General features: G+C 65.4%; 49 protein-coding genes and 1 riboswitch. Of the genes, 30 read left to right on the forward strand and 19 right to left on the reverse strand.

Annotated elements, in window-relative coordinates:
- Positions 1-258, forward strand: a 258-nt coding sequence (locus tag GGQ99_RS26015; protein WP_210307907.1) for a hypothetical protein, incomplete at its 5' end; no start/stop codon positions are given.
- A 38-nt stretch (positions 259-296) separates the two neighbouring features.
- On the opposite strand, the gene GGQ99_RS15215 is transcribed toward GGQ99_RS26015, so the two are convergent.
- A complete protein-coding gene (locus tag GGQ99_RS15215; protein ID WP_183263191.1) occupies positions 297-4,169 on the reverse strand; it encodes a hydantoinase B/oxoprolinase family protein in 3,873 nt (1,290 codons plus the stop codon).
- A gap of 121 nt (positions 4,170-4,290) precedes the next feature.
- A complete protein-coding gene (locus GGQ99_RS15220; RefSeq protein WP_108605903.1) occupies positions 4,291-4,872 on the reverse strand; it encodes a helix-turn-helix domain-containing protein in 582 nt (193 codons plus the stop codon).
- 152 nt (positions 4,873-5,024) lie between these two features.
- Here GGQ99_RS15220 and GGQ99_RS15225 point away from each other — a divergent pair, with 152 nt between their 5' ends.
- Both GGQ99_RS15225 and tdh read left to right on the forward strand, forming a co-directional pair.
- The gene (locus tag GGQ99_RS15225) at positions 5,025-6,227 is read left to right on the forward strand and encodes a glycine C-acetyltransferase (RefSeq protein WP_183263192.1); all 1,203 of its coding nucleotides are present in this window, start codon (positions 5,025-5,027) and stop codon (positions 6,225-6,227) included.
- 17 nt (positions 6,228-6,244) lie between these two features.
- A complete protein-coding gene (gene tdh, locus GGQ99_RS15230; protein WP_108605905.1) occupies positions 6,245-7,267 on the forward strand; it encodes an L-threonine 3-dehydrogenase in 1,023 nt (340 codons plus the stop codon).
- 161 nt (positions 7,268-7,428) lie between these two features.
- Here tdh and GGQ99_RS15235 read toward each other — a convergent pair whose 3' ends face one another.
- Genes GGQ99_RS15235 through GGQ99_RS15260 form a run of 6 tightly spaced genes read right to left on the reverse strand, consistent with a single transcriptional unit; the run spans position 7,429 to position 13,861 of the window.
- Entirely contained in the window at positions 7,429-8,517 is a 1,089-nt protein-coding gene (locus GGQ99_RS15235) for a sugar phosphate isomerase/epimerase family protein (RefSeq protein WP_183263193.1), read from the reverse strand.
- Positions 8,518-8,537: 20 nt separating this feature from the next.
- Positions 8,538-9,356 (reverse strand): ATP-binding cassette domain-containing protein, encoded by an 819-nt coding sequence (locus GGQ99_RS15240; protein ID WP_108605907.1) that lies wholly within the window; start codon positions 9,354-9,356, stop codon positions 8,538-8,540.
- A 2-nt stretch (positions 9,357-9,358) separates the two neighbouring features.
- A complete protein-coding gene (locus GGQ99_RS15245) occupies positions 9,359-10,375 on the reverse strand; it encodes an ABC transporter ATP-binding protein (RefSeq protein ID WP_246389608.1) in 1,017 nt (338 codons plus the stop codon).
- Position 10,376: 1 nt separating this feature from the next.
- Positions 10,377-11,231: an ABC transporter permease gene (locus tag GGQ99_RS15250; protein ID WP_108605908.1), complete on the reverse strand. Its 855-nt coding sequence runs from the start codon at positions 11,229-11,231 to the stop codon at positions 10,377-10,379.
- Entirely contained in the window at positions 11,228-12,271 is a 1,044-nt protein-coding gene (locus tag GGQ99_RS15255) for an ABC transporter permease (protein ID WP_183263194.1), read from the reverse strand. The genes GGQ99_RS15250 and GGQ99_RS15255 overlap by 4 nt, the downstream gene beginning before the upstream one ends.
- A 12-nt stretch (positions 12,272-12,283) precedes the next feature.
- Entirely contained in the window at positions 12,284-13,861 is a 1,578-nt protein-coding gene (locus tag GGQ99_RS15260; RefSeq protein WP_183263195.1) for an ABC transporter substrate-binding protein, read from the reverse strand.
- A gap of 487 nt (positions 13,862-14,348) precedes the next feature.
- On the opposite strand from GGQ99_RS15260, the gene GGQ99_RS15265 reads away from it, so the two are divergent.
- The gene (locus GGQ99_RS15265) at positions 14,349-15,107 is read left to right on the forward strand and encodes an aspartate/glutamate racemase family protein (RefSeq protein ID WP_183263196.1); all 759 of its coding nucleotides are present in this window, start codon (positions 14,349-14,351) and stop codon (positions 15,105-15,107) included.
- A 346-nt stretch (positions 15,108-15,453) separates the two neighbouring features.
- Positions 15,454-16,164: a GntR family transcriptional regulator gene (locus tag GGQ99_RS15270; RefSeq protein ID WP_055982286.1), complete on the forward strand. Its 711-nt coding sequence runs from the start codon at positions 15,454-15,456 to the stop codon at positions 16,162-16,164.
- 201 nt (positions 16,165-16,365) lie between these two features.
- Here GGQ99_RS15270 and puuE read toward each other — a convergent pair whose 3' ends face one another.
- Entirely contained in the window at positions 16,366-17,772 is a 1,407-nt protein-coding gene (gene puuE, locus GGQ99_RS15275) for an allantoinase PuuE (RefSeq protein WP_183263197.1), read from the reverse strand.
- 129 nt (positions 17,773-17,901) lie between these two features.
- Positions 17,902-18,834, reverse strand: a complete 933-nt coding sequence (locus GGQ99_RS15280; RefSeq protein ID WP_183263198.1) for a sugar phosphate isomerase/epimerase family protein — start codon at positions 18,832-18,834, stop codon at positions 17,902-17,904.
- 186 nt (positions 18,835-19,020) lie between these two features.
- Between GGQ99_RS15280 and GGQ99_RS15285 the strand changes: the two genes are divergently transcribed.
- Complete coding sequence (locus GGQ99_RS15285) at positions 19,021-21,198, forward strand: malate synthase G (protein WP_183263199.1); 2,178 nt, start codon at positions 19,021-19,023, stop codon at positions 21,196-21,198.
- Between the two features lie 135 nt (positions 21,199-21,333).
- On the forward strand, positions 21,334-22,887 hold the full coding sequence (locus tag GGQ99_RS15290; RefSeq protein ID WP_183263200.1) for an alpha/beta fold hydrolase: 1,554 nt from the start codon (positions 21,334-21,336) through the stop codon (positions 22,885-22,887).
- Between the two features lie 37 nt (positions 22,888-22,924).
- Here GGQ99_RS15290 and GGQ99_RS15295 read toward each other — a convergent pair whose 3' ends face one another.
- The gene (locus GGQ99_RS15295; RefSeq protein WP_183263201.1) at positions 22,925-23,245 is read right to left on the reverse strand and encodes a 2Fe-2S iron-sulfur cluster-binding protein; all 321 of its coding nucleotides are present in this window, start codon (positions 23,243-23,245) and stop codon (positions 22,925-22,927) included.
- Positions 23,246-23,260: 15 nt separating this feature from the next.
- Positions 23,261-24,514 carry a cytochrome P450 gene (locus tag GGQ99_RS15300; protein ID WP_183263202.1) on the reverse strand — a complete coding sequence of 418 codons (1,254 nt, stop codon included), beginning with the start codon at positions 24,512-24,514 and terminating at the stop codon, positions 23,261-23,263.
- A 172-nt stretch (positions 24,515-24,686) separates the two neighbouring features.
- Between GGQ99_RS15300 and GGQ99_RS15305 the strand changes: the two genes are divergently transcribed.
- The 23 genes from GGQ99_RS15305 (at position 24,687) to GGQ99_RS15415 (ending at position 50,672) form a co-directional block, all read left to right on the forward strand.
- Positions 24,687-25,532: a helix-turn-helix transcriptional regulator gene (locus tag GGQ99_RS15305; protein WP_183263203.1), complete on the forward strand. Its 846-nt coding sequence runs from the start codon at positions 24,687-24,689 to the stop codon at positions 25,530-25,532.
- Between the two features lie 99 nt (positions 25,533-25,631).
- The gene (locus GGQ99_RS15310) at positions 25,632-26,435 is read left to right on the forward strand and encodes a dimethylarginine dimethylaminohydrolase family protein (protein ID WP_183263204.1); all 804 of its coding nucleotides are present in this window, start codon (positions 25,632-25,634) and stop codon (positions 26,433-26,435) included.
- 154 nt (positions 26,436-26,589) lie between these two features.
- A riboswitch (cobalamin riboswitch) is annotated at positions 26,590-26,791 on the forward strand.
- Between the two features lie 180 nt (positions 26,792-26,971).
- A complete protein-coding gene (locus GGQ99_RS15315; RefSeq protein ID WP_425486824.1) occupies positions 26,972-28,834 on the forward strand; it encodes a TonB-dependent receptor domain-containing protein in 1,863 nt (620 codons plus the stop codon).
- A gap of 11 nt (positions 28,835-28,845) precedes the next feature.
- A complete protein-coding gene (locus GGQ99_RS15320) occupies positions 28,846-29,697 on the forward strand; it encodes an ABC transporter substrate-binding protein (RefSeq protein WP_183263206.1) in 852 nt (283 codons plus the stop codon).
- On the forward strand, positions 29,694-30,695 hold the full coding sequence (locus tag GGQ99_RS15325) for a FecCD family ABC transporter permease (protein WP_183263207.1): 1,002 nt from the start codon (positions 29,694-29,696) through the stop codon (positions 30,693-30,695). The genes GGQ99_RS15320 and GGQ99_RS15325 overlap by 4 nt, the downstream gene beginning before the upstream one ends.
- Positions 30,695-31,483 carry an ABC transporter ATP-binding protein gene (locus tag GGQ99_RS15330; protein ID WP_183263208.1) on the forward strand — a complete coding sequence of 263 codons (789 nt, stop codon included), beginning with the start codon at positions 30,695-30,697 and terminating at the stop codon, positions 31,481-31,483. The genes GGQ99_RS15325 and GGQ99_RS15330 overlap by 1 nt, the downstream gene beginning before the upstream one ends.
- Positions 31,480-32,511 carry a DUF6925 family protein gene (locus GGQ99_RS15335; protein ID WP_183263209.1) on the forward strand — a complete coding sequence of 344 codons (1,032 nt, stop codon included), beginning with the start codon at positions 31,480-31,482 and terminating at the stop codon, positions 32,509-32,511. The genes GGQ99_RS15330 and GGQ99_RS15335 overlap by 4 nt, the downstream gene beginning before the upstream one ends.
- A gap of 220 nt (positions 32,512-32,731) precedes the next feature.
- Positions 32,732-33,916: a tonB-system energizer ExbB gene (gene exbB / locus GGQ99_RS15340; RefSeq protein WP_425486825.1), complete on the forward strand. Its 1,185-nt coding sequence runs from the start codon at positions 32,732-32,734 to the stop codon at positions 33,914-33,916.
- Positions 33,917-33,927: 11 nt separating this feature from the next.
- Positions 33,928-34,389, forward strand: coding sequence for a TonB system transport protein ExbD (gene exbD, locus GGQ99_RS15345; RefSeq protein ID WP_183263210.1), 462 nt, complete (start codon positions 33,928-33,930; stop codon positions 34,387-34,389).
- Positions 34,386-35,294 carry a TonB family protein gene (locus GGQ99_RS15350; RefSeq protein WP_183263211.1) on the forward strand — a complete coding sequence of 303 codons (909 nt, stop codon included), beginning with the start codon at positions 34,386-34,388 and terminating at the stop codon, positions 35,292-35,294. Before exbD ends, GGQ99_RS15350 begins: the two co-directional genes overlap by 4 nt.
- Before the next feature lie 388 nt (positions 35,295-35,682).
- On the forward strand, positions 35,683-36,186 hold the full coding sequence (locus GGQ99_RS15355) for an RNA polymerase sigma factor (protein WP_183263212.1): 504 nt from the start codon (positions 35,683-35,685) through the stop codon (positions 36,184-36,186).
- Positions 36,187-36,301: 115 nt separating this feature from the next.
- Positions 36,302-37,264 (forward strand): FecR family protein, encoded by a 963-nt coding sequence (locus GGQ99_RS15360; protein WP_183263213.1) that lies wholly within the window; start codon positions 36,302-36,304, stop codon positions 37,262-37,264.
- Between the two features lie 128 nt (positions 37,265-37,392).
- A complete protein-coding gene (locus GGQ99_RS15365) occupies positions 37,393-39,696 on the forward strand; it encodes a TonB-dependent receptor (RefSeq protein ID WP_183263214.1) in 2,304 nt (767 codons plus the stop codon).
- Between the two features lie 69 nt (positions 39,697-39,765).
- Positions 39,766-40,050 (forward strand): DUF2218 domain-containing protein, encoded by a 285-nt coding sequence (locus GGQ99_RS15370; protein ID WP_108605930.1) that lies wholly within the window; start codon positions 39,766-39,768, stop codon positions 40,048-40,050.
- Between the two features lie 89 nt (positions 40,051-40,139).
- Entirely contained in the window at positions 40,140-41,921 is a 1,782-nt protein-coding gene (locus GGQ99_RS15375; protein WP_183263215.1) for an IucA/IucC family protein, read from the forward strand.
- A complete protein-coding gene (locus tag GGQ99_RS15380; protein ID WP_183263216.1) occupies positions 41,905-43,617 on the forward strand; it encodes an IucA/IucC family protein in 1,713 nt (570 codons plus the stop codon). The genes GGQ99_RS15375 and GGQ99_RS15380 overlap by 17 nt, the downstream gene beginning before the upstream one ends.
- A gap of 11 nt (positions 43,618-43,628) precedes the next feature.
- Positions 43,629-44,900, forward strand: coding sequence for an AMP-binding protein (locus GGQ99_RS15385; RefSeq protein ID WP_183263217.1), 1,272 nt, complete (start codon positions 43,629-43,631; stop codon positions 44,898-44,900).
- A complete protein-coding gene (locus tag GGQ99_RS15390) occupies positions 44,897-46,198 on the forward strand; it encodes a DUF6005 family protein (protein ID WP_183263218.1) in 1,302 nt (433 codons plus the stop codon). Before GGQ99_RS15385 ends, GGQ99_RS15390 begins: the two co-directional genes overlap by 4 nt.
- Positions 46,195-47,040: a sugar phosphate isomerase/epimerase family protein gene (locus tag GGQ99_RS15395; protein ID WP_183263219.1), complete on the forward strand. Its 846-nt coding sequence runs from the start codon at positions 46,195-46,197 to the stop codon at positions 47,038-47,040. Before GGQ99_RS15390 ends, GGQ99_RS15395 begins: the two co-directional genes overlap by 4 nt.
- 72 nt (positions 47,041-47,112) lie before the next feature.
- Positions 47,113-48,018: a siderophore ABC transporter substrate-binding protein gene (locus tag GGQ99_RS15400; protein WP_183263220.1), complete on the forward strand. Its 906-nt coding sequence runs from the start codon at positions 47,113-47,115 to the stop codon at positions 48,016-48,018.
- Positions 48,018-48,983: an ABC transporter permease gene (locus tag GGQ99_RS15405; RefSeq protein ID WP_183263221.1), complete on the forward strand. Its 966-nt coding sequence runs from the start codon at positions 48,018-48,020 to the stop codon at positions 48,981-48,983. The genes GGQ99_RS15400 and GGQ99_RS15405 overlap by 1 nt, the downstream gene beginning before the upstream one ends.
- A complete protein-coding gene (locus GGQ99_RS15410; protein WP_183263222.1) occupies positions 48,976-49,917 on the forward strand; it encodes an iron chelate uptake ABC transporter family permease subunit in 942 nt (313 codons plus the stop codon). The genes GGQ99_RS15405 and GGQ99_RS15410 overlap by 8 nt, the downstream gene beginning before the upstream one ends.
- The gene (locus GGQ99_RS15415; RefSeq protein ID WP_183263223.1) at positions 49,914-50,672 is read left to right on the forward strand and encodes an iron ABC transporter ATP-binding protein; all 759 of its coding nucleotides are present in this window, start codon (positions 49,914-49,916) and stop codon (positions 50,670-50,672) included. Before GGQ99_RS15410 ends, GGQ99_RS15415 begins: the two co-directional genes overlap by 4 nt.
- A gap of 67 nt (positions 50,673-50,739) precedes the next feature.
- Here the strand turns inward: GGQ99_RS15415 and GGQ99_RS15420 are convergent, their stop codons facing one another.
- The 7 genes from GGQ99_RS15420 to GGQ99_RS15450 are packed head-to-tail and all read right to left on the reverse strand — an operon-like array spanning position 50,740 to position 57,656.
- On the reverse strand, positions 50,740-52,221 hold the full coding sequence (locus GGQ99_RS15420; protein WP_183263224.1) for a benzaldehyde dehydrogenase: 1,482 nt from the start codon (positions 52,219-52,221) through the stop codon (positions 50,740-50,742).
- 4 nt (positions 52,222-52,225) lie between these two features.
- A complete protein-coding gene (pcaD, locus tag GGQ99_RS15425; RefSeq protein ID WP_183263225.1) occupies positions 52,226-53,062 on the reverse strand; it encodes a 3-oxoadipate enol-lactonase in 837 nt (278 codons plus the stop codon).
- 10 nt (positions 53,063-53,072) lie between these two features.
- Positions 53,073-53,771 carry an ABC transporter ATP-binding protein gene (locus GGQ99_RS15430; protein WP_183263226.1) on the reverse strand — a complete coding sequence of 233 codons (699 nt, stop codon included), beginning with the start codon at positions 53,769-53,771 and terminating at the stop codon, positions 53,073-53,075.
- Complete coding sequence (locus GGQ99_RS15435) at positions 53,768-54,526, reverse strand: ABC transporter ATP-binding protein (protein WP_183263227.1); 759 nt, start codon at positions 54,524-54,526, stop codon at positions 53,768-53,770. The genes GGQ99_RS15430 and GGQ99_RS15435 overlap by 4 nt, the downstream gene beginning before the upstream one ends.
- A complete protein-coding gene (locus tag GGQ99_RS15440; protein ID WP_183263228.1) occupies positions 54,516-55,517 on the reverse strand; it encodes a branched-chain amino acid ABC transporter permease in 1,002 nt (333 codons plus the stop codon). The genes GGQ99_RS15435 and GGQ99_RS15440 overlap by 11 nt, the downstream gene beginning before the upstream one ends.
- A gap of 1 nt (position 55,518) precedes the next feature.
- Positions 55,519-56,391 carry a branched-chain amino acid ABC transporter permease gene (locus tag GGQ99_RS15445; protein WP_183263229.1) on the reverse strand — a complete coding sequence of 291 codons (873 nt, stop codon included), beginning with the start codon at positions 56,389-56,391 and terminating at the stop codon, positions 55,519-55,521.
- Between the two features lie 50 nt (positions 56,392-56,441).
- Positions 56,442-57,656, reverse strand: a complete 1,215-nt coding sequence (locus GGQ99_RS15450) for an ABC transporter substrate-binding protein (RefSeq protein ID WP_183263230.1) — start codon at positions 57,654-57,656, stop codon at positions 56,442-56,444.
- Positions 57,657-57,671 lie beyond the last annotated feature (15 nt).

Below are 57,671 nucleotides of genomic sequence, written 5' to 3' on the forward strand. Positions count from 1 at the left end.
TTCAAACTGTCAACGACCTTTTTCCAACTTTTGCGAATTTTTTGCGACAAACTCCCAAACACCAACAAGACCCTGCGTAACCTCACCAAGAATTCTCCTCGCACCGGCCTCAAGGCGTCAGGTCAACCGCAATCTGGACGCGAAAACAAACACTTGACCCATCGCAAGGCGGGAAACGGCTGTGCGAATCCCGATTCCCGAGCTCGAAAAAAGCTTAGCCGGGCGCGAAAATTCCCGTCCCGGCGGCCAGAAAGATGATTCAGCGGCGATTCACGCGGCCGAATCCCTGAGCTCGGTCAGATCGAGCCGAATCCGCCCGGCGTCGGCGTGGTGACGATCACCGCCTCGCCGGCCTGGAGCACGGTCTGGTCGCAGGCTTTCAAGACGTCGACCGAACCGTCGGTGCGACGCACCTTGGTCGAGCCCTTCTGGCCCTCGCCGCCACCGTCCAGTCCAAGAGGCGGGCGCGAACGATGCGACGACAGGATCGAGCACTCCATCTTCTCGAGAAAGCGGATGGTGCGGCGCGTGCCGTCGCCGGCGTTCCACCTGCCCTTGCCGCCCGAACCTTCGCGGATGTGGAAATCCTCGAGCAGGACCGGGAAGCGCAGTTCGAGGATCTCCGGATCGGTGAGGCGCGAATTGGTCATGTGGGTATGCACGCCGGACGTGCCGGCAAAACCGCTGTTGTCATTCATGCGGCCGGCGGGCGAACCGGAGCAGATCGTCTCATAATATTGGTAGGTGGCGTTGCCGAAGGTCAGGTTGTTCATCGTGCCTTGGGCGTTGGCAAGCGCCCCCATAGCGCCGAAGATGGCGTTGGTGACGTGTTGCGAGGTTTCGACATTGCCGGCGACGACAGCTGCCGGATAGGACGGCTTCAGCATCGAGCCGTCAGGTATGACGATGTCGATCGGCCTGAGGCAGCCGGCATTCATCGGGATATTGTCCTCGACCATGACCCGGAAGGCATAAAGCACGGCCGCGCGGGCGACGGGCTCGGGCGCGTTGAAGTTGTTCTTCATCACCGGCGAGGTGCCTGTGAAGTCGACCGTTGCCTTGCGCTTGGCGCGGTCGACCGAGATCTTCACCTTGATCACCTGGCCGGTGTCGGTGGGGTATTCATATTGGGAGCTGTCCGGCAAACGTTCGAGCACGCGCCGCACGCTTTCGGCGGCGTTGTCCTGGACGTGACCCATATAGGCCTCGACCACATCGAGCCCGAAATGGGCGACCATCTTCTTCAATTCCGCCACGCCCTTCTCGTTGGCGGCGATCTGGGCCTTGAGGTCGGCGATGTTCTGGTGCGGGTTGCGGGCCGGGTAGGGATGGTCGGTCAGGAGTTGGTGCAGTTCCTTTTCGCGAAATCTTCCACGCTCGACGAGGCGGAAATTGTCGAACAGCACGCCTTCCTCGTCGACCGTCGTCGCCAGAGGCGTCATCGAGCCAGGCGCGGTGCCGCCGATATCGGCATGGTGGCCGCGCGCGGCGACCCAAAACAGGATGCGGGGCTTACCCTCCCCCCTCGAGAGGGAGGTGGCGGCGGAGCCGCCGGAGGGGGTCAGTTCGGCAGAGCTCGAGACACCATCTGCGCCTCCGCTCTCGGAGACGACCCCACCCGGCCGCTGCGCGGCCACCCTCCCCTCAAGGGGGAGGGAAAGGTCCTCGAACACCGGCGTGACGACAGTGATGTCGGGCAGATGCGTGCCGCCATTATAAGGAGCGTTCAGCGCAAAGACGTCGCCGGGATGGATGTCGCCTTCGTTGAGGCGGATGATGGTCTCGACCGAGCGGTCCATCGAGCCGAGATGCACCGGCATGTGCGGGGCATTGGCAACCAGCGCACCGGTGCGGTCGAAGACGGCGCAGGAGAAATCGAGCCGCTCCTTGATGTTGACCGAATAGGCGGTGTTCTGCAGCGTCACCCCCATCTGCTCGGCGATCGACATGAACAGGTTGTTGAAGACCTCGAGCATGACCGGATCGGCAGCGGTGCCGATGGCGGCGCGGCGCAGCTTCTTCTTCGTGCGCCGCATCAGCACGTGGTTGCGCGCGGTGATCTCGGCCAGCCAGCCCGGCTCGACGACGATGGTCTGGTGGCTCTCTATAATAAGAGCGGGTCCTGACACCTTATATCCAGGGCTCATGTCGGCGCGGCGGAAGACGCCGGCATCGTGCCAGCCGCCCTCGGTAAAGATCCTTCTCACCTCTGAAGCGGCGGCCTGCTTGTCGTCAAGCTCCGCCTCGCGTTCGGAGAGCCCGCGGGCGCTGCCGTCGCGGCCTTCCAGCGCCACGGCTTCGACGACGATGGGCTTGTCTTTATATATAAAGCCGAACTGTGCCTTGTGGGCGGCCTCGAAGGCGGCCTTTGCGTCCGCGATCGAACCATGTTCGAAGCCCACCGGCAGGGCGGTGTCGGTGCCGTCGTAGCGGACATGCAGGACAGGCCGTACGGCGACATCCTGTTCGGCGATGGCCTGGCCGGCGAGTTCGGCCAGCACCTCGGCGCGGAGGTCGTTTATCAGGGCCTCGATGTCAGCCCGCGATTCCTCGCCCAGCGGCATGAGCAGCGCCTGCTGGCGCGAGGCGAAGACCGAGGACAGGCCGATGCCATAGGCAGACAGCAGGCCGGAAAAGGGGTGGATCAGCACCGCCTCGATGCCCAGCGCATCGGCGACCAGGCAGGCATGCTGGCCGCCGGCGCCGCCGAAGCAGTTGAGCAGATATTCCGTCACATCGTAGCCGCGCTGGACCGAGATCTTCTTGATGGCGTTGGCCATGTTCTCGACGGCGATGGTGACGAAGCCCTCGGCCACGGCTTCCGGGCTGCGGCCATCGCCGATCTCCCGTGCAAGGGCTTCGAATTTTTCGTGCACCACGCCGGCATCGAGCGGCTTGTCCTGGCCGGTGCCGAAGATCGCCGGGAAGAAAGCGGGCTGCAGCTTGCCGAGCATGACATTGGCGTCGGTGACGGCGAGCGGGCCGCCGCGGCGGTAGCAGGCGGGACCGGGATTGGCGCCGGCGGAATCGGGCCCGCAACGGAAGCGGCCGGCCTCGAAATGCAGCACCGAGCCGCCACCGGCGGCAACCGTGTGGATGCGCATCATCGGCGCACGGACGCGGACGCCGGCGACCTCGGTGTCGAAGCTGCGTTCGTACTCGCCATCATAATGGGCGACATCAGTCGAGGTGCCGCCCATGTCGAAGCCGATGACCTTGTCGAAGCCGGCGAGTTTTGCCGTCTCGACCATGCCGACGACGCCGCCGGCGGGACCGGACAAAAGCGCGTCCTTGCCCTGGAACAGGTCGGCGGCGGTGAGTCCGCCGGAAGACATCATGAACATGAGGCGGGGGTTTTCACCCTCCCCCTTGTGGGGAGGGTCGGCACGCAGTGCCGGGGTGGGGGTGGATCTGGCTTCACCCCCACCCCGTACGGCTTCGCCGTCCGACCCTCCCCACAAGGGGGAGGGTAAAGCGCCCAGTTCCCCCGCCACCTGGCTGACATAACGCGACAGGATCGGCGACAGGTACGCGTCGACCACCGTCGTATCGCCGCGGCCGACGAGCTTGACCAGCGGCGAGACCTCGTGGCTGACGGAGACCTGGGTGAAACCGCATTTGCGGCAGACGGCAGCAACGGCGCGCTCGTGCTCTGGATACTTCCACGCATGCATGAAGACGATCGCAACTGCGTCGATGCCATCGGCCTTGGCCTGCATCAGGATCGGCTTGATCTCGGCGATATCCAGAAGCCGCTCGACGCAGCCATCCACCCGCACCCGCTCGTCGACCTCGACGACGCGCTCATAGAGCTGCTCGGGCAGGATGATCTCCTTGGCGAAGATGTCGGGCCTGGCCTGGTAGGCGATGCGCAGCGCGTCGCGGAAGCCCTTTGTAATAAGAAGTAGGACTCGGTCGCCCTTGCGTTCGAGCAGCGCATTGGTGGCGACCGTCGTGCCCATGCGGATGTCGCCTATGGCACCCACCGGGATTGCGGCGCCCGGTGCCAGTCCAAGCAGGTCGCGGACACCCTGGATCGCGGCATCGCGATAGGCCTCGGGATTTTCCGACAGCAGCTTGCGCGGATGGAGATTGCCCTGGGGGTCGCGGCCGATGACGTCGGTGAAGGTGCCGCCACGGTCGACCCAGAAATCCCACTTGCCCGACATGACGCTCTCCCCATTCGCTGTCGCGGTATCGCCCGAACACGATACCGCTTGCGGGGAGGAAGCGGCAGGGCTGCCGTGCCGTCAAGAGTAGAAAGCCTGTCCCACGCTGTGGCGTTGCGGGTCAGGCCTCCTGGTCGTAGAGCACGACCATCAGCGCTCTGGCCGTCTCGGTGCCGCCATTGGTGATCTCGTGGCCGATGTCGGCGCGATAGCGGGCGGTCTCGCCGGTCAGGAGTTCCTGCCGGCCAAGTTCGGTCTCGACCAGCAAGCCATCGGTGTAGGCCGTGAGATGCTCGAAGGTGCCCGGCGCGTGCGGGGCGCTCTGCAGCTTGGAGCCGGGCGCGATCTCGACCTCGTACCATTCGACGCGACCGGCGAGCGCGGGCGAACTCAGGATGCGCAGCCGCCAGGCGCCGTCTGGGCTCTTGATCTCCGGCGTCAGCGCCAGCGTCACCAGTTCGATGGCCTCGGCCTTGCGCTGGTGCGTGATGCCGCCCGCGATGAGCTGGGAAAAATCGATGCCGAGCGCCTGGGTCAGCGACCACAGAACCGCGAAGGTCGGATTGGCCTCGCCGCGCTCGATCTGCGACAGCATCGAGCGCGACACGCCTGAAAGCGCCGCCAGCCGGTCAAGCGTCAGATGGCGCTCCTTGCGTTCCTTCTGGAGCACCGGACCGATCTTCGGCGCGTTGTTCACTTCCATATGCGGCCTCCCCCAAAGCTGGCACACTGATAGCACCGTGCCTTGCGTCCTGCGAGGCATTTGCGTCTGGTATGCTGGCCCAATTGGATTCCGCTAGACTTAACACGATATCCATTATATCGGAATTTCTATCTTAACGGATGGCGAGACCGATGAGCCAAGATTTCCTTTCCCACATATCGAGCGTTCTCAAGGGCATCGAGGCCGACGGCCTCTACAAGCGCGAGCGCGAAATCACCGGCCCGCAGTCGGGGCGCATCAAGGTGAAGGGCGCGTCGGGCGAGCGCCAGATGGTCAATCTGTGCGCCAACAACTATCTCGGCCTTGCCGACAATGCCGATATCCGCAAGGCGGCTGCCGCGGCCCTCGACGAGTTCGGCTTCGGCATGGCCTCGGTCCGCTTCATCTGCGGCACCCAGACCCTGCACCGCGAACTGGAGCATGCCATCGCCGACTATCTCGGCAAGGACGACGCGATCCTGTTTGCCGCCTGCTTCGACGCCAATGGCGCACTGTTCGAACCGCTGCTCGGCGCCGAGGACGCCATCATCTCCGACAGCCTCAACCACGCTTCGATCATCGACGGCGTGCGGCTCTCCAAGGCCAAGCGCTTCCGCTACGCCCAGGGCGACATGGACGACCTGGAAACCCAGCTCAAGCAGGCCGCTGCCGACGGCGCGCGCTTCAAGCTGGTCGTCACCGACGGCGTGTTCTCGATGGACGGGCACATCGCCAAGCTGAAGCAGATCTGCGACCTTGCCGAGCGCTACGGCGCCATCGTCGCGGTCGACGATTGCCATGCCACCGGCCATATCGGCGACGAGGGCCGCGGTACGCCTGATCTGACCGGGGTCGGCAGCCGCGTCGACATCGTCACCGGCACGCTGGGCAAGACGCTGGGCGGCGCGATGGGCGGCTTCATTGCAGCGTCGCAGCCTATCATCGACCTGTTGCGTCAGCGCGCGCGCCCTTATCTCTTCTCCAACAGCCTCGCGCCAGCAGTGGCCGCAGGCTCGTTGAAGGCAATTGAGATCGCCCGTGCCGCAGACGACCTCCGCACAAAACTCGGCCGCCACACGACGCGCTTCCGGGAAGGCCTGACCCAGGCCGGTTTCACGCTGCTTCCGGGCGAGACGCCGATCATTCCGGTCATGCTGGGCGATGCGGTGCTGGCGCAGCGAATGGCCAAGGCGCTCGACGAGCGCGGCGTCTATGTCGCCGGCTTCTTCTATCCCGTGGTGCCGCAGGGCAAGGCACGCATCCGCACCCAGATGTCGGCCGCCCTCGACGACCAGGACATCACCTTCGCCATCGACGCATTTGCCGACGCCGGCAAGTCGCTCGGCATCATCTGATTTTCAGGAGTTTTCCCATGCGCGCACTGGTCAAGGCCAAGGCTGAACCCGGCATCTGGATGGAAGACCGGCCCGTGCCGGAAGTCGGCCCCGACGACGTGCTGATCAAGGTCAACAAGACCGGCATCTGCGGCACCGACATCCACATCTACAAGTGGGACGAATGGGCGGCCAGGACCGTGCCGGTGCCGATGGTCACCGGCCATGAATATGCCGGAGAGATCGTCGAACTCGGTTCGCATGTGCGCGGCTTCAAGGTCGGACAGCGCGTTTCGGGCGAAGGCCATGTCATCGGCATGCGCAGCCGCGCCAGCCGTGCCGGCCGCTATCATCTCGATCCGGAGACGCAAGGGATCGGCGTCAACCTGCCGGGCGCCTTCGCCGAATATGTCCGCATCCCCGCCTTCAACGTGGTGCCGCTGCCCGATTCGATCGACGACGAGCTGGGCGCCATCCTCGACCCGCTCGGCAATGCGGTGCACACGGCACTTTCCTTCGACGTCGCCGGAGAGGACGTGCTGATCACCGGTGCTGGGCCCATCGGCATCATGGGTGCAGCAGTCGCCCGCCACTGCGGCGCGCGCCATGTCGTCATCACCGACGTCAACCCGAAGCGCCTCGAACTCGCCACCCAGGTGGCCGACGTCACCCCCGTCAACGTCGCCCAGGAAGAACTGCGCGACGCCATGGGCCGCCTCGGCATGCGCGAAGGCTTCGACGTCGGCTTCGAGATGAGCGGCTCGCCTGCCGCCTTCGACCAGTTGATCGAGCACACGCTGATGGGCGGCCGCATCGCCCTGCTCGGCGTGCCGGCCAAGCCCTTCCCCATCGACCTCGCCAAGATCGTGTTCAAGATGATCACGCTCAAGGGCATCTACGGCCGCGAGATGTTCGAGACCTGGCACAAGATGCTGGCGATGCTGGAGAGCGGCCTCGACATCCGCAAGGTCATCACCAGCCGGATGAAGGCCGACGACTACCAGGCCGCGTTCCACAACGCCGCCAACGGCGAGGCCGGCAAGATCGTGCTCGAGTGGTAAGCTTTTGCCGCCACGTTTGAACAAGAGGCCGCGCGACTGCGCGGCCTTTTTCATGAGATCTCCGGCCTTCAAAAGGTGAGGGGGATCTGATGCGTGGCAGAAACAAAAAACCCGCGGAAGCTGCCTTCCGCGGGTTTGCCGTTCGCAGCCGATGGACAGGCCTACGCGGCCTTGCTCAGCGGCAGGCCGAGTTCCTCGCAGATTCCACGGACATGGGCGGCGCTGTCCTTGATGTAGTCGACCGTCTCGGCATAGTGGTAGTTCTTCACTGCCCAGGCAGCGAAGCTCTCGCGGTCCATGACCTCGCCGCTGGCGATGCGGGCGGCATAATCCTGCACCATCTTCATGTAGTCGGCATATTCCTCGACGCTCAGGTCGGGATGGCCTTCGAGCCATTTCGGATCGGCGATCTCGATGATCATCTTGGGTGGATTGCGCGGCCGGTCAGAGAAGGATTCGTAGTTCTCGATCGACAGGTTGAGATGCGGGTTGGCCTCGGCCAGGATCGGCATGACGGCACGGAAATCGACCACGCCGCCGCCACAGGGACGCATCTGGAAGTCGAGCACTTCGCCATCATAGGCGATCAGCGCGTCCTTGATGTGGGTCTGGCGCACGTAAGGCGCGACCCGCTTCGCTGCCCACACCGGATGCTCGGCGCGCTGCAGCACATTCGCCGTGTCGAAGACGATGCCTGTGGTATCCGGCCCGACTTCCTCGACCAGCCGCACGAGTTCGAAGGACGTGATCTCCTCGTGCGTCTCCAGGTTCATGTGGATGCCGAGGTCGCGGGCGATCGGCGCAAGCTTCTTGAGGAAGCGCGCCGTGGCGTCGAGCTGCTCGCGCCAGGTGACGTCGGTGCGGAAACGGTCATAGGCAAAGCGGCCGGTGAAAGCCGGCTTGTAGTTGGCGGTCGCCACCCACAGCTCGCGGCAGTCGATGGCGGCACAGGCCTCCATCATGCGGCGGAAGCCGAGCACGATGTCGCCGTCGCCGATCAGCCTGAGTTCTGGCGCCTCGGGCGTGGCGAAAGGGTTGACCTTGCCGAGACCGGTTTCGAGATACATGCCGAGCTCATTGGCGCGCTGCTTGATCTCACCGAGATAGCCGGCATCGAGCGTCGGGCTCATGTCGAGCACGGTGCGGAAGAACAGGCCCTCCATGCCCAATTCCTTGGCATGGTCGAAGCTGGCCACGGGGCCGCGCTTGGCGGCTTCGGGGATCTTGCGGCCATCGACACCGATACGCATCGGCAGTCTCCTTAGTAATGTCAGTTTGCGGTTTCGAGGCGGCGCGCCGCACGGCGGGCGCGGCCGACAACGGGATCGGGCACCGGCACGGCTGCGAGCAGCGACTGGGTGTAGGGCATCTGCGGGTTGTCGAAGATCTGCTCGCGCGTGCCCTGCTCGACCACCTTGCCCTTGTGCAGCACGACGATCTTTTCGCAGAGGTGGCGGACGACGGCGAGGTCGTGCGCCACAAAGACGATGGCGAGGTTGAGCTTCTTCTGCATGTCCTGCAGCAGGTTGATGACCTGCGCCTGCACCGAGACGTCGAGCGCCGCCACCGGTTCATCGCAGACAAGGATGCGCGGGCGGATGACAAGCGCCCGGGCGATGGCGATGCGCTGGCGCTGGCCGCCGGAGAAGGAACGCGTGTAGCGGTCCATGTCGTTGGGATTGAGGCCGACCATCTCCATCATCTCGGCGACGCGGGCACGCCGTGCCGCTGCCGTCGGTTCGAGCTTGTGGATCAAGAGGCCCTCGCCGATCAGCTCCTCCACCGTCATGCGCGGGTTGAGACTGCCGTAAGGATCCTGGAACACCATCTGCACTTCGCGGCGGAAGCGCCTGAGATCCTCGCCCCTGGCGTGGATCACGTCGATGCCGTCATAGGTGATCGCGCCCTCTTCCGGCTTGATCAGCGCCAGCATGCACTTGGCGATGGTCGACTTGCCGGAGCCGGATTCGCCGACCAGGCCGATGGCCTCGCCGGTGTCAACGTTAAGCGTCACATCGTGCAGCACCTTGGCCGGCGGGTTCGGGAAGGCGTTGTACGACTTGCTGATGCTGTCGATGGACATGAGCATGATCAGGCACCCTTCCCGTCGAGCAGGTGGCAGGCAACACGCGACATGCCGACCGGCTGCAGCGCGGGCAAATCAACGCCGCAGCGGTCGAAACGCTGGTCGCAGCGCGGGTGGAACGGGCAGCCGCTCGGCCGGGCCAGCGGCGGCGGCGGCGCGCCGGGGATGGCGTAAAGCGTGTTGAGATCCTGGTCGATGCGCGGCACCGCCTTGATCAGCCCTTGCGTGTAGGGATGGCTCGGCTTGGCGAAGACGCTGGCGACCTCGCCGTCTTCGACGATGCGGCCCGAATACATGACCATGACGCGCTCGGCGAAGCCGGCGACGACGCCGAGATCGTGGGTGATGAACAGCACCGCCAGGCCGCGCCGGGTCGAGACGTCGTCAAGCAGGTCGAGGACCTGGTCCTGGACGCGCACGTCGAGCGCGGTCGTCGGCTCGTCGGCGATCAGCAGGCGCGGCTCGCCCACCAGCGCCATGGCGAGCACGACGCGCTGGCGCATGCCGCCGGAGAATTCATGCGGATAGGCATCGAGCCGTTCGGCGGCGCGGTCGACGCCAAGCTCGTCGAGCACGGCGAGTGCCCGCTTGCGCGCCTCGGCCTTGCCGATGCCGCGGATGCGCAGCGTCTCGGCAACCTGGTCGCCAATGGTCATCAGCGGGTCGAGGAAACTCATCGGGTCCTGGAAGACCATGGCGATGGAGCTGCCGCGCAACTTGCCCATGTCGCGGTCGGAAAGCTTGAGCAAGTCGGTGCCATCGAAATCGACCCGGCCGGACAGCTTGGCGAGGCGGTCGAGCCGCATCAGGGCGCGCGCCGTCAGCGACTTGCCCGAACCGGACTCGCCGACAAGCGCGACGCGCTCGCCGACGCCGATGGTGAAATCGACGCCGTCGACGATGCGGACGCTCGACCCGCTGCGGCCGAGCGGCATGTCGACGGTGAGCTTGTCGACGCTGATGAGCGGCTGGCGAACCGGAACCACGGAAGCTGCGTCCGGCAAGGGATGTACTGTCTTCATCTCAGTTGCCCCTCAAGGACGGATCGCGGCGGACCTGGATGATGTCGCCCAGAAGGCCGAAGGCGATCGAGGTGATGGCAACCGCTGCACCCGGAGCGACGACGGTCCACCAGGCGGTCGAGACATAGCCGCGTGCGCTGGCGATGGTGGCGCCCCATTCGGCGCTCGGCGGCTGGGCGCCGACGCCGATGAAGGACAGGCTGGCCAGCACCAGCACCGTGGTGCCGATGTCGCCGGCCCATTTGACGATCAGCACGTCGAGCGAATTGGGCAGCACGTGCTTGGTCATCAGCCGCCATTTCGACACGCCCAGCACCTGGGCGCCGGCGACGAAGGGCTGCTCCATCGTCTGGCGCATGATGCCGCGCAGCATGCGGGCGGTGATCGGCCAGCCGGTGATGGCCATGGCGATGACCGCCGAACGCAGGCTGGCACCCATGGCGGCAGCAAAACCGAGCGCCACGATCATGCCAGGTAGCGCGAGGCCAATGTCGGTAACGCGCATCAGCGCCTCGTCGAGCCAGCGCGGGCCGGCGGCGGCGACGGTGGCGAGGGTAACGCCGATCAGGGAATAGAGCGTCACCACCAGGAAGGCCGAGAGCAGTGTCGTCTGGGCGCCGACGATCAAGCGCCAGAACACGTCGCGGCCCTGGTCGTCGGTGCCGAACCAGTTCGCGGCACTCGGCGGCATCAGCGAATTGGCGATGTCGGAACTGTAGATGCTGTCAGGCGCCAGGAGCGGCCCGAAGATGGCAATGGCGAGCAACGCGACGACAAGCGAGAAGACGAAAATCTCGAAGGCCGAGAAGCCTTCCTTGCGGCGGGCTGCCGGCTGGGCGATGGCAGGGGCGGTCATTGGCCTTGGCTCCCCAGTTGTGCGGCGCGGATGCGCGGGTCGACCAGAAGCTGGAGGATGTCGACGACGAGATTGACGAGGCAGACGACAGTGCCGATGAACATCACCGAGCCCAGCACAGCGAATGCGTCCTTCTGGGCAACGGCATTGAACATGTAGGCGCCTATGCCCTGGCGGGCGAAGACGGTCTCGACCAGCACCGCCGAGCCGATCATCGCGCCGGCCTGCGTGCCCGAGAGCGTCAACACCGGGTTGAGGCTGTTGGGCAGAGCGTGGCGCACCAGCATGTGGCGGGCCGTGGCACCCTTGGCGCGCACCGCCATGATGAAGTCGGAGCGCAGGACGCCAAGCAGCGACGCACGCAAGGTGCGGAAGATCTGCGTGGCAAAGAGCGCCGCCAGCACGGCTGCCGGCAGGATGATGTGGTGCAGGGCGTCGAAGAAGGCCCCGAAATTGAGCGCCATCAGCGCGTCGAGCGTCGGTGCGCCAGTGACGATCGGCGACGCCATGCCGTAGCTCTGCTGGCCCGAGATCGGCACCACGCGCCAGACGCTGCCCAGCACATATTGCAGAACCAGCGCCAGCCAGAAGGCGGGCATGCCGCCGAGCATGACAGCCGTGATGCGACTGGTCGCGTCAAAGACGCCGCCCTGGCGGTAGGCGGCAACGATGCCGGCCGGGATAGCCACGGCCAGATTGAGCAGCATGGCGATGAAGACGAGTTCCAGCGTGCTTGGCAGCACCTTCTCCAAATCGGCCAAAACGGGCTGGAGCGTGACGATGGAAGTGCCCAGGTCGCCGCGCAGGAGGCGACCCAGGAAGCTGAAATACTGCATGATGACCGGGGCATCGAGCCCCAGCCTTTCACGCACCGCCTCGATCTGTGCGGCGGAAGCGTCCGCGCCGGCGGCCATCTGGGCCTCGTCGCCGGGCATGAGCTTGATCATCAGGAAGACCAGCGAAGCCAGCCCCCAAAGGGTCAGCAATGCAAGGCCCAGGCGTCGGGACAAAAACCAGGAATAGGCGCGGAACGCGAGCATCTCAGACCTCGCTTATGGCTTGGCGAGCCGGAAGTCCGCCGGCTCGGCGGGCGTGGCGAGCATGCTGGCCTTGAGGTCGGCAAGCGTGCCGACGCGATAGGCGGCCGGCTTGTAGACACCATACATGTCGACCATCACGGAGTCATTGTCGAGGATGGTCTGGACCTGCTTGTAGAGGTCGCAGCGCTTGGCGTCGTCGGCCGTGGCGAGTGCTGTGTCAAGCAGCTTGTCGACTTCCGGATTGGCGTAGCCGGTACGATTGGTGCCGACGGCATCCGACTTGTAGCCCTTGACCAGCATGATGCCGGCATCCGGGAACTGGGCGAAGTCCTCGAGCAGCATCATCTGCGGGATCGAGTTCGGGTCCTTCAGGCTGGCGAGGTAGTTCGGATAGGCAATCGGCTCCAGTTCGAGGTCGATGCCGATCTCGCGCAGGTTGGACTGGAACAGCGTCGCTTCCTGCTTCTGCAGCTCGAACACCGGCTGGAAGTTCATCTTGAGCTTCAGGTTGGCAGCACCCGCCTCGGCAAGCATCGCCTTGGCAGCTTCGAGGTCGCGTCTCACCTCGGGCAGTTCCGGACGGCAGTCGAGGCGCGCAGGCAGCGGGCCATTGGCCACCTTGCCGTTGCCACCGCGGACGCCACGCAGGCCGCCTGCATAGTCATAGACCATGCGCAGCGCCTTGCGCACCTTGGGATCGGCGGTCGGGCCGACCTTGGTGTTGAAGACGACTTCGGTCTGGTAGCTGGTGTTGATCGGCACCACCTTCAGCGCCGGATCGGTGGCCATGGCGGCCGCATCGCGGTCGGCAAAGCCGAAGGCGACGTCGATGTTGCCGGCGCGCAGCTCGTCGCGGCGCGTCGAGCTTTCGTCGATGCGGCGGAAGACGATCGATTCGGGTCGGCCGGCCTCGGCGGCCCAATATCCCGCAAACAGGTCGATGACCACGGCCTGCGACTGGTCGCCCAGCACGTAAGGACCGGAGCCGGCATCATGCGCCTGGAGCCAGCCCTGGCCGTCGTCGGCGGCCGCATTGGCGGTGACCAGCGCGGAATTGAGGATGTAGATCTTGCTCAGCGACGGCAGGAACAGCGTGTTGGGCTTGGTGAGATTGATCGTGAGATGGGTGTCGTCGGTGACCATGGTCGAATCGTAGCCGTCGATCAGCGAGGCGACGCCGGCGCCGAGGCGCTTCAGGCGATCGAGCGTGTAGGCGACATCCTTGGCGGTCAGCGCCGTGCCGTCGTGAAACTTCACGTCGGGACGCAGCGTGAAGGTGATCGACTTGGCGTCATCCGAATAAGCGTATTCGGTGGCCAGGCTGCCGACCAGCTTGGTGTCGTCGTACGTCACCAGCGTATCGTAGACAGCACTGATGATGGTGTTCGTCTGGTTATAGTCAGCGCGCAACGGATCCAGCGTGTTGATCTGGCCTCCGAGGCCAACGATGATCGTGTGCTCGCGATCCGCGGCCAACGCCGTAGAACCGCCAAGGCCTACCGAAATCGCGAGTGCGGCGCCGCCAACGGTCGCCAGAAACTGCCGCCGGCTTTGCGACAGCGCCGAAAAGGCCTGGAAAAACGCATGCATGATTGTCGCTCCCATATGCTGAATTGACTCTGCCTTTTCGCAAAGGCGCTCCCTGTCTTTTTGTATCCGATTTTTTCCCCAGTGGATACACAAATTTTGGGCAACGGATGCAAATCAGGCAGAGATGAATGCTCTGCTGTAAAACACTTCTAAATCAATGGTCTAGACCATCACCGCATCCGGCGGCATGGCCAAATGGCAAAAATTCTTCGATGTCGAACCTGACTCGTCGGCGGCACGGCGAAGCTTTTTCGACTGTATGGCGCGGTCTAAAGAATAGGCAATCAGCGCGCAGCACCGGCGAAAATGTGCGCAATTTTTGGATACAAACTTTACAGCTGATATGATACAATGATATCAAGTTGGCACTGCAGTTCGACCATGCCCCTGCAAATGGGTGCGGGCGTCATCCAGCCAAACGCCTCTCTTCACCCCGAGAGTGAAGGCTGGGTCGGCAGCTAAAGTCCGTTGTTCCCAGAGGAAACCGATGCCTCGCCTGCTCGTCATCAATCCAAACACGTCGGCCGACGTCAGCCAGGTTATCGATACGCTGGTGCGCGAGGAGACGGCGGGCGCAGCTAAAGTCCAGACCGTTACTGCAGGCTTCGGCTTCAGCTACATCTCCACGCGCGTTGCGGTTTCGATCGCCGCGCACGCCGTGCTCGACGCGGCCGCCAAGGCGATGACCGAAGGGGCCGAGCCCGACGCGATCGTGCTCGCCTGTTTCGGCGATCCCGGCCGCGAGGCGCTCGCCGAGATGACCGGCCTGCCGGTCATCGGCTTTGCCGAAGCGGGCCTGCTGGCTGCGGCGGCATTGCCGGGAACATCCCTGATTTCCACCAATGGCACCGTCTGGTGCGAAATGCTGGGCGAACTGGTGCTGAAGCTCGGTCTCGGCGACAAGGTTGCGGGCATCCGCTCCATCGAGACCGTCGCCGACGACACACAGGCGATTGCCGATTTCCTGGCAAATGAAGCAAAGGCGCTGGGCGCCGACCGTGTCGTGCTCGGCGGCGCCGGCCTGATCCCGAGCCTGCCCGGCATCATCGCGTCGTCACGCGTGCCGATCCTCGATCCGCATCGTGTTGCCATCGGCAAGGCACTGCGCCTGACGGCAGCGCCGCGGACGGCTCCAACCCCTGGGCAGAACGGCGCCACCGAAACGCTCGGCCTGTCGCCCTTTCTGTCACATGCCCTGAACGGGGGCACAGCCATCGCGCCCTTGCGCCGCTGCGCCGGACGCTGATCGATTTCCAACAGCCGCGACGACCTTTGCATCCATGCTGCGCGGGGGCCGGAAGGCAGCGCATTTTCAAATCGTATTCAAAACACCTTACGATTGCGCGCAATGGATTTCGCTATTGTATTAGAAAACATGTGCTAGAGTGGCCGCAATGCAAACTGGCACTGCGTCGGCTTGCAGTGGAGGAGGCACGGCAGGCAGCGGCGTGCCGGCTGCATCGCATGACACCGGCTAATACATAACGAACAACGAAGCAAGGCTCGCATTTTTCTTGTCTTCCGCCCGGTGGCGATGCATCTGAGACGTAGCATAGTTGCATGCTGCCCGTGCAAAACCGGCTGGTGAGGGAATGGCTAAAGCTGCGAATACTGACTTCGACGAAAAAGCCGGATCGAAGATCGATGCGATCTACCAGGCGCTATTCAGGGCCATTCTGGCGCGCGAGCTGACGCCCGGTACGAAACTCAGCGAAGAATCGATCGGCTCGCTGTTTTCCGTCAGCCGCACCATCGTGCGCGCAGCACTCAACCGCCTGCACACCGAATCGCTGGTCGAGTTCCGGCAGAATCGTGGCGCCTTCGTCGCCAGCACGACGCCCGACGAGGCCCGCCAGGTCTTCGAGGCACGCAATGCCATCGAACGCGAGATCTTCTCCAAGCTCGCCACCGTCGTCACCGACAAGCAGATCGCAGCCCTTGAACAGCACCTGCACCATGAGCACGCCATCCGACACGCCGGCGACCACACCGCTGCCATCGTGGCGTCGGGAGAGTTCCACCTGCTCGCCGCGCACATGGCCGGCAACGAGGTGCTTGCCGGATTCCTCAAGTCGCTGATTTCGCGGACCTCGCTGATCCTGGCGCAGCACAGCACCCATCAGGAAACCGACTGCAGCGTCGATGAGCATGCCGCGATCCTGCAGGCGCTGAGGGCCCGCGATCCCAAGGCAAGCGCCGATGCGATCATCGAGCACCTGCAGCAGGTGTTCGAGCAGGCCAATATCGGCCAGACCAAGCGCACCAAGCGCAATCTCAGCGAGATCCTGTCGCGCTACGCTTGAGACAGCACTGGTACCTGGGTGCGTCCTTCGAGGCCCCGCTTCGCGGGCTCCTCAGGATGAGGACCGTTGGTGTGGCCTGCCCAGTCTAGAAACTGCCCCGGCCTGGAAACAGCGCGGGGTTGGTCAGCTTCGGTGAGGCACAACGGCCCCATCCTGAGAAGCTCGCCCACCGGGCGAGCCTCGAAGGACCTACAATCAGGGCTATTCCGCGAACCGCGCCTCGACCTGGATTTCCGCCAACCGCTCGACCTCGCCATAGGTGACGGCCAGTTCGGTCTCGCTATCCGTCTCCAGCCGTGCCTCCAGCGACTCCAGCAGCGATGCGGTGGTGTAGTTGCGCACCACGAAGATGGCGCCGAACCCAAACTTGGTTTCGTAGATGCCGAGCAGTTCCAGCAATCGCTTCTGCTGGCCGTCCGTCATGACATCGAGGCTGACGGATTGGCTTTCGTCGGCGACGATCCTTGCAGCCAGAATGCGGGGATCAAGCGGCGTATAGCCCTTCAGCACCTCGAACTTCTCGGCAGCGCTTGCCGCGCGGAACTGTGTGCGCAGCGCAAAGAACAGGCCATAGGCACTGTCGTTCACCGGCCCCAGCTCGCCGTCGAAGGCGCGCTCGGCGAGCAGTGCACCGTTGCGGAAGCACTGACCGAACTTTTCGACAAAGCCGCCTTTGTCCATCTTCGACGGCACCAGCGTCGGCTTGGCGTAGGGATGTTCCCTGGTCCAGTGATGGGCGATGTCGATGCGGCGCGCGATCCACACCTTGTCGTGGCTCTGCACATACTCGATGAAGCGCTTGAGCGCGGCGATACGCCCGGCGCGGCCGACAAGGCGGCAATGCAGGCCGATGGAGAACATCTTCGGCCGGCCGGCGGCACCTTCGGCGTAGAGATAGTCGAACGTGTCCTTGAGGTAGGCAAAGAACTGGTCGCCCGAATTGAAGCCGTTCGGCGTGCCGAAGCGCATGTCGTTGGCTTCGAGCGTGTAGGGGATGATCAGTTGCTCCTTGCCCTGATGTTCGCGCCAGTAGGGCAGGTCGTCATCATAGGTGTCGGAAACGTAGTCGAAACCGCCTTCCTCGGAGACGAGGTCGACGGTGTTGACCGAGCAACGGCCGGTGTACCAGCCGGTCGGGCGCAAACCCGTGGCCAGCGTGTGCAGGCGGACCGCCTCCTGGATCTGGCCGCGCTCTTCTTCGGCCGGCATGTCCTTGTGCTCGACCCATTTGTAGCCGTGGCTGGCGATCTCCCAGTCGGCCTGCTGCATGGCGCGCAGCTGTTCGGGCGCGCGCATCAAGGCGGTGGCGACGCCATAAACGGTGACAGGCACGTCGAGGTCGGTGAACAGCCGGTGCAGCCGCCAGAAGCCGGCGCGGGCGCCGTATTCGTAGACCGACTCCATGTTCCAATGGCGCTGCCCCGGCCACTGCGCGGCACCGGGGATTTCCGACAGGAAGGCTTCGCTCGCGGCATCGCCGTGGAGGATGTTGTTTTCGCCGCCCTCTTCATAGTTGAGCACGAACTGGACGGCGACATGGGCGCCGCCCGGCCAGTTGGCGTGAGGCGGATTGGCGCCGTAACCGCGCATGTCCCTGGAATATCGCATGAATGTCTCCTGGCTTGGGTGCGCGGCCGCCTGCCGCGCGAAATGATTGAGTGTGAAGGCCCCGGCGGCATCGTGCCTCAGAGGCCGGTCACCGCAAGAATTGTATCCAATGTCTCTGCGTGGGCGTCTTCACGGAAGCAGCCGGCGCAGGGCCTGCGGCAGCCGCGCGACGCGATCGGCCTGGTCCCAGGGCACCTTTTGCGCGCCGAATTTGGCTGCCATGGCGAGCACGGCGGCGAATTCGTTCAGTGCGACTTCAGGCTGCATGCGCAGCCAGTCCGAGTCGAACACCGGCATGGCAAACTGGCCGGCATGCATCTCGATCCAGACCTTCGCGTCGGGCATCAGCGGCAGGATCGCGTCCCAGTCGACAAAACCCTCGCCGAGCGGCGCGAGGAAGCGGCGGATGCCATTCTCCTGGAACCGCACCACGGCGTCGTCGACATAGAGCTGGGCGGCATAGGGCGCGACGCGCCTTGCCGCGGCGACCGGATCCTCGAGGCGGCACAGCACATTGACCGGGTCGAAGGCTATGCCAAGTACATCGGGCCCGACCTTTTCGACCAGGGCCACGACCTCCGGGGTGGTGATCTCCTCATGGGTCTTGAGCAGCAGCTTCGAGCCGTGCTGGCGCAGCAGCGGCGCGCGGCGCGCCAGCATTTCAGTAACCCGATCGAACTGCGCCTGCCAGGAGACCGGCGCCTCGAAGCGGTCCTCGATCATCCCGATGAGGAAGAACATGTCGTGGATGCCGATACCTGCCGCCAGTTCGACCAGGCGCCTGACACCGGCTTCCAGGTCGCCGGCACCGGCATCGATGATCGGCTGGCTGCGCGCCGGCAGCGCCGGGTTGACGATGCCGAGCATCGACGAGATTTCGAGCCCCAGCCGGTCGGCCTCCTGGCGCACGGCGTGCAGTTCGGCCGGATCGAGCGTCGGGCTGATGTCGAACAGCGAGTTGAACAGCAGTCCCTGCAGACCCAACTGGCTTGCAGCCTGCAACGCCTCGACCGCAGCCAGGCTGCGTCCGTCAGGCAATGAACTCTTGATGATGCCGATCATGCTGCCGCCTCGCCGGAGAGAATGGGTGCGCAGCGACCGCCCGGGCGCATCGGATGCGCGACGACCCCGGCAATCTAGGCACTTGGATACTATCTTGTATCAAAAAATGCTTGTCAATGGATACAATCGCTGTCATCACCATCGTACAGAACTGCCCGCCTCTCGCGCGTATCGAAGGAGCACCCCATGACCAAGACCTATGAAAGCGTCGCCGGCCTTTCAGTCCATCCGGCGCTGCGCGCCTTCGTCGACACCGAGGTGCTGCCTTCGGCGCGCCTCGAGCCGGCAGCATTCTGGGCCGGCCTTGCCGAGATCATCCGCGACCTCGCGCCCAGGCATCACGAGCTGCTCGCCATACGCGGCGACCTCCAGGCCAGGATCGACACCTGGCATCGCGACCGCAAGGGCCAGGGGCATGACGCCGCCGGCTACGAGCAGTTCCTGCGCGAGATCGGCTATCTGGTTCCCGCACCGGCCGCCGACGCCTATCAGGTCGCGACCAAGAACGTCGACGCCGAGATTGGCACCATCGCCGGCCCGCAGCTGGTGGTGCCGCTGTCCAATGCGCGCTACGCCCTCAACGCCGCCAATGCGCGCTGGGGTTCGCTCTACGACGCGTTCTACAGCACCGATGCCATCGCCGAGACCGACGGTGCCGAGCGCAGCAAGACCTTCAATCCCGTTCGCGCGAGCCGCGTCATCGCCTGCGTTCGCGAATTCCTCGACCTGGCCGTACCGCTGGCCCAGGGCAGCCATGCCGACGCCACCAGCTATATCGTCGAGCGCGGCAAGCTGCAGGTGAGCCTCGCCGACGGTAGCAAGACCGGGCTCAAGTCGGCTGGCCAGCTTGCCGGCTTCACCGGACCGCGCCATGAGCCGAAGAGCGTGCTGTTGGTCAACAACGGCCTGCATATCGAACTGGTGTTCGACCGCGAGCATGCGGTCGGCGCGCTCGACGCAGCCGGCATATCCAACGTGGTCATCGAGGCCGCGGTCTCGATCATCATGGACCTCGAGGACGCGGTTTCAGCCGTCGACGCCGACGACAAGGTTGCGGTCTACCGCAGCTGGCAGCGCCTGATGGACGGCAGCCTGAGCTCCGAGTTCACCAAGGACGGCAAGACCGTCACGCGCCGCCTGGTCGAAGACCGTGTCTTCACCGCGCCCGGCGGTGGCGAGCTTGTGCTCCACGGCCGCTCGACGATGCTGGTGCGCAATGTCGGCCACCACATGTTCACCGACGCCGTGCTCGACGAAGCCGGCAACCCGGTGCCCGAGGCGATCCTCGACGCCGCCATCACGGTAGCTAGCGCGGCGCAGGACATCCGCGGCGAGAACGCCGTGCGCAACAGCCGCACCGGTTCGGTCTATGTCGTGAAGCCCAAGATGCACGGCCCCGACGAGGTCGGCCTGTCGGATGCGCTGTTCAAGCGCATCGAGGAACTCGTCGGCCTGCCCAAATACACCATGAAGATCGGCGTCATGGACGAAGAGCGCCGCACCTCGGCCAACCTTGCCGCCTGCCTTTCCAAGGTGCGCGACCGCACGGTGTTCATCAACACCGGTTTCCTCGACCGCACCGGCGACGAGATCCACACCTCGATGGAAGCCGGCCCGATGCAGCGCAAGGCCGAGATGGCATCGGCGACCTGGCTCAAGGCCTATGAGGCGAACAATGTCGATGTCGGCATTGCCCGCAACCTTCCCGGCCGCGCCCAGATCGACAAGGGCATGTGGGCGGCACCCGACCAGATGGCGGGACTGATCGAGAAGAAGGTCGCCCACCCCGGCGCCGGTGCCAGCACGGCTTGGGTGCCGACGCCAACGGCGGCGGTGCTGCACGCCATGCACTATCACCTGGTCGACGTGGCAGCCGTCCAAGACCAGCTGCGCGGCAAGGAGCAGACGTCGCTCGCCGACCTTCTGACCATTCCGCTGGCAACGCGCAGCTACTCGGCCGAGGAGATCAAGGCTGAGTTGGAAAACAATCTGCAGGGCCTGCTCGGCTATGTCGTGCGCTGGGTCGGCCAGGGCGTCGGCGTGTCGACGGTGCCCGACCTCGACAATGTGCGGCTGATGGAAGACCGCGCCACTTTGCGCATCGCCAGCCAGCATGTCGCCAACTGGCTGCACCACGGCATCGTCAGCGAAGGGCAGGTGCGCGAGACGATGCAGCGCATGGCCGCCGTAGTCGACAGGCAGAATGCCGCGACGGAAGGCTACAAGCCACTGGCGCCCGGCTTCGACAGCCCGGCCTTCAAGGCGGCTGAAGACCTGGTGTTCACCGGCCGCACCCAGCCGAACGGCTATACCGAGCATGTGCTGCATGCCCGCCGCCGCGAGGCCAAGGCGCTTTCCGCCTGATCAGGCAAGTTATCTTTGCCGAAGGCCCCGTTCACCGAGCGGGGCCTTTTTTGCATGAGCAAGTCCTATCGCCAGTTGCACTGGTCGGCACGCTGTCGGAATGTCGGTCGACGCAGCATCGACCGGGAGTGCATCATGGGCACCGGAATCCACCACATCACGCTCATCACCCGCAAGGTGCAGGCCAATGTCGATTTCTATGTCGGCTTCCTCGGCCTGCGGCTGGTCAAGCAGACCGGCGGCTATGAGGATGCCACCCAGCTGCACCTGTTCTACGGCGACGGTGCTGCCAGCCCGGGCTCGCTGATTACCTTCCTGGTTTGGGAGGATGGTGCCCGGGGGCGTGTCGGCCATGGCCAGCCGAGCGAGATTTCGCTCGCCATCGAACCGTCGAGCATCGGCTTCTGGCTGACCCGGGCGCTCTCCCACCATGTCGAGATATCGGGCCCCGTCGACGAGATGGGCGAACCAACGCTCAGGCTCAAGGACCCCGACGGGGTGATCGTCAAGCTCGTCGGCGTCAGTGGCTTTGCGGCGCCCGAAATCTGGGAGGGCAGCGGCGTGCCCGCCGAACACGCGATCCGGCGCATCCGCGGCGCCACGATCATGAGCGAGGTGCCGGAACTGACCGAGAGCTTCGTCACTCGGCATTTCAGCTATCAGCCGATGCAAAGCACCGAGTTCATCCGGCGCCTTGTCTCCGACAGCGGCGACATCATCGACATCAGGGATGCCAAGGGTTTCTGGACGAGCGCGCCGGGCACCGGCACCATCGACCACATCGCCTTTCGCGCCAGGGACACCGACGAGGTGGAGCGGGTGCATGGCGAACTCGCCTCCAGCAACTCAACCATCACCAATGTCCACGACCGCAAATATTTCTACTCGCTCTATGTGCGCGAGCCGGGCGGCACCCTGTTCGAACTGGCGACGGACGGTCCCGGCATGGCGATCGACGAACCGGTCGAAACGATGGGCACGCAGCTCTTCGTGCCACCGGAACGTGCCGACAAGATCGGCGAGCTGCTGACAATGCTGCCACAGTTCTCCTGGCCCGGCGAGGAGCGGGTGATCTATCGCGACCTGCCCTTCGTCCACCGTTTCTATACGCCGGGAAATGCCGACGGCAGCGTCATCGTCCTGCTGCACGGGTCGGGCGGCAACGAAACCAGCCTGCTGCCGTTTGCGGCCAAGGCAGCACCACGCGCGACACTGCTCGCCCTGCGCGGCCGCGCCACCGACGAGGGCACGCCGCGCTGGTTCCGCCGCCTTTCAGCAAGCAAATTCGACCAGGCCGACATCAGGTCGGAGGCCGAAGCGCTCGCCGCTTTCATCGAGGATGCCGTGGATGCCTACCGCATCGATCCCGAGAAGCTCGTCTTCCTCGGGCATTCCAACGGCGCCAACATGATCGCCGCAACCATGCTGCTGCACCCGCACCTGATCCGACGCGCCGTGCTGCTTCGGCCAGCCATGGTGCTCGAGCAACCTCCGGCCGCCGATTTGTCGGATGTCGAAGCCCTGCTCGTTGCCGGCAACGTCGACGTGTTCAGCAATTTCGGCCCTGACCTCGCCGGCCTGCTGCGCCACGCCGGCGCCAATGTCGACGCCCGCACGATCCCGTCCGGTCACGCATTCGAGGCGGCCGATGTCGAGATCGTCAGGGACTGGCTCGCAGCGCGCGGCTGAAAGCACGGGCGGCGCGGCACCCTTCAGGCTGTCGGCCTCAGTACTGTTCGCGCGGCAGGTGCACGACCAGCCCGTCGAGCGCCTCCGACATCTTGAGCTGGCAGGTCAGGCGGCTGCGCTCCGTCGGGTTCATCAGGCATTCGATCATGCCCTGCTCGGAATCGTCGGGCGCTGGCAGGCGTTCGGTCCAGCTGTCGTCGATGTAGCAGTGGCAGGTGCCGCAGGCGCAGGAACCGCCGCATTCGGCGAGGATCTGGTCGATGCCGTTGGCGACAGCCACCGACATGACACTCTGGCCTTGCTGGGCTGTGAGTTCGGTCGCCTGTCCGTCGGCGTCGATGAAGGTTACGCGGTACATCAGAAATCTCCGGGATCAGGCAGGCGTGAAAGCCAGGCGCAGCGCCTTGGGGCCGCGTACCGACAGGCCGCGCTTGTATTGCGGCTCGGCATCGACCAGCGAAACCGACGACAGGCGCTTGAGCAAGGTGGTGAAGATCACCTCCATGTCGAGCCGCGCCAGATGGTTGCCGAGGCAGAAGTGGGCGCCGCCACCAAAGGCGAGGTGCCGGTTGGGGTTGCGGCCGGCATCGAAGACATCGGCATCGTCGCCGAAGGCTGCCGGGTCGCGATTGGCCGCACCATAGAGCAGGCCGAACTTGGTGCCGCGCGGAAACGACTTGCCGCCGACCACGCAGTCGGCCGTCGCGTAGCGGTGGAAGAAGGGCAGCGGCGATTCGAAACGGAACATCTCCTGGATCGCGGTGTGGATCAGGCCGGGGTCGGCCTTGAGCCGCGCCATCTGGTCGGGAAAGCGCAGCATCGCATGCATGCCCGAGCCGAGCACGTCGATGGTCGAGCCATGGCCGGCCATCAGGATCAGCATGCAGGTCGACACCAGCTCATCCTCGTTGAGCTGGCCGGCGTCCTGCGCCGCCATCAGGCGGGTGATCAGGTCCTCCTGCGGCGCGGCGCGGCGCTCGGCCATCAGCTTGAGCAGATAGTGGTAGAACTCGGTCGTTGCCTGCTCGGCCAGCGCCTTGCGCTCGTCGGAGCGATCGATGTCGAAGAACTGCACCACACGCTCCGACCAGACGCGCAACTGTGGGCAATCCTCGTCGGGCACGCCGAGCACCCGGCCGATGATGTGGCCCGGAACCTGGGAGGCAAGCTCCTCGACGAAGTCGATCTCGCCCTTGTCGATCAGGCTGTCGACGAGCCTGTCGACGAAGCTCTGGATCATCGTGCGCTGGCGCGCGATGAAGGCCGGCGTGAACTCGCGAAACACCTGCTTGCGCAGCCGGTCATGCACAGGACCGTCGCTGTCGAGCATGGAGAACTGCACGAAGCGCTGGTGATGCGGCATGTCGAGCCAGTTCTGCAGGCGCTTCTGCTCGGTGATCTCTTCCTCGGACATGAAGAATTCGGGCGAGCGCACCATCGCGTTGTCGCGGGCGATGCCTGCGACATCGTCGAAGCGCGTCACCAGCCACATGTCGAAATCGGCGAAGAACTGCGGCTCGCCCTTGTCGCGCAGCGCCGCATAGGCGGGATAGGGATTCTGGGCGAAGGTGGCTGACAATGGCTCGAAAGCCGTGCCGTGTTCGCTTGCCTTTGGGGTAGCGGTCATCCAACGCTCCAGTCATGGATTTTGGGCAGCAAGTATGCCGCCACCATCCAGTCTAATGGCAATGGCGGCGAGATGAATGCATGCCCCTCGCACATTGCTGGATAAAACTCGCATCACGAGTTGCAGGCAGATACAATGGATCTGGCCCTTTCAAACCTACCCCTGCGCAAAAATGACGACCAAGACGGACGAAAGAAACGCGATCTTCTTCCACACGCCGGGCCGGCATGCGGACGCCTATCCCTACAAGATTCTGGTTGCCGGCCGCACGCGTTTCGGCCATCGCGACGGCTTCGTCTCGCGGCGCTTCCACCACCACACACTGATCTGCACGCTGTCAGGTCTCGGCCTGATCGAGATCGGCGGCAACAGGGTCGCGGCCGGGCCGCAAACGATCGCCTGGCTGGACACGTCGATGCAATATGCCCATGGCTGCCATCCCGAGGCCGACCACTGGCGCTATCTCTGGATGAGCATCGAGGGCCACGGGCTCGATGCAGTCTTCTCGTTTCTGCGCGTCGCCGGCAATCCGCTGTTTGCCACCGCCAGCGACGGCAGTGCGGCCGGCTTCGAGCGTGCCATCCAAAATCTCGCCCGGCGGGGGCAGACGACCGACGCCATTTCCAGCGCCGTCGTCGCCCAGCTGGTCGAAACGCTTGTCGCCGAACGTGGCGAGCAGGACAGCTCGGAGGACCGGGGCGAACGCGTGCTGCGGGTGATGCGCGAGGTGCGCGCCGACATCGCGCGCAACTGGCCAATCGAGGAACTGGCTGCGATCTCCAGCCTCAGCGCCTCGCAACTGCACCGGCAGTTCAAGCAAAAGACCGGCACGACGCCGATGGACTGGATCCGCCACGAGCGCATGAACCTTGCCAAGCGCCTGCTGATCGCACCCGACGTCAAGATTGCCATGGTGGCGCTGAATTGCGGCTATGCCGATCCCTATCATTTCAGCCGCGACTTCCGCCGCATCGCCGGCCAGTCGCCAAGCGAATTCAGGCGCGCGCAGGGGCAATAGCGGCACGACCATCATCGCTGGCCCATTGCCTCCCCGTCGACATGCAACGCCGTTTCGGGCAGGCTGCAACCCTCGCCCTATCAGCACGAGCGCACCGAGATGACGTCCAAGCCAGCGGTCTACGAATTCACAGCGGCCATCGTGCGCGAGCCGGCGCGATCGGTGGTCAACGGCCTGCGCGCCGACGACCGCGGCAACCCGACCCATGACGGCGTGAAGGCCGAGCATACCGCCTACATCGCGGCAATGCGCGTGGCAGGCGTCGAAGTGACGGTGCTGCCGGCGCTGGAAAACTTCCCGGATTCGATCTTCGTCGAGGACCCGGCGCTGGTGTTTCCCGAAGGGGCGATCCTGCTCCGCCCCGGTGCCGAGACGCGCGTCAGGGAAACCGCCGAGATCGCGCCGACGCTGCGCGACATGTTCGTCACCGTGCTCGACCTGCCCTCGCCCGGCTTCGCCGACGGCGGCGACGTGCTGACGACGCCCAGGAGCGTGATGATCGGGCTGTCGGCCCGCACCGACCGCGCCGGCGCCGAAGGCCTGATCGCCAGCCTGGCGAGGCTCGGACGCAAGGGAGAGGTCGTGCAGACGCCGGAAGGTGTGCTGCATTTCAAGAGCGACTGTTCACTGCTCGACAGCGAGACCATGCTGTCGACAAAGCGGCTGGCGCGTTCGGGCGTGTTCAAGGATTTTCGCGAGGTGCTCATCCCCGAGGGCGAGGAGCCCGCCGCCAATGCGCTGCGCGTCAACGACGTGGTGATGGTCGGGGCCGATTACCCCCGGACCATCGAGATGCTCGACAAGCTCGGCTACAAGGTGGTTGCCCTCAAGACCACCGAGATCGGCAAGATCGACGCCGGCCTGTCCTGCATGTCGCTGCGCTGGCATCGCGGCCAGCTCTAGAGATCGCCATGCTGGTCCCGGGCGGCAGCAAGTATAGGTCAAGCTTCGCCACAATGTAGGGATCGCGACAACGAGGCGGACCGTTTGCGACAATCGCGATCAACGAGACGTCCGACAGTAACAGATCAATTGACAAGGCTTCCGCCGACTGTCTAGTTTCGATCCCGGAATCGGTTCCACCGAGAGGTGGATGAAAAGGGAACACGGTGAGGCCGAAGGCCAAATCCGCGACTGCCCCCGCAACTGTAACCGTTGAGCCTCTTCCATCATGCCACTGAACGCATTCGTGCGTTCGGGAAGGCGGAAAAAGGCGATGACACGGAAGTCAGGAGACCTGCCCGTTCCGGTCACCCATGCTTGTCCACGGGGTGTGGTCAGGCGCGGTCGCCCGTGGCGGTGACATTGAAAAGTGTTGCCGCATGCGGAAGGCCGCCGGGTCGATCTTGTCCCAAAGTCTGCCTGCCGACCTGTCTTGCCTGCGGTTTGGAAAACGGGTGCGATGCTTGTCGCGCCCACCGAACCATTTGGGGGCAGAATTGCTGAGACTTACCCTTGCCGCCGGCGCAATTGCGCTGGCAATTCCAACGCAATCCCAGGCGCAGCAGGTGCCCGCGGCCGAAAATGTGACCGTACTTCGGCCGCTGGTCGTGTCGACACCGTTGCGGCGCGAGACGGCGCTCGTTCGCTCGACGTCGTCGGTCACCGTCATTGACGAGGAGGAACTCAGGAAATCGGCGGCGCCCGATTTGCCGTCGCTGCTCAAGCGCTACACCGGGGTTTCCATCGTCGGCTATGGCGGCCAGGGAGCTTCCTCCAACGTCTACCTGCGCGGCATGTCGGCCGGGCAGACACTGGTGCTGGTCAACGGCGTCCGCACCGCCTCGGCAACCAGCGGCACCAGTTCGATCTTCAACATCCCCCTTGCCTCGATCGAACGCATTGAGATCGCCAAGGGCCCGCACTCGGCCCAGTATGGTGCCGACGCGATCGGCGGTGTCGTCAACATCATCACCAAGCAAGGTGGCCAGTGTGCCGACGGCCGCAGTGCTTGCGCCAGCATCACCACCGGCGTCACGCACCCGCGGGGAGCCTATGTCTCGGGCGACGTGCGCGGCCGCAGCGAAGGTGGCGTCGACTATTCCATCGGCGGCAGCATCCTCGGCACGCGCGGCTACGACTTCACCACGCCGCTGGCCTGGGGCCACGAGCCCGACGATGACGGCTTCCTCCAGGGTTCGCTCAACTTCTCCCTCGCCAAGGAATACGGCTGGGGCAGGCTTTATGCCGACGGCCTGTTCGCCCGCGGCCGCTCGCAATACGACGACACCTTCCCGTCCAGCAACGAAGTCGATACCGACACATTCGCCGGCAAGGCAGGGGTGCGTCTGAAGCACTCCGATAGTTGGTCCTCGACGGTCGAGCTGTCCAGCAGCCTCGATCATTCGACCAATTTCCGAGACGGCGTTTCGGGCGACAGCGAGTTCGACACAAGGCGCTACGGCATCTTCGCGTCGACCGAAAAGACCTTCGAGGCCGGTGATGCCCGGCATGTCGTGACCGGCGGTGCCGAGGCCTATCGCGAACGGGTCGATTCGACGGTCGATTTCGACGTCACCTCGCGCGATCTGGCGGCGGTGTTCGGGCAATATTCGGTCGAACATGGTGCGCTGACCATCGACAGCGGCCTGCGCTACGATCACAATGAACAGTTCGGCAGCGCCACCACCTACAATATCGGCGCCAGCTTCGAGATCGTGCCCGAACTCGTCGCCCGCGCCTCCTACGGCACCGGCTTTCGCGCACCGACCTTCAACGACCTCTATTATCCAAATTATTCGAACTCGAACCTGAGGCCGGAAAAATCGAGGTCCTACGAACTTGGCCTCAACTGGCGGCCGACCGACCGGACCACGCTCGACGTCGCTTTCTACCAGACATGGCTCACCGACGCGATCGCCTCCAACCCGCCGACCTACCTGCCGTTCAATGTCGCACGCGCCAAGGTGGTCGGCGTCGAGGCGACGGTGACGCACGAATTCAGCGACCGCTGGAGCGGCAAGGCGTCGATCGACTACCGTTCGCCCAAGAACGAGGACAATGGCCGCTACATTCCCTATCGCGACCGTTTCAAGGCGACCGCCGAACTGGGTTTTGCCGCGACCGACAGCCTGGACCTGACCGCTAGGCTGCTCTACGGCGCGGCGCGCTACGCCGACGCGGCGAACACCGTCAAGCTGCCTGAGTATGTGACGGTGGATTTTGCCGCCAACTACACCTTTGATGCGCAATCGAGCCTGAAGTTCTCGGTCGAAAACCTGTTCGACGAGCAATATTCGACCGTCCCCAACTATCGCGCGCCTGGCCGGACTTTCAATCTGAGCTTCACGCGTGTGTTCTGATGGGAGGTAACATGTCGACCAATCGTATGCTGCAGGCGTTGCCGCTCGCCCTCGCGGGCACAATGCTCGCGGCTGCCCCTGCTGCAGCCGAACCGCCCAAGCGCGTCGTCTCGATGAATGTCTGCACCGACCAGTTGGCCATGCTGATGGCGGGGCAAGGACAGCTGCACTCCGTCTCGTATCTGGCGAGAGATCCTGGCACCTCGGTACTCGCCGAGCGCGCCAAAGGTCTCGTGGTCAACCATGGCCTCGCCGAGGAGGTCTTCCTGATGCAGCCCGACCTGGTGCTCGCCGGCACCTACACGACACGGTCGACGGTGGCCCTGCTGCGACGCCTCGGCATCCGCGTCGAGGAATTCGCGCCCGACAATTCCATCGCCGAGATCAGGTCGAACATCCTGCGCATGGGCGAGGTGCTGGAGCGGCGCGAGCGCGCGGCGGAGCTGGTCGCCGACCTCGACCGCGGGGTGGCCGAACTCGCCGCCCGCCCGGCCTCGGACAGGACAGTCGCCACCTACTATGCCAACAGCTACACGTCAGGCGCAGGTACGCTGGTCGACGACATCGTCAAGCTCTCCGGCCTTGTCAACGTCGCCGACAAATTGGGCCTCAGCGGCACGGCGCGGCTGCCGCTCGAGATGCTGGTCCTGGCCCAGCCCGATCTCATCGCCGGCGGCGGCGAAAGCTACGATGCGCCCGCGCTCGCCCAGGAGAATTTCGTCCATCCGGCATACCGGGCGATCGCCGGGCAAGGCAGCGCAGTTCCGATCCCCGCGCGCTACACCATCTGCGGCGCGCCGTTCACGCTCGAGGCTGCGCGCCTGCTCCGCGACGCCGCCGCGGGCAAGGACGGCGTCCAATGAGCGACACCTCTCGCTACGGCCTTGTGCTGGGCGCACTTGCTGCGTTCGCCACCATCCTGTTCCTGCTTTCGCTCACCGTCGGTCCGGCAGCCCTGGGTTTCAGCGACAGCATGGCCGCATTGTTTTCGGACAAGGCAGGCGCCATCGAACTGATCATGGGCGAGATTCGCCTGCCGCGCGCACTGCTCGGCCTGATGGTCGGTGCAACGCTCGGTCTCTCCGGTGCGGCGTTGCAGGGCTATCTGCGCAATCCGCTGGCCGAGCCGGGGCTGATCGGCGTCAGCGCCTCGGCATCACTGGGCGCCGTCATCGCCATATATTCCGGCCTGGCGGCGATCTTCCCGCTCGCCTTGCCGCTGTCGGCGCTGGCCGCCGCCGTCCTTGCCGTCGTCGTGGTCCAAGCTCTCGCCGGTCTGCGCGGCAGTACGCTCACCATCATCCTGGCGGGAGTTGCCGTGTCGAGCTTTGCCGGCGCCATGACGTCGCTTGCCCTCAACCTGTCGCCCAATCCATTCGCCGCACTCGAGATCACGTTCTGGATGCTCGGTTCGTTGACCGATCGATCGATGACCCATGTCTGGCTGGCCATGCCGTTCATGCTCGTGGGCTGGCTGATGCTGGCGGCGCTCGGCCGGGCACTCGATGCGCTGACCCTCGGCAACGAGACGGCGGCAAGCATGGGCATCGACATGCGTCGCGTGCAGTGGCTTGCCGTCTTCGGCACGGCGTCGGCGGTAGGGGCTGCGACAGCCGTGGCAGGCGCTATCGGCTTCGTCGGCCTCGTTGTGCCGCACATGCTTCGACCGCTGGTCGGGTCAAGGCCGTCGCGGCTGTTGCCGGCCAGCGCCCTGGGCGGCGCCTGCATGCTGCTTGCCGCCGATATCCTGGTCCGGATCATCGCGCCGGAGCGCGATCTCAAGCTCGGCGTGCTCACCGCCATCGTCGGTGCGCCGTTCTTCCTCTGGCTGGTCTACCGCACGAGAAGGAAACTCGCGTGATGCTGCTCGACGTTCAAAATCTCAAGGCGTCGCTGGGCAGACGGCCTGTGCTCCACGGCGTTTCCTTCTCGGTGATGCCGGGCGAGTTCATCGGCCTGATCGGGCCCAACGGTGCCGGCAAGTCGACCTTGCTGCGGGCACTTCTGGGGCTCATTCCGGCCGAAGGAGCAGTCGCTCTCGGGACGCTCGACGCCACCCATGCCAGCGCCAGGGAGCGCGCGTTCCACATGGCCTATGTCGCGCAGGAGCGCGAAATCGCCTGGGCCGTTCCTGTCGAAATGCTGGTGTCGCTCGGCCGCTCGCCGCATCGACCGGGATTTTCTGCCCTCACCGCAGCCGACCGCGCAGCCATCGAACGGGCGATGCGGCGGATGGAGGTGGACGGGTTTCGCGAGCGGGCAGCGACCGAGCTTTCGGGCGGCGAGAAGGCGCGCGTCCTGATCGCGCGGGCGCTGGCGCAGGAGACGCCGCTGCTGCTCGCCGACGAGCCGACGGCCGGCCTCGATCCATCGCACCAGATCGCGCTGATGCGCCTGTTCGCCGAGCTGGCGGCCAGCGAACGCAGCGTCGTCGCCTCGCTGCACGATCTCGGGCTCGCCGCGCGCTGGTGCACCCGCCTGCTGCTGATCGATGGCGGCCGGATCGTCGCCGACGGGCCACCGGCAGAGGTGCTCACCGCCCAGACGCTGCGCGCCGTCTACGGCGTCGAGGCTTTCTTTGGCGAGACCACGGGCCGGTTGGTGGTGCAGCCGCTCGATCTCGTCGCCGCCACCGGAGTTCGCCGATGAGCTATCTGGAACAGCTGTTGCGCCACCACCTGCTGGACTGGCGAAGCGGATGGAGCATGGGCACATTCGGCGCCATCGCCGAGTTCCATCAGGACGATGGCGAGATCGCGGTGATCGACGACCGTCAGCTCCTGACCCGGGCGACGCGGCGCGGCGGCATCCGCCTGGAGCGCAGCATGGTGGCCGGGCTGGTGCCGGTCGCCTACGAGACGTTGAGCCCCAGGCGACATCGCTGGAGCCAGGCGCTGGCGCTGTGCCTGCCCGACGCGAGGGCCAGGCGCAGCGGCCGCTCGGTGCTGACCGAGATCGGTCCCGACGACAATGCCATCCGTGGCATCGACCGGACCGGCATCCTGTTCGACATGGGCCTGTCGCTGCCGCAATGCGATTTCTGCATCCGCACCAGCGAGCCGAAGCTGCTGGTCGAGTTGCGCGCAAATCTTGGCCGCTCGGTGTTCGATCCCGCAAACGGGGCCATGCCGGCGATCCTGCGCACGCACCCGCATCGCGTCGCGCTGACCAATATCGGCCGTGTCGAGGTCTACCAGAAAATCGGCGGCCCCGACACCGGCGGGGTGTCGCCGGAAGGGCCACATACCCATGTGCTGCCGAAGATGCTGAAGGGCGGGCGCACCCATTCGGCCAACACGCCGATCCCAGAGGGCCTGCTGCCGCTCGGCGCGCTTCACCCCGGCAACCCCGTCATAGATGCGATAGGACGCGACCGGCCGTTCGAGCCGATCCTGCACGGCGCGTTCCAGGAGATGATGAGGCGGTTCGGCACGGCTGAGGCGCTGTCTGAACGCAAACGCGTCGACGACGCGCTCGATGCAAGGCTTTCGCCGGTCGAGACCGAGGCGCCCTCGGGTCGCTTTGCCCGGTCGGCCATGCGGATCGCACTGCGCCAAAAGGCCCACCTCGCCGCCCATTCCGGCAACATCGCGCTCGCCCGCCTCGTTGCGGACTGGCAGGCGGCCTTCGAGCAATCCGCCGCGGAAACGGAAGACGACGACGCGCCCGGCCACTGATGCCGACAGTGCCACGAGGCACTGGGAGGCGTTTTGCAGCCGCACAACCTGCCAACAACTTGGCGGCTGCAAGCACGCCGGAGCCTCTAGGCACAAAAACGATTGTGGCCTTCCGATGATTTCTTGATAAAAGAAGTCAAGAATGTTAGTGGGCTCCCGACCGGGCCGGGAAAGATGCGCAGAAGCCACCGGTCGAAGGGTTCGAAGTCGGAGATTCGAGATGCTAGGCAGTGGGCTCATCGGACGTGAAGGCAAGGCCGGCCAGCCAGGGCTGATCCGCCGATCCGCACAGATCCTCGCCGTCATGTGTCTCGCGGTATCAACAACAGCTGCGTTCTCCCAAGACGCCGCTCCGGGCAATGCGCCCGTCCAGCCGGCACCGGCCGCCCAGGCGCCGGTTGTCCAAACGCCGGCGACCCAGGCTCCAGCCAGCGAGACGCCGGGCACACCGGCAGCGTCATCGCCCCAGCCGGCACCCGCAGCAGCCACCCCGAGCGCGGCACCCACGGCATCGCCCTCGCCGGCGGATGTCGGGTCTGCGACCGGCGACCGGCTGCCCAGCGCCGCGCCCATGGGCGTCGAGGCGCCGCTCGACAATACGGTTGGCGCCGCTCCTGTAGCCACCGAGGCGCCAGCAGCTGCCAGCACGCTGCCGCACGATCTTTCGCCCTGGGGCATGTTCATGGCCGCCGACTGGGTGGTGAAGGCCGTGATGATCGGCCTCGCCTTCGCCTCGCTGATCACCTGGACCGTCTGGCTCGCCAAGTCGCTGGAGATCGCCGGCAGCAAGGCCAGGCTCGCCAAGGCGCTGCGCGGCATTCTCGGCGCGCGCCGCCTCGAGGACGCGTCGCAGGCGCTCGGCGACCACGCCGGCATCGGCGGCGTCCTGGTGCGGGCAGCCGTCGAAGAAATGGAGATGTCGGGCCACGACCTCGGCCACGGCGATCCCGCCGGCATCAAGGAGCGTGTCGAGTCCCGCCTGATCCGCATCCAGGCGCAGGCCGGCCGCCGCCTCAGCCGCGGCACCGGCGTGCTTGCCACCATCGGCTCGACGGCGCCCTTCGTCGGCCTGTTCGGCACGGTCTGGGGCATCATGAACTCGTTCATCGGCATCTCGGAATCGCAGACCACCAACCTCGCGGTCGTCGCACCCGGCATCGCCGAAGCGCTGCTGGCAACCGCCGTCGGCCTGATCGCAGCCATTCCGGCCGTTGTGGTCTACAACGTCTTCGCCCGCTCGATCACCAGCTACCGCCAGGGCCTGGCCGACGCCGCAGCCGGCGTGCAGCGTCTCGTCAGTCGCGATCTCGATCGCCAGCCGCAGCGCAGCCAACACGAGCGTCCGCATGCAGTCGCCGTGGCCGCGCCGGCCAACGCTCGACACGCCCCGGCAGTCGCGGTTTAGGAGCGGGTCCGATGGCAGGCGGTATCAGACAATCGGCCGAAGACGACGACCTCCAGGAAAACCATGAGATCAACGTGACGCCGTTCATCGACGTCATGCTGGTGCTGCTGATCATCTTCATGGTAGCGGCACCGCTGGCCACCGTCGACGTCAATGTCGACCTGCCCGCGTCGACCGCGACCGCCCAGCCCCGCCCGGACGAGCCGCTCTACGTCACCCTGAAGGAAGACCTCAGCATCTCGATCGGCCAGAACGCGGTGGCCCGCACCGCATTCCAACAAGAGCTGGACGCGGCGGCGAAGAGCGACAAGGAAAGCCGCATCTTCCTGCGCGCCGACCGCGGCGTCGACTATGGCGAGCTGATGGAGGTGATGAACCTGATGCGCGGCGCGGGCTATCTCAAGATCGCACTTGTCGGGCTGGAACAGGTTCAGGCGACACCGCCGGCCGCCGCCGAAGGCCAGCCGCAATGACGGCGGCGGCGGCGCATCTCGGCTTCGGCCTCGGCGGCCTGAGCCGCCGCGAACTGGCGCTCTGGTCGGGCGCCGCAATGGTGATCGTCAGCGTCCACGTCGCCGGCGCCTGGTACGTCCAGCGGCAGCCGCCGATGATGCTGGACGAGATGCAGGCGCAATCGGCGGTGCTGATCGACCTTGCGCCGATGGCGATGGCGCCGGAAGCGGTGCCGCAGGATACGACAGACCTCGTCGACAGCCAGGCTGCCGAAAGCGTCGAGGAGCCGACCGAGACCATTACGCCCGATCCCGTCGAGCCGGTGACCGAACCCGTGGAGGAAGTCGCCGAAGACATGCCCGAGCCGCTGGAAGATGTCGCCGAGGCCGAGCCCGTCGAAGAGGTGGTGCCCGACATCGTGGAAGCACCGCTGCCGGAAGTGGCGATGGCCATCCCCGAACCGCGCCCGGAGATCAAGAAGCCGAAGCCGGTGGAAAAGCCGGTGCGCGAAAAGAAGCCGGTGCAGAAGAAGCCGGAGCCGGTGAAGCAGGCCAAGGTCGAGAAGAAGCCGGCGACGACCAGCAGCCAGGCATCGCAAAAATCGGCACAGAATTCCGAGAGCACCCGTGCACCCGCGCCGGGCCAGGGTGGCGGCAAGGCGATGTCGCCGGCGCGCTGGCAGTCACGCGTCTACTCCCACCTCAACAGGCACAAGCCGAGGAACGTGCGCAGCCGTGGTTCGGTCGCCGTCCGGTTTTCCTTCAACACCAATGGCGACGTGCTTTCGGTCAGGCTGGTGAGCTCCTCCGGCGACCAGGCCCTCGACGAGGCCGCGGTCAATCTCGTGCGCCGCTCGTCGCCGATCCCGGCGCCGCCGCCCTCAGTCCCGACGAGCATCATCGTGCCGATCGACTTCAGGCGCTGAGGTTGCGCGCCTGCCCATTGCCGTGAGAACCGGGCAGGCAGCATTTCTCCTATTTCGGCTTAGACCGACCGTTCACGGCAGCGCCGGCGAGCGACGGAACGCCGCGCTCGCCTTTCGGTTGCGGCCCGCGCTGTGCCCAATTCGCCACACCCTCGCAACATTGTGCTGCGACAATTCGTGCCGGAGCGACAGGTCGCGCCGCAGTTAGCGCAGCAGAATCAAACACTAAACATGATAAAAATAGGAAGGTTTTAATCCAGGCCGTCCCGTTTCCCTAAGACATTGGGGTTGCACGACATTTTCTGAGCGCCTAGGGAGCCTGCGTTGCCGCCGTTTCCAAGGGGAATCGGCCTGCCAGCACGAACTGGTGTGAAGAAGAGTGAGCAAGATGGAACTCACCAGGCTACTTCAGAGCTTTGCCGCGCTGCGCCCCCGCATCGAGGCTTTGACGCGCGGCCGTGTCGGCTGCAGCGCAACCGCGGAAGACATCCTCCAGGACACCTGGATCAGGCTGTCCAACGTCCGGCATGACGATTCCATCGACAATCACGCCGCCTTCGCCATGCGGGCTGCCAAGAACGCGGCCATCGGTCATTTCCGCAAGCAGCAGCGGCGCAACGAGATCGACGCCGAGGTCAACGACCTGTTGTGGCAATCGGTCGACGAGATTTCGCCTGAGCGGATCGTGATGGGCCGCGACATGCTGCGCGCCGTCGACGCGGCATTGCAGGACATGCCCGAACGGAGCCGGCGTATTTTCCTGATGAACCGGATCAATGGCGTTTCCCACCGCGAGATCGCGCGCCAGATCGGCATCAGCGAAGAGGCCGTCTACTACCACATCCGGCGTGTGGTCGAGCGCCTGGCCGAGCTTCGCGACAGCCAGGCTTAGTCCTGCGACAACATTTATTTTGCCATGACGCTTAGGCGTGGTGCCGTCTCGCGTGTCTATGATAGCAAGATGGTTGGGGTGCCCGTAGCAAACGGGCACGTGCTGCGTGACTGGCATGGGCAAAGGGCAAGAACGATCCGAGATCGACCGAGGCGTCGCACTTGATGCGCGTGACTGGATCGTTCGGCTGACCGCCGGCAATCTCAGCCGGCAGGAGCTCGACCGGTTCCACGCCTGGCGCGCGCAGTCGCCGGAACATGCGCAGGCATTCGCCCGCGAGAAGGAATTCTGGCAGCTTCTGCAAGGCGTGAACGACGGCAACCCGCCCGTTGCCGTGCCGAAGCTGCGCCGACCCGTCAACCGACGCTCGTTCCTTGTCGGCGGCGCCCTTGCCGCCTCGGTTGCAGCTGTCGCCGCGCCGCGTGTCATCACATGGATGCGTTCGGACTTTGCCACCAGCTCGGGCGAGCAGGCGACGACCACCCTGCCCGACGGCTCGACGATGTTCCTCAACACCAACAGTTCCGTTGCCGTCGATTTCCAGCGTGGCCGACGCCTGGTGAACCTGCTCGCCGGCGAGGCGGAATTCGCCGTCAAGCCGGCCGCCGGCGTGCCGTTCAGCGTCTCGGCGCTTGGCGGCAGCAGCGATGCGGATAGCGGTGTCTATGCGGTGCGCTCGATCGCCGGCGAGGTCACGATCACCGCATCGACGGGAACCGTTTCGGTGACCGGCGGAGATGCCGGCGCTGCCGCCAACTTGGTGTCGCTCGCCCCCGGACAGCAGACCCGCTACCTGAGCGGCGGCGCACCCAAGCCTGCTTCGGATGTCGACCTCGACACAGAGCTCGCCTGGCGCACCGGTCGTGTGGTGTTCGACGCCCGGCCGTTCAGCAGTGCCGTCGCCGAGCTCGGCCGCTACGTTTCCGAACGGCTGGTCGTTGCCACCCATGCGCACGATGCGAGCCCGATCACGGCCGTGTTCCTGACACGCGACGCCCATGCGGCGATCGAGGCCCTGGCACATACCCAGGGGCTTTCGGTGCGCAGGGTTCCCGGTGTCGTCATCGTCATTTCCTGACCCTGACGAACTCGCGCCAACTTATTTCAGAAAAAATGCAGACAGCTCTTTAGGCGGCGGGCCCCGTCGCGCGTCACACCATCGAAGGCGCTCGGTGGATGGGTGCGCCACGCTTTTTGGGGACCAGCATGACGGGCGAGAGCAACAGGGATTTTGGCGGCGCGGCGTCGGGGCGCCTGCTGAGGCGGCTTCTGGTGGGAACGGCGCTGGGCGCAGGCGTGCTGGTGACGTCCGTGCCATACGCTCCCGCCCATGCGCAGTCGGCGCAGATGCACAACATCAACCTGCCGGCGCAGCCGCTGGCGCAGTCGCTGAAGCAGCTTGCTGCGCAGACCGGCCTGCAGATCGCCTTCGGCACCGCCGACATCGGCTCGGCCCGCGCGCCCGCGGTCTCAGGCAACATCTCGGCCGAACAGGCGCTCGGCAGCGTGCTTTCCGGCAGCGGCCTGAACTACCGCTTCACAGGCCCCAACACGGTGTCGATCCAATCGGCGGCGGCAAGCGCTTCGACAGGTGGGCTCAACGTCGCGGCCAACGGCGCGGTCGTCTTGAACACGATCGACGTCAACGCCCAGGGCGGCGAAGGCGGGGTCAATAACGTCCAGATCACAGCGCAAGACCTGGCGCGGAAGAACCCTGTCGACCTGCAGGAAGTGTTTGCCGACGAGCCGAAGGTTGCCGTCGGCAGCTCCCTGCCAATGTCGCAGAAAGTCTATGTCCAGGGCATCGAGGAAACCAACCTCGCGGTGACCGTCGATGGCGCGCGGCAGAACAACAAGGTGTTCCACCACAACGCGACCAACCTGATCGATCCATCGCTGCTCAAGGCCGTCAGCGTCGACGCCGGCGTTGCACCGGCCGATGCCGGACCGGGTGCGCTCGGCGGCGCGATCGCCTACGAGACAAAGGATGCGCGCGACCTGCTCGAGCCGGGCAAGAGCATCGGCGGGCTCGTCACCGGAACCTACGACTTCAACAGCAAGACCTCCACGGTGGGCCTGTCGGCCTATGGCATGGAAGGCGGCTTCGAATATTTCGGCTACCTGAACTTTGCCAAGGGCGACAACTTCACCGCCGGCAATGGCAGCGTCATCGACGGCACCAGCGCCAACCTGCTGAGCGGTCTCGGCAAGGTTGCCTACCAGGCGGAAAGCGGCCATCGCTTCGAGCTGAGCCACGAGCAGCTGCGCGACGACGCTCCGCGGCCGTTCCGTGCGAACATGGGCAAGCTCGTTCCCCCAAAACCCTGGGAACCAGATATTCGCGACTACACGCTCGACCGCAGCAGCACCGTCTTCACCTATACCGATGAGTCGCCCGAGGGCTGGTGGGATCCGAAAGTGGTGATCGCCTATACGAGCGCTCGGGTGGAGACGCTCATCTACCCGAGACCAGTAGCGCCGAGCACCGAGTCGGATACCTATACCGGTGTCGGCAAGACCGAGAGCTTCAACGGCAAGGCGGAAAATCGTTTCGCGCTCGACATGGGCAGCATCACCGCCGGCTTCGATTTCTACAAGGACACCGCCGATCTCGACGACAAGTTCGAACCCGGAACAGAGCATGCAAGCAATGTCGGTCTCTACGCCCAGGCCCGGCTGGAGCCATGGGAGCGGACACGGCTTTCCTTTGGCGCGCGCGGCGACAACCAGTGGTTCGAGGGGGTCTCGGGCGAGAACTGGACCAATGCCGGACTGAGCGGCAACATCTCCGGCGAATACGACCTCGTACCCGATTTCCTGACCGCCAAGGCAGGCTATTCGCATGTCTGGGCCGGCGTGCCGCTGGCGGAAAACTTCAACTTCAATCCGAACTGGGACTATGGCGCCGGGCCGAAGCCGGTAACCTCGGACAACTTCACCGCCGGACTGGTCGCTACCTATCAGGGCTTCACGCTCGAGGGCGGCATTTTCCGCACAGACATCTACGACGCCCGCGCCGCCCTCTACAAGACCACGGCCATCGAGGCCCATGATGTCCGTTCCCAGGGTTTCACGCTCGGCGCCGGCTACGACTGGGGTTCGGGCCACGCCAGGATCAAATACGTCAACATCGACGTCACCATCGATGGCGACCCGGCGGATTCCTACCTCGGCAACTACCTGGTGACGCCAGTCGGCCAGATCTTCACACTGGCGGCAATGCACCGTTTCGACGACTGGGGCGTGACGGTCGGCGGCGACGTCGAGATCGCCCTCGATTACGACAAGGTGCCAGCCGGATCGAAGCAGATCGAGGGGCACGAGGTGGTCAACGTCTTCGTCGAGTACCAGCCGCCATCGAAACCGAACCTGACTTTCCGCGGCGAGGTGAAGAACCTGTTCGACGAGGACTACGCCAGCAGGGCGACCTATGGCCAGGAATTCGGCGACGTCAAACCGCTGCTGGAGCCGGGGCGGTCGTTCCGCCTGAGCGCAACCGCAAAGTTCTGAACCCGGTGGCCACGGGCCTTGTCCGTGGCCACCCCCGTTTGAAATCAACGACGGACAGGGAACGAAACCATGGTTCAATCGTCGGGCACGTTCGAAACCGAACATGGCGCCAAGTACCTGACCCAGCTGTGCAAGCACTTCGCCCACAAGATCGAGGTGTCCCATGGCGATGGGCATGGCGAATGCCATTTCCCGTTCGGCCATGCGGTTCTGGAAGCCGACGGCACCGCGCTGACGATCCGGCTGGACGCGCCCGACGCCGACCAGCTGGCGCGAACCAAGGCAGTCATCGACGACCATCTCGCCCGCTTCGCCTTCCGCGAGCCCGAGCGTGCCATCCAGTGGAGTGCCTAAGGCCAGCCAGCCTTCGTTCTCCGATAAAATCCGTCAGATACCTAGCTGCTGCAAGGCATTCGGTCGGTCCAACCACATGGTGACGACAGATGAAGCCCACGCCGCGGCAGGTTGCCGAACACGCGACATTCCAGAATTTCGCGAACTGCTATGTCCGTGAAATCTCGCCCGGCAGGGTGAGCCAGCACCGGAGCGGCGCGGAGGATCCTGTCGACTGCATCGAGTGGGTTCTGGCAGCCCAGCAACTCGTGCTGCGCGCCGAGTTGGCGTCGCATTCCCGGTGCGGGCCGCACCGTTTCGGGCAGGCCTGGGTCCGCCGGGCGGCCGACGCCGGCTGGCGCCACAGCGAACCGTTCGCCGCACTGCAGCTGCTGCTTCACGAAGCCTACAGGCAATTGCACGACGAACGCAGCGACGCGATGCGCGGCTGCGAACTCGAACTGCTTGGCCGGGCGCTGCAAAGCTACCAACAGACGCTGCGCTACATCGAAGCACATCATGCCAACGCGGACGACGACAGCTTCATCGCGGCAGAACAGTCGCTGGTGTTCGGCCACTCGCTGCACCCGACGCCGAAGAGCCGGCAAGGCATGACTTCGTGGCAGGAACCGAGCTATGCGCCCGAACTGCACGGCAGGTTCCAGCTCGTCTACTTCGCCGCGGATGCCTCTATCGTCAGCCACAAGTCGGCAGCCGCCGAGACCGCGCCGGAGATTATCGCGTCGCTGGCAGGCCCCGAGGGGCTCGAAACGCGGCCCGGCGAGATGCTGCTGCCGATGCACCCGCTGCAGGCCGAAGCGCTGCTGCTCGATGTCGGCGTCCGCGAACTGCAGGCAGCCGGCAAGCTGAGACTGGTCGGTCCCGCCGGCCCGGCTTTCACGGCCACGTCTTCGGTCCGCACGGTCTACAATCAAGACCTGCCATGGATGCTCAAATTCTCGCTGCCGGTCCGCATCACCAATTCGCTCAGGGTCAACAGCCGCAAGGAACTGGAGGCCGGGGTCGCCATGGCCAAGCTGCTCAAGCGCACCGGCATCGGCAGCGAAGATGGCCGCTTCAAGGTGATCGCCGACCCGGCCTACATCACCTTCGATCTGCCCGGCCGCAGCGAAAGCGGCTTCGAGGTGATCCTGCGCGAAAACCCGTTCGTCGCCTGCAAGGGACGCGGCAAGATCACCATCGCAGCACTCACCGCCGAGCCGCTGCCGGGCGAGCAGTCACGACTGGAGCGGATCATCCGGGCTTTGTGCCTGCGCGACGGGACGCATCCGGAGCTGGTCTGCAAGCACTGGTTCCAGCGCTACCTCGACTGCGCGCTCGACCCGCTGGTTTCGCTCTACGACGACTTCGGCCTGGCGCTCGAGGCGCACCAGCAGAACAGCCTGCTCGACGTCAGCCAGGGCTATCCCAGCGCCAGCTACTATCGCGACAACCAGGGTTTTTATCTCTCCAAGCGCTACCGCGCCCGCTTCAGCCTGCATGTGCCGGAGGCGGCCGAGATCGCCTCGCTCTACTATGACGACCGCGACATCCAGGATCGCTTTGCCTACTACCTGATCGTCAACCAGATCTTCTCGGTCGTCGCCCGCATGGGACATGACGGCCTGATCGACGAGGAGGTCCTGCTGCGCTTGCTGCGGGACCGGCTGGAGGTGTTGTCGCGGACGACCAGCGCGGTCGGGCGCGAATTCGTCCGCGGCGTGCTCGACCGCCCGACCGTGGCCTTCAAAGCCAACCTGATGACCCGGCTGTTCGACGTCGACGAGTTGCAGACCAGCAACGAGCGCTCGCTTTACGCCCGCCAGCCCAACCCGCTCTTCGCCGCCATAACCGGCCTCTACCACGGAGATGGCAGTGCCCTTGCCTCTTGACCTGCCAGGCCGCCCCGACGAGCGCGTCATCAGGCAACTGGTCGAGGCCGTGCTGTTCGAAGAGCTTGTCGCGGCAACGATCGCCGACGACGGCGACCAGCTTGCCTTCTCGTGGTCGCATGAGGGCAAGCGCTTTCGCTGCGCCGGCGTTGAAGGTGCGTTCAGCCGCATCCGGATCGCGCCGGGTTCGGTCGAGAGCGAAGATAGCGATGGCACCTGGCGCCCGGCTGCGCTGGACGAGTTGGTCGCCAGCTTGCCGGCATCCGCAGACGACAAGTGCCGGCTGCTCGGCGAGCTGCAGAGCACGCTCGCCCACTGCAGCTGGAACGACCGCAACCTGCGGCACGGCTCGCGCCGCGATCTCGGCTTCGCCGCGCTCGAGAGCGCGCTGCACGAAGGCCATGCGTACCATCCCTGCTTCAAGGCGCGGACGGGTTTCAGCGAAAGCGACCACCGCGACTTCGGCCCCGAAGCGGGTAGCAGCTTCCAGCTCGCCTGGCTGCTGGTGCGGCGCGAAGAGGTAAGCCAGCGCCTGCCAGCAGACGAAGCCGCCTTCTGGACCGCCGAGCTCGGCGCAGAAGGCTTTGCCCAGATCGATCGGCGGCGGGCGGAGCTTGGCCTGAGCTGGGACGAGTTCGCGCTGGTGCCGCTGCATCCGTGGCAGTGGACGGCGCTCAAGGACACGCTGCTTGTGCCTTGGCTGACAGACGAAACGGCCCGTTTCGTCGGCACCGTGGGCGACCGTTACACGGCGAGCCAGTCGATCCGAACGCTGCTCAATGCGGATCGACCCGATGCGGCGAACGTCAAGCTGTCGATGAACATGAGCAACTCGTCGTCGCTGCGTACGATCGAGCCGCATTCGGTGTGCACGGCGCCGGTGATATCGCGCTGGCTGGGCGACATAGTCGCCGGCGACCGGCTGTTCCAGACTGACTATCCGCTGACCGTGCTCGACGAATATGCCGGCATCATCGCCGGCCGCGACGGGAAGCTCGCCGGCCAGCTTGCCGCGATCTGGCGCCGCAGCGTCACCTCGCTACTGGTTGAAGGCGAACAAGCGGTGCCGTTCAACGCGCTGATGGCGATCGAGCACGACGGCAAGCCGTTCATCGACGAGTGGGTCCGCCGCCACGGCTTCCGTGCCTGGCTCGGGCAGCTGCTGCAGGTCGCCATCTTGCCGGTGTGGCACCTGCTGGTCGGGCACGGCATCGCCACCGAGGCGCACGGCCAGAACATGGTGCTCGTCCACCGCGACGGCTGGCCGGTCCGGCTGGTGCTGCGCGACTTCCACGACAGCGTCGAATACGTGCCCGACTTCCTGCGCGAGCCTGGCAAGGCGCCCGACTTCCTGGCGCTCGACCCAGCCTATCGGACGGCGCTTCCTGACCAGTACTACTGGATGGGGGACGTCGAGACGCTCGGCGAGCTGGTGACGGACGCGCTGTTCATCTTCAACCTGGCAGAGATTTCGCACCTGCTGCAGACCCATTACGGACTGCGCGAAGCCGACTTCTGGAAAACGGTCCGGCAGATGCTGTCCGACTACGCCGCCAGCCACGGCCTGACCGCGCGGCAGGCCCAGCTCGGTCTCGCCCGACCCGAGATCGTCGCCGAAGCGCTGCTTGCCCGCAAGCTCAACACCGGCCGTTCGAGCCACGTCGTTTCCAACACCCTTTCCACCCCCGACGCCTGAAGGGAAAATCGATGCTCCAGATCGACGACAGGTACTATGACCGACAGAAGTTCGAGCAATTGGTAGCGGAGAACGCCGACAAGGCCGGCCTCGAGGCGAATGCGTGCTATGCGGTCTGCTTCAGCGATACCGCCGGCTGGCTGGCGCTGTTCTTCGCCATCCGCAACATCGGCGCCAGCGTCTTCCCTATCCATCCGGCAACGCCGCACGCCGCGGCGCGCCGGCTGGCCGTCGCCGCAGGCTGCCATGCGCTGTACTTCAACAGTCTCGAAGCGGAGACGCTGTCGACCGAGATCGAGCCGGCTTCGCAGGGCCAGCTGCTGCAGATGAGCTCCGGCACCACAGGCGCGCCGAAATGCATCGCCCGCGGCTGGGCCGAGATCGACGCCGAGGTGGCGAGCTATGTCACGACATTCCGCCAGCCCGAGGAGATGACGCCGGTCATCGCCTGCCCGACAACCCATTCCTACGGTTTGATCTGCGGCATACTGGTGGCGCACAAGCGCGGTCGCACGCCCGTCGTCGTCGACGCCGGCAATCCGAAGTACCTGCTGCGGACGTTGCGCGACATCAAGCGGCCATTGCTCTACTCGTCACCTGCAGTGCTGCACACGCTGGCGCGCCTGATGCCCGAAGGCGAGAAGCTGCACGCGGCGATGACATCGGGCACGGTGCTGCCCGAGCCATGGTTCGCGCGCATCCGGGCCCACACAACACATCTGTTCCAGCAATATGGCTGCTCTGAAACGGGCTGCATCGCAGTCAATCCCAACGTCACCGACGCCGCCGACATGGGCTTCGTGCTGCCGCATCACAGCGTCGCCTGCAGCAACAACGCGGTGGCACCGTCCGAAGTGATCGTCAGCGGCCCCAACGGTGAGGTTGCCACCCGCGACCTCGGCTATTTCAGGCCCGACGGCATGCTGGTGTTCGTCTCCCGGCTCGACGACACCATCAACGTTTCCGGCCTCAACGTCTATCCCAGGGAAGTCGAGGACGTGGTGATGTCGATGCCCGCCGTCACCGACGCTGTCGCCTTCCGCAAGGCGGACACCCTGGCGGGCGAGCGGGTCGGCCTGCTGTTCAGCGCCAGCGAACGGCTGGACGGTCCAACCGTGCGGCAATGGTGCGCCCAGAACCTCGCCAGCCACCAGCTGCCGATGGAAATCGTCCAGGTCGATGCGATCCCGCGCCAGGCCAACGGCAAGATCAGCCGCCGCGAGGTGGCGGCGCAGCATGCCGCGGGACAGTTCACGGCATCGGCCGCGGAGGTTGCAGCATGAACACCGAACAGGTCATCGAAGCGATCGGCACCGTGCTGCGCGATCATATGAACCATGCCCATCTCGACCGCTTCGGACCCGAGGCGCGGCTCAACGAAGACCTCTATCTCGACTCGGTGCTGATCCTCGAGATCTTCCTCAGCCTCGAGCTGGAATTCGGCCTGCCGGCACCGGAGGAGGCGATCAACCGCCAGGACATCGAGACGGTGTGGGAACTGGCGCAGCTGTTCACCGGCGATGCCAGCGTCGCTGCCGCGCGTCCCGAGCCGGCCGGCGAGGGCGTGCACGGCGAGGACTACATCGACATCAAGGTACACTGCTTCGTCAGCAGCGTCTGCGACGCGCTGAAACGCTCGGGGATCGACCAGCGGCCGTTCTATTTCAGCGTCTGGGACGCCGGCTTCGCCATCAACGAGCGCTGGCAGCTGGCCTATCACGACAAGTCGATCAACCACGACTTCTTCCGCGTCTGGTATGAGCGGATCTACGGCGTGACCATGCATGAATGGTACGACCCGGAACGGTCGAAGGACCAGAACATCGTCACCATGCTCGATCTGCTCGAGCGCAAGCGCGACAGCGAATATCTGATGGTGATGCTCGACCTGTTCCACCTGCCGGAGCGGGAGAACAAGTTCAACCAGAACCCGTTCCCGCACTATCTGATGATCGAAAAGACCGGCGATCCGAAGATCTGGCAGGTCAACGACCCCGACTTCCGCTGGGAAGGCCAGATCGCCCGCGACAAGGTCATCCACGCCATCCGCCAGCCGACCGTCGGCGGCGGCTACATCTTCGATCGGCTGGAGGCGCAGAAACCCGCCGCCGCCGACTTGCGCGACTTCTTCCTCGCCTGCTACCGGCCCGACCACAATCCGCTGGTCGACGGCGTGCGTCGCATCGTTACCGCCCATCTCGAAGGCCGAGACGGGGCGGAGCTCGCCGATCTCGGCGCAGCACTTCGCGAGGTGCCCGTCATCTCGATCCGCAAATACGCCTACGAGCACGGCTTCGCCTTTTTCTGGCGCGAGATGAAGCTGGCCAATGCAGACTTCGACCACTGGTGCGACGAGATCGAGCGGGTGATCCAGGACTTCAAGGCGCTGCACTATGCCGTCATGAAGCTGGCCCAGACCGGCGACCGCAGCCTGGCCGACGACGTCTTCCGCCGCCTCGACACGCTGGACGGTCTGGAGAAGCGGATCAAGGCCCAGCTTGGCGAGGCCTTCGAGGCTTGGTGCGCGACAAAGGGCATCCCGCACACAATTCCCGCCGAACTACCGGGAGCAGCCGAATGAAGATCTCGCTCTGCACCATCACCTTCCGCCACCATCTCGCTTCGCTCGAGGACATCGCCAGGTGGGCCCGCGCTAACGACTTCCAGGGCATCGAGATGTGGGGCGTGCATGCCCGCAACCTCGCCTACCAGCCGCATCGCGACGCCGACTGGCTTGCCGAGCTCGGGCTCTATGTGCCGATGGTGAGCGACTACCTGCCGCTCGACGGCGATGCAGAGGCGCTGCGAAAGAAGACCGTCGACCTGTGCCGCCTCGCCCGGCACTGGCGGGCCGGCAAGATCCGCACCTTTGCCGGCAGCCGCGGCAGCCGCGACACGCCCGCCGACGTCAGGCGCATCATCACCGCACGACTGCGCGAGATGTCGGAGATCGCGGCCGATTTCGACCTCGACCTGCTGGCCGAAACGCATCCGGGCACGCTTGCGGACTGCGGCTCGTCGACGCTCCGGCTGGTTGCCGAGGTCGACCACCCGGCATTCAAGCTCAATTTCGACACGCTGCATGTCTGGGAGGGCGGGGACGACCCGGTCGCCGCCCATGCCGCGATGCGGCCGCACATCCGCCACTACCACCTCAAGAACGTGCGCTCGCGCGCCGACCTCCGGGTGTTCGAACCAGCCAATGTCTATGCCGCTGCCGGAAGCCGCGAAGGCATGACGCCGCTGTTCGACGGCAAGGTCGACTATCAGCGCTTCCTCGGCCAGCTGCGCGACGACCCGGCGGTCGAAGCCTCGCTCGAATGGTTCGGCAACGATTGCTTCAATGTCCTGCGCAGCGACCGACAGGCAATAAAGCGCCTCAGAAGTCGGGATGAAGTCTTGTTGCGCACCGGTAGCTTCTGATATGTGCCAAAGAAGAGTATTTTGCGAAGGTTTTATGAACCCGACGCCGACGGCACAAGACGGAGACACGAGATGAAGTATGTTCGGCTGCTGGCCAACCTTGCAGCTGCGCTGGCGATCGCCACCGCACCTGCCATGGCCGTGGAAATCACCACCGCGACCGGACAGAAGACCATCGACAAGGTGCCGGCCAAGGTCGCTGTCTACGACATCGCCGCGATCGACACCCTGACCCGACTCGGCGTCCAGCCGGCAGGCGTCCCCGACAAGCTGTTCGTGCCCGAACTGGCCGATGTCGCCAAGGGCGCCACGGTCGTCGGCACCCTGTTCGAGCCGGATCTCGAGGCATTGAACGCGCTTGCGCCCGATCTGGTGATCGTCGGCGGCCGTTCGTCGACTCAGGTCGAGGCGACGTCGCGCGTTGCGCCGACCATCGACATGACCATGGCTGGAGACGATCTCGTGGCCCAGGCCAAGGCGCGCCTCGCCGCCTATGGCGACCTCTTCGCCAAGCCCGACGAGGCCGCCGCCGCCGCCAAGGAGCTGGACGCCGCCGTCGAAGCCGCCAGGCAGGCCGTCAAGGGCAAAGGCAAGGCGCTGATCCTGATGACCAACGGCCCGAAGATCACCGCCTACGGCCCGGGTTCGCGCTTCGGCTGGGTGCACAAGACGCTCGACCTCGAGCCGGCCGTCGCCGATGTCGAGACGGCGACCCATGGCGAGGCGATCTCGTTCGAATTCATCAGCAAGGCCAACCCGGACTGGCTGCTCGTGCTCGACCGCGCCGCGGCCATCGGCTCGGGCGACCAGGGCGCCAAGGCCACGCTCGACAACGAACTGGTGGCGCAGACGACCGCCTGGAAGAAGGGGCAGGTGATCTTCCTGCCGTCGCCCGACTTCTACATCGCCGCCGGCGGCGTACAGTCGACGCACCGCGTCCTTTCGACCATAGAACAAGCTTTCGCCAAGGCGAAGTGATGGCCGCGGCAGTGCCCAACGCCCAGCTGGTGGTCGCCACCAGCCTCGTCGGGCTGTTTGCGCTGAGCCTGTGCATCGGCGTCGACGACCTGTCGCTGGACAGGATCGCAACCGGTGCAGGGGCGCTGGAACTTCTGCTCGTCAGCCGCCTGCCGAGGACGGTGGCCGTGGTGCTCACCGGCGCGGGACTGGCCATTGCCGGGCTCGTGCTGCAGATACTGGTTCGCAACCGCTTCGTCGAACCCATCACCACCGGCACGGGCCAAAGTGCCGCCCTCGGCGTGCTCGCGGTGACGCTGCTGTTTCCAACAGCATCGATCGGGGCGAAGACCCTCGCGGCGAGTGCGACCGCGCTGGCCGGCACGTCGATCTTCCTTGGCATCGCCCACCGGCTGCCGCCGACGCAGCCATTCCTCATCCCGCTGTTCGGCCTCGTTTATGGCGGCGTCATCGGGGCTGCGGTAACCTTCATCGCCTGGCAGACCGACCTGCTGCAATATGTCGACGTCTGGACCAACGGCGAATTCTCCGGCGTCCTGCGCGGCCGCTACGAGCTCTTGTGGATCACAGCGGTAATGGTGGCGCTGGCCTGGTGGGTGGCCGACCGGCTGACCATCGCCGCGATGGGCCGCGAGGTCAGCGTCGGGCTCGGCCTCAACTACCAGCGCATCGTGCAGTTCGGCCTCGTCATGGTGGCAGTGATTTCGTCGCTCGCCGTCGTGGTCGTCGGCATGATCCCGTTTGTCGGGCTGGTGGTGCCGAACCTCGTCTCCCGCCTGATGGGCGACAATTTGAAAAGCGCCCTGCCCTGGGTGGCGGTCACCGGCGCAACGCTGCTGCTGGCCTGCGACATCATCGGCCGCCTCATCCGCTACCCCTATGAAATTCCCGTCGGCACCGTGCTCGGCGTCGTCGGCTCGGGGCTGTTCCTGTGGATCCTGTTCGGGCGGGCCCAGCGTGCCTGACAAGCGGCTTCTGATCCTCGCCGCCGTGGCGCTGGCCGTGGCGGCCGCCTTCATGACCGTCGGCTTGCGCGGCAATATCGGCTTTGCGCTCGAACTGCGCGCGGTACGCCTGCTAACGCTGATACAGGTCGGCGTGGCGATCGCGATCTCGACCGTGGTGTTCCAGACAGTGACGGCGAACCGGGTGCTGACGCCGCAGATCATGGGGCTGGACGCGCTCTACCTGTTCGGCCAGATGGCGCTGGTGCTGACGCTCGGCAGCGTCGGCTATGTCGCGCTCGACCCGCGGCTGAAATTCGCCGGCGAGTCGGTGCTGATGATGGCGATGGCGCTGATGCTGTTCCTGCCTATGCTGCGCCGGCGCTTCGACATCGGGCTGCTGCTTCTCACCGGCGTGGTGCTCGGCGTGCTGTTCCGCAGCCTCGCCATGCTGGTGGCGCGGGTAATCGACCCCAACGAATTCGCCGTCGTCCAGGGTTCGAGCTTCGCCGATTTCAACACCGTGCGGCCGGATCTGGTCGCCATCGGCCTGGTCGTGACGATTGTCGCCGGTGCCATCATCTGGCGGCTGCGCCACATGCTCGACATCGTCGCCCTTGGCGCCGACAGCGCCACAGGTCTCGGCGTCGACTGGACCCGGGCACTCGCCGGCCTGCTGCTGCTGGTCGCAGCACTGGTGGCGGTATCGACGGCGCTGGTCGGACCGGTGACGTTCTTCGGGCTGCTGGTCGTGGCGCTTGCCGAGCGCATCATCGACAGCCGGCGGCACCGGCTGCTGCTGCCGGCGGCGATGCTGACGGCGATCATCGTGCTGCTCGGCGGCCAGATGGTACTTCAGCACATGCTGGGGGGTGCGGCCACGCTCGGCGTCGTCATCGAATTCGTGGGAGGCCTCGTGTTCCTGGCCATGCTGATCACAACGAGCAAGCGATGATCGAGATCAAGAATATTTCGCTGCGCCTCGGCGACACGCAAATCCTGGAGGATGTGTCGCTGACCATGCCGAAGGGCGGACTGACGGCGCTCGTCGGGCCGAACGGCGCCGGCAAGTCGAGCCTGCTGTCGCTCATCGCCCGGCTGCAGCCGCTGCAAAGCGGGTCCATCTCCGTTGACGGCCTACCGGTGGACACGACGCCGAGCCGCCGACTGGCGAAGACGCTCGCCATCCTGCGCCAGGACCCCGCCGTGGCGAGCCGGCTCAAGGTGCGCGAACTCGTCGGCTTCGGCCGCTTCCCGCATCAGCGCGGCCGCATCGACGACAACGACCTGAGGCTGATCGAGGCGGCGTTGCAGCAGTTCGGTCTGACCGATCTTGCCGACCGCTTCCTCGACCATTTGTCGGGCGGCCAGCGTCAGCGCGCCATGGTCGCCATGGCCTTCTGCCAGGGCACCGACTACATGCTGCTCGACGAACCGCTGAACAATCTCGACATGCTGTTTGCCCGCCAGCTGATGCGCGACCTGCGCGCCGCCGCCGACAAGGACAAGCGCACGGTCATCGTTGTTCTGCACGACATCAACCACGCCGCCGTCTATGCCGACCGCATCGTGGCAATGAAGGCCGGGCGCATCGTCGCCGACGGCGCCCCGGCCGAGGTGCTGCAGCCCGACGTGCTGGCCCAGGTCTTCGGCTATGACATGGACGTCATCGACGTCGGCGGCGCACCGCTAGTGCTGCACCACCGCTAGCTAGGTCCGGGATTTACCGCGCGGCGCGATGGAAGGGGACGGCGACCGGCCCCTCCTCAATCCGCTCTTAAAACGGATAGGCCGGCGGTGTGTTGCGGATGGTCAGCCACTGCCACTGGGTGAACTCGTCGATGTTGCTGGGACCGCCGATGCTGGTGCCGTTGCCCGAGGCGCCGACGCCGCCGAACGGGTTGATGACCTCGTCGTTGACCGTCTGGTCGTTGATGTGCAGCAGGCCGGCGCGCAGCCTGTCGCCGATGGCCATGGCGCGGCCGATGTCGGGCGAGATCACTGCGGCGGACAGGCCGTATTCCGTGCGGTTGGCGAGTTCCACCGCCTCGTCGTCGCCGCTGAAGGAGGTGATGCAGGCGACAGGGCCGAATATCTCCTCCTCGAAAGCAGCCATGCCAGGCTTGACGCCGGCGAGCACGGACGGCGCGTAGAACAGCTTGTCATAGGTGCCGCCTGCCATCAGTCGGGCACCTTGATCGACCGAGGTTTTCACCACCCGGTCGATGTGATCGAGTTGCGCCTTGTTGATGATGGGGCCGAGCGCGACGTTGTCCGTCGCCGGATTGCCGACAGGCAGGCTCTTCGCCTTCCGTGCCAGCGCCTCGGTGAAAGCCTCCAGGATCGGCGCCTCGACCAGGATGCGGCCGGACGACATGCAGATCTGGCCCTGGTGCAACCAGGCGCCCCAGGCGGCATTCTTCACCGCCAGCTCGAGGTCCGCGTCCTTGAGGATGACGAGCGTGTTCTTGCCGCCGAGCTCCAGCGACACCTTCTTGAGATGCCGGCTGGCGTTTTCGCCGACAATGCGGCCTGCCTTGGTCGAACCGGTGAACTGGATCATCGCGATGTTCGGATCGGCGACCAGCGCGGCACCCGCGTCGCCGGCGCCCGGCAGCACGTGGATGAGGCCTTCCGGCAGGCCGGCCTTTTCGAACAGCGTGGCAAAGACCAGCCCGCCGCAGACCGCCGTGCGCGGATCTGGCTTGAGCACAACCGCATTGCCCACGGCGAGCGACGGCGCGACGGCCCGCATGGCGAGATAGAGCGGGAAGTTGAACGGCGAGATGACGCCGACGACGCCGAGCGGACGGCGGCGGGCGAGGTTCATCCGGCCGGCTTCCGACGGCAGCACGAGACCTTGCGGCTGCGAGGCGAGTGCGGCGGCTTCGTTCAGCGCCTTGATGCTGAGTTGCGTCTCGAACTCCGCCTTGCCGCGCGCCGAACCGCTCTCGCGGATCAGCCATTCGACCACGTCGCCGAAATGCAGCTCGAGCATGCCGGCGGCCTTGCGGATGACCGCCGCCCGCGTGTCGTAGCTTGCCGCTGCCCAATCGCGCTGTGCCTTGGCCGCCGACGCCGACGCCAGTGTCACGTCTGCCGGGGATGCCATGCCGATGCGGCCAAGCACGGAACCTGTCGCAGGCTCGATGATGTCGGCGGCTTGCGTCGTGCGCTTCCAGCCGCCCGAATAAATGGTCCCGTCGAGATGGTCGCCGCGGATCAACTTCAGCTCCTGGGAAGAGACTGCCTTGTTCATCTTGTCACTCCTGGTATGCGGCCACTCGGCCGCCCTGTTCGGCGACGTGGAGCCGCCGTCCTTGGAAAAGAAACTCGCGAAGCAGACTGGCCACTTCGACCGGACGCTCAATGCACGGCAGATGACCAGCGCCGGCAATCGCGCGGAAAGCCGCTGCGGGTATTCGCCGCGCCGTGTCGGCGACCAACTCAGGCGGGGTAGAAAGATCCCTGGCGCCGGCGATGACCAGCGTCGGAGCGGAGATGCCGCCGATCGTCTCGGTCAAGTCTGCATCGCGCAACGCCCTGCAGGTGTCGGCGTAGCCGGCGGCCGGCGTGCGCTCCAGCATGCGCTGCCAGCCGGCAAAGGCGTCGGGCTCGCCGTTGCGGTAGCCGGGCGAAAACCAGCGCTCCATGATCTGGTCGCCGATTGCCGCCACGCCCTGCTGCAACACAGCGTCGATGCGGGCGTTCCATGCGTCCAGCGTGCCGATCCTGGCGGCCGTGTCCATCAGCACCAGCCCGGTCAACCGCGCCGGTGCGCGCACCGCGAGTTCCATTGCGATCAACCCACCGACAGACAGGCCGCAGACGGCCGCGCTATCCCATCCGACGTGGTCGAGCAGGCTGACAAGGTCGTTCGCATGATCGGCGATGCCGCCGGGAGCCGGCGACACTTCGCTCAGCCCGTGGCCGCGCTTGTCATAGAACAGCAGGTCGAAATCGGCGCCGAGTTCATCGGCGACATCGTCCCAGATCGTGATGTCCGACCCGAGCGAATTGACAAAGACGATCCTCGGTCCGCCGCGGCGGCCGATACGGCGATAATGAAGGACGATGCCGTTGGTTCTGGCGAAGGACATGATGCGCGCCCTAGTGCAGGCCGAGATGGCGTTCGAGAAGCTCAGGTTGGGACAGGAGTTCCGACGGCGTACCGTCGAACTCGATGCCGCCCTTGGACATCACGACCATGCGGTCGGCGACTTTCGCGAGGTTCTTGATGTCCTTGTCGACGACGATGGTGGCGATGCCCTCGCCGCGTATGACGGCGAGAGTCTTCCAGATCTCGTCCGACCCCTCCGTCGCCTCGTCGATGAGAACGATCTCCGGATTGGTCATCAGCGCCCTGCCGATGGTCAGCATCTGCTGCTCGCCACCGGAAAGCTGGTGGCCGCCATTGCCGCGGCGCTGGGCGAGGCGCGGAAACACCGACAGCACGCGGTCCAGCGTCCAGCCGCGCTTGCCGTCGCGGCCGGCGCGGGACGCCATGGTGAGGTTCTCGATCACCGTGAGCGAGCCGAAGACCCCGCGCCCCTCGGGCACGAGGGCGACGCCCGCCTGCGAGATGGTCTCCGGCTTCTTGCCGCGGATCGAGCTGCCGTTCAGGTCGATGGTTCCCTGGACGCGCGGCACCAGCCCCATCAGCGAGCGCAGCAAGGTGGTCTTGCCCATGCCGTTGCGGCCGATGAGCGCCACCTGTTCGCCGGGCTTCACGGCCAGGCTTACGCCATGAAGGATCTGGCTCGGCCCGTAGAAACTCTCCAGCCTGTCGACTGTCAGGAGCATGTTCATGCGACTTCCTCCGCTTCTCCGAGATAGGCGGCGCGCACCACCGGGTCGCGCCTGACGGCCTCGACCGTGCCCGAGGCGATGACCTTGCCGTCGGCCATGACGGTGAGCCGGTCGGCGATGGCGAAGACCGCGTCCATGTCGTGCTCGACCAAGAGAACGCCCCTGCCCGCCTTCAGCGATGCGATCAGGCCCGTCATCCGGCGCGCCTCGGCGTGCCCCATGCCGGCGAGCGGTTCGTCGAGTAGGACCAGCCGGGGCGCGGTTGCCAGCACCATGGCGACCTCGAGCTGGCGCTGCTCGCCATGGCTCATCGCCCGCGCGGGGGTGTCGGCGCGGCCTTCGAGGCCAACCTCGGCAAGTGCTGCAAGGGCCGCTTCACGCACGGCGGCCCGGCGCTTGCCGTCGCAGCGCATGGCAAGGGCGCCGGGCCGTGTCGCCTGGGCAGCCAGCCGGGCGTTGTCGAACACCGTACGTTCGGGAAAGATCGTGGTCTTCTGGTATGAGCGGCCTATGCCGCCCTGGCAGCGCTGGTGCGGACCGCTTGCGGTGACGTCGCGGCCGTCGAGCAGGATGGTGCCGTCGGTCGGCCTCAGGTCGCCCGACAGCAGGTTGATGAGCGTCGACTTGCCGGCGCCGTTGGGGCCGATGACGGCATGGATTTCGCCTTCCCGGACACTAAGGGAAACGTCCGAGCAGGCGGCAAGCCCGCCGAAACGCTTGCCAAGGCCACGGGCTTCGAGGATGTCAGCCGACATTGTTCGCCTCCTTCAGCTTGAGCGCAGGCGTGCTGGCGCGCCTGCCGAGGCCGGCCAGCCGCGCAAGGTCCTGCAGGCCGCCGGGCGCAACCAGCACCAGCGCGATGACGATCAGCCCGTAGACGAGCTTCCAATCGTCGATGAAATATTTCAGCACCTCCTCGAGCCCGGTCACGACGAAGGCACCGGCGAGCGGCCCGGCGACGCGGCGGGTGCCGCCCAGCACGACCATCACCAGGGCGGTGGCGGAGAGATGCCAGCCAAGCATCTGCGGCGCGACGAAGCCGAACTGGGCGGCCGAGAGATAGCCGGCAAGACCCGCCAGCGCTGCGGACACCACGAACGCAATGAGCCGGACGCGGAACACCGGGATGCCGAGCGCCAGCGCCCGCCGCTCGTTGTCGCGCGCTGCCGTCAGCGCATCGCCGAACGGCGTCGACAGCAGGTGTCGGATGAACCACCAGCAACCGGCAGTCATAAGCAAGGCCACCAAGTAGAAGGTCACCGGATTGTCGAGGTCGAGGAGGATCGTCTCGCCGAACGCCAGCACCGGTTTCACATAGAGGAAGAGACCATCCGAGCCGCCGCCGATCGGCGTGTCATGGAACAGGAAGAACAGCATCTCGCCGAAGGCGAGCGTGACCATGATGAAATAGACGCCGCGCGTCCTCAGCGACAGCACGCCGATGACCAGCGCCACGAGCACGGTGACGCCAACGGCAAGCGGAAGCGTCAGCAGCAGCGACGGCGCGTCATATTCGGGTGCCGCCAGCACGAGGACATAGCCGGCCAGGCCGAAGAACGCGGCGTGGCAGAGGCTGACGAGACCGCCGAAGCCGACGGCGAGGTTCAGCGCCATGGCCAACGTGCCGAGGATCAGCACCTTGGCCGCGAACTGGACGTAGTAGTCGGGGACCAGCGCCGGAAGCATCGCCGCCGCAACAACGGCTGCAAGCAGCGCCAGATGGGTACGTGAAGACAGGGGTTGCATCTCAAACCTCCCGCTTGCCGAGGATGCCGGTGGGGCGAACCACCAGGACCACGGCCATCAGTACGTAGATGAGGATTCCGGCCAGCTCCGGCATGAACACCTTGCCGAATGTGTCGATCAGGCCGATCAGCAGCGCGCCGATGGCCGCGCCCGGCACCGAACCGATGCCGCCCAGAACCACCACGACGAAGGACAGGATGAGCATGCCGTCGCCCATGCCGGGATAGACGGTGGAAATCGGCGCGATCACCGCACCGGCGAGTGCGGCGAGCGCAATGCCGACGGCAAACACGTAGCGGTTGACGCTGTCGAACGGTATGCCGAGCGCACGGGTCATTTCGCGGTTCTCGGCGCCGGCGCGCACGACCATGCCGATCCTGGTGCGGCGGATGACCAGGAAGATGGCAACGGCCACCGCCAGGCAAAGCAGGCTGACGGCGAGCCTGTAGACCGGGTAGTTCAGCACCTCGGTCAGCGGCAGCGAACCCGACAGCCATTCGGGCAGCGGCACCGACTGCACGTCGCGGCCGAACACCATTTGGCGCAGTTCGTCGACGACGAGGATCAGGCCGAAGCTGAGCAGCACCTGCGAGAGATGATCGCGGCCGTAGAGCCTGCGGATGAACACGCTCTCCAGTGCCAGTCCGATGACGAAGCTGATGGCGAAGGCACCAACGATGCCGACGGCGAAATTACCCGTCGCCACTGTCAGCCACCAGGCGAGATAGGCGCCCAGCATGTAGAACACGCCGTGCGCGAGATTGATCACTCCGAGGATGCCGAAAACCAGGGTCAGGCCGCTCGCGACGAGAAACAGCACGAGCCCATACTGGACGGCATTGAGGAGTTGGATGGCAAAAGTGCCGATATCCATAACGGTCTCCATGTCCGAAGGAGGCAAGCGGGCGCAGTTGCGCCCGCCGTTCAGGCCATGCGGCAGCCGCGCGCGGGGTCCTGCACCGCCTCGCCGGCGACCGACACCAACGCGTTGCGCCCGTCGCGAACCTCGCGGAGGTAGATGTTCTGGATCGGATTGTGCGCGGCCGAGAAGCTCAGCGGCCCGCGCGGGCTGTCGATCCGGGCACCTGCCATGGCACCGAACAGCGCCTCGCGCGCCGAAGCGTCGCCGCCGGTCGCCGTTAGTCCGGCTTCCAGCAGGGCGGCGGCGTCGAAGCCCTGGACGGCGTAGATGTCGCCTGCTTCGCCGGTCTTGGCCTGGAAGGCGGACAGGAAGGACTTGTTGGCCGGAATGTCGAGATCGTCGGCATAGTGCAGCGTAGTGCGGATGCCGGTGGCGGCATCGCCCTGCGCCTTCAGCGTGCCGTCGGTCAGGAAGCCGGTGCCGTAGAGCGGGATCTTGCCCTTCAGGCCCGCAGCGGCATAGTCGGTGACGAATTTCACCGCCCCGCCGCCGGCGAAGAAGGCGAACACCGCGTCGGGCTTGAGCGTGGCGATGCGCGTGATCAGCGCCTGGAACTCCACTTCCGGGAAGGGCACCGTCAGCGCGTCGACGACCGTGCCGCCTGCCGCCTCGAAACCTTCGGTGAAGGCACCGACCATCTGCTGGCCGGCGGTGTAGCGCCAGGTGATGGTCACGACATTGCGGTGGCCGTCGTCGTGGACGACCTTGCCCATCGGATGCGCAGGCTGCCAGTTGGAGAATGAGGTGCGGAAAATGTTTTGCGCGCAGAGCGGGCCGGTGGCCTCGTCGGCGCCGGCATTCGGGATGATCAGAGGCACGCCGGTGTCGCGCGCCACCTTCACCATCGCCATGGCGACGCCGGAATGCACGGTGCCGATGACGACGTCAGCCTTGTCGCGGCTGACCAGCCTGTTCATGTTGTCGGTCGCGGTCTCGGGCTTGGACTCGTCGTCGAGGCGGATGAACTCCACCTTGCGGCCGCCGAGCATGCCCGACTTCTGCTCGACATAGAGGTTGAAGCCGTTTTCGATGAACTGCCCGAGCTTGGCGTAGGTGCCGCTGAAGGGCAGCATCAGTCCGACCTTGAGCGGCGCGCCCTGGGCGATTGCCGGCTTGGGGAATCCGAGGGCCAGGCCCGCGGCTCCGGCTGCGGTTGCGCCGAGAAAATTCCTGCGCGTCATGGCGATGGTCTGCGTCGTCGGCTTGAACTTGGTCATGTCGTACTCCTCCGT

This window comes from Aminobacter niigataensis (assembly GCF_014200015.1).
GTDB classification, from domain to species: Bacteria; Pseudomonadota; Alphaproteobacteria; order Rhizobiales; family Rhizobiaceae; genus Aminobacter; species Aminobacter niigataensis.

Excerpts from the sequence above, each read along its gene's own strand:
- GGQ99_RS15395 (WP_183263219.1), top strand. The coding sequence starts at position 46,195 with ATGAAGATCTCGCTCTGCACCATCACCTTCCGCCACCATCTCGCTTCG.
- exbB (WP_425486825.1), top strand. The coding sequence starts at position 32,732 with ATGCTAGGCAGTGGGCTCATCGGACGTGAAGGCAAGGCCGGCCAGCCA.
- GGQ99_RS15450 (WP_183263230.1), bottom strand. The coding sequence starts at position 57,656 with ATGACCAAGTTCAAGCCGACGACGCAGACCATCGCCATGACGCGCAGG.
- GGQ99_RS15335 (WP_183263209.1), top strand. The coding sequence starts at position 31,480 with ATGAGCTATCTGGAACAGCTGTTGCGCCACCACCTGCTGGACTGGCGA.
- GGQ99_RS15250 (WP_108605908.1), bottom strand. The coding sequence starts at position 11,231 with ATGACCGCCCCTGCCATCGCCCAGCCGGCAGCCCGCCGCAAGGAAGGC.
- GGQ99_RS15285 (WP_183263199.1), top strand. The coding sequence starts at position 19,021 with ATGACCAAGACCTATGAAAGCGTCGCCGGCCTTTCAGTCCATCCGGCG.
- GGQ99_RS15220 (WP_108605903.1), bottom strand. The coding sequence starts at position 4,872 with ATGGAAGTGAACAACGCGCCGAAGATCGGTCCGGTGCTCCAGAAGGAA.
- exbD (WP_183263210.1), top strand. The coding sequence starts at position 33,928 with ATGGCAGGCGGTATCAGACAATCGGCCGAAGACGACGACCTCCAGGAA.
- GGQ99_RS15255 (WP_183263194.1), bottom strand. The coding sequence starts at position 12,271 with ATGCTCGCGTTCCGCGCCTATTCCTGGTTTTTGTCCCGACGCCTGGGC.
- GGQ99_RS15270 (WP_055982286.1), top strand. The coding sequence starts at position 15,454 with ATGGCTAAAGCTGCGAATACTGACTTCGACGAAAAAGCCGGATCGAAG.
- GGQ99_RS15260 (WP_183263195.1), bottom strand. The coding sequence starts at position 13,861 with ATGCATGCGTTTTTCCAGGCCTTTTCGGCGCTGTCGCAAAGCCGGCGG.
- pcaD (WP_183263225.1), bottom strand. The coding sequence starts at position 53,062 with ATGTCCTTCGCCAGAACCAACGGCATCGTCCTTCATTATCGCCGTATC.
- GGQ99_RS15265 (WP_183263196.1), top strand. The coding sequence starts at position 14,349 with ATGCCTCGCCTGCTCGTCATCAATCCAAACACGTCGGCCGACGTCAGC.
- GGQ99_RS15390 (WP_183263218.1), top strand. The coding sequence starts at position 44,897 with ATGAACACCGAACAGGTCATCGAAGCGATCGGCACCGTGCTGCGCGAT.
- GGQ99_RS15300 (WP_183263202.1), bottom strand. The coding sequence starts at position 24,514 with ATGACCGCTACCCCAAAGGCAAGCGAACACGGCACGGCTTTCGAGCCA.
- GGQ99_RS15295 (WP_183263201.1), bottom strand. The coding sequence starts at position 23,245 with ATGTACCGCGTAACCTTCATCGACGCCGACGGACAGGCGACCGAACTC.
- GGQ99_RS15330 (WP_183263208.1), top strand. The coding sequence starts at position 30,695 with ATGCTGCTCGACGTTCAAAATCTCAAGGCGTCGCTGGGCAGACGGCCT.
- GGQ99_RS15445 (WP_183263229.1), bottom strand. The coding sequence starts at position 56,391 with ATGGATATCGGCACTTTTGCCATCCAACTCCTCAATGCCGTCCAGTAT.
- GGQ99_RS15385 (WP_183263217.1), top strand. The coding sequence starts at position 43,629 with ATGCTCCAGATCGACGACAGGTACTATGACCGACAGAAGTTCGAGCAA.
- GGQ99_RS15355 (WP_183263212.1), top strand. The coding sequence starts at position 35,683 with ATGGAACTCACCAGGCTACTTCAGAGCTTTGCCGCGCTGCGCCCCCGC.
- GGQ99_RS15415 (WP_183263223.1), top strand. The coding sequence starts at position 49,914 with ATGATCGAGATCAAGAATATTTCGCTGCGCCTCGGCGACACGCAAATC.
- GGQ99_RS15280 (WP_183263198.1), bottom strand. The coding sequence starts at position 18,834 with ATGATCGGCATCATCAAGAGTTCATTGCCTGACGGACGCAGCCTGGCT.
- GGQ99_RS15290 (WP_183263200.1), top strand. The coding sequence starts at position 21,334 with ATGGGCACCGGAATCCACCACATCACGCTCATCACCCGCAAGGTGCAG.
- GGQ99_RS15435 (WP_183263227.1), bottom strand. The coding sequence starts at position 54,526 with ATGTCGGCTGACATCCTCGAAGCCCGTGGCCTTGGCAAGCGTTTCGGC.
- GGQ99_RS15215 (WP_183263191.1), bottom strand. The coding sequence starts at position 4,169 with ATGTCGGGCAAGTGGGATTTCTGGGTCGACCGTGGCGGCACCTTCACC.
- GGQ99_RS15370 (WP_108605930.1), top strand. The coding sequence starts at position 39,766 with ATGGTTCAATCGTCGGGCACGTTCGAAACCGAACATGGCGCCAAGTAC.
- GGQ99_RS15440 (WP_183263228.1), bottom strand. The coding sequence starts at position 55,517 with ATGCAACCCCTGTCTTCACGTACCCATCTGGCGCTGCTTGCAGCCGTT.
- puuE (WP_183263197.1), bottom strand. The coding sequence starts at position 17,772 with ATGCGATATTCCAGGGACATGCGCGGTTACGGCGCCAATCCGCCTCAC.
- GGQ99_RS15350 (WP_183263211.1), top strand. The coding sequence starts at position 34,386 with ATGACGGCGGCGGCGGCGCATCTCGGCTTCGGCCTCGGCGGCCTGAGC.
- GGQ99_RS15325 (WP_183263207.1), top strand. The coding sequence starts at position 29,694 with ATGAGCGACACCTCTCGCTACGGCCTTGTGCTGGGCGCACTTGCTGCG.
- tdh (WP_108605905.1), top strand. The coding sequence starts at position 6,245 with ATGCGCGCACTGGTCAAGGCCAAGGCTGAACCCGGCATCTGGATGGAA.
- GGQ99_RS15305 (WP_183263203.1), top strand. The coding sequence starts at position 24,687 with ATGACGACCAAGACGGACGAAAGAAACGCGATCTTCTTCCACACGCCG.
- GGQ99_RS15360 (WP_183263213.1), top strand. The coding sequence starts at position 36,302 with ATGGGCAAAGGGCAAGAACGATCCGAGATCGACCGAGGCGTCGCACTT.
- GGQ99_RS15365 (WP_183263214.1), top strand. The coding sequence starts at position 37,393 with ATGACGGGCGAGAGCAACAGGGATTTTGGCGGCGCGGCGTCGGGGCGC.
- GGQ99_RS15320 (WP_183263206.1), top strand. The coding sequence starts at position 28,846 with ATGTCGACCAATCGTATGCTGCAGGCGTTGCCGCTCGCCCTCGCGGGC.
- GGQ99_RS15310 (WP_183263204.1), top strand. The coding sequence starts at position 25,632 with ATGACGTCCAAGCCAGCGGTCTACGAATTCACAGCGGCCATCGTGCGC.
- GGQ99_RS15400 (WP_183263220.1), top strand. The coding sequence starts at position 47,113 with ATGAAGTATGTTCGGCTGCTGGCCAACCTTGCAGCTGCGCTGGCGATC.
- GGQ99_RS15405 (WP_183263221.1), top strand. The coding sequence starts at position 48,018 with ATGGCCGCGGCAGTGCCCAACGCCCAGCTGGTGGTCGCCACCAGCCTC.
- GGQ99_RS15225 (WP_183263192.1), top strand. The coding sequence starts at position 5,025 with ATGAGCCAAGATTTCCTTTCCCACATATCGAGCGTTCTCAAGGGCATC.
- GGQ99_RS15430 (WP_183263226.1), bottom strand. The coding sequence starts at position 53,771 with ATGAACATGCTCCTGACAGTCGACAGGCTGGAGAGTTTCTACGGGCCG.
- GGQ99_RS15235 (WP_183263193.1), bottom strand. The coding sequence starts at position 8,517 with ATGCGTATCGGTGTCGATGGCCGCAAGATCCCCGAAGCCGCCAAGCGC.
- GGQ99_RS15375 (WP_183263215.1), top strand. The coding sequence starts at position 40,140 with ATGAAGCCCACGCCGCGGCAGGTTGCCGAACACGCGACATTCCAGAAT.
- GGQ99_RS15245 (WP_246389608.1), bottom strand. The coding sequence starts at position 10,375 with ATGAAGACAGTACATCCCTTGCCGGACGCAGCTTCCGTGGTTCCGGTT.
- GGQ99_RS15240 (WP_108605907.1), bottom strand. The coding sequence starts at position 9,356 with ATGCTCATGTCCATCGACAGCATCAGCAAGTCGTACAACGCCTTCCCG.
- GGQ99_RS15420 (WP_183263224.1), bottom strand. The coding sequence starts at position 52,221 with ATGAACAAGGCAGTCTCTTCCCAGGAGCTGAAGTTGATCCGCGGCGAC.